The following is a 55,456-nucleotide window of genomic DNA, read 5'->3' on the forward strand; positions in this document are numbered from 1 at the left end:
CAGCGTCATGGCAACAATCACGCCTTTGCCCGCAGCCAGGCCATCGGCTTTCACCACGATGGGTGCGCCCTGCTTGCGTACATAATCCAGTGCCTGGTCCACGTCGGTGAAATTGGCGTAGGCGGCGGTGGGAATGTTCTGGCGATCCAGAAAGTCCTTGGTGAAGGCCTTGGAGCCTTCCAGCTGTGCGGCACCGGCACTGGGGCCGAACACCCGCAAACCACGCTCTTCGAACAGGTCTACAATGCCATCAACCAGCGGCGCCTCGGGGCCGACAATAGTCAGGCCCACATGGTTGGCCGCGGCAAAGTCCGCCAGGCCCTTGAGGTCCATCACGTCAATGTCGATGTTTTCCAGGCCGGGTTCGCGGGCGGTGCCGGCGTTACCCGGCGCGACGAATACCCGATCCGCGTCCGGTGATTGGGCGGCTTTCCAGGCCAGTGCGTGTTCGCGTCCGCCGGAGCCTATAACAAGAATATTCATGATCGGTTCCTGTGTGTCGGATTAGTGCCGGAAATGGCGCATGCCGGTAAACACCATGGCAATGCCGTGCTGGTTGGCTGCGTCGATCACTTCCTGGTCACGCATGGAGCCGCCCGGCTGGATCACGGCGGTAATGCCGGCTTCTGCGGCGGCGTCGATACCATCCCGGAAGGGGAAGAACGCATCGGACGCCATCACCGAGCCTTTTACCTCGAGGCCTTCATCGGCGGCTTTGATGCCGGCAATCTTGGCGCTGTAAACGCGGCTCATCTGGCCGGCGCCCACGCCGATGGTGCGGCCCGCCTTGGCGTAGACAATGGCGTTGGACTTGACGTACTTGGCCACTTCCCAGGCGAAAAGCAGGTCGTTCAGCTCCTGTTCGGATGGTTCACGCTCGCTGACCACCTTGACGTCTTCCATGGCGACCATGCCCAGGTCACGATCCTGAACCAGCAGGCCACCGGTGACGCGTTTGTAGTCCATGGATTTGGCGCGCTCGCCATCGAATTCGCCGCTGGCCAGCAGGCGGACATTTTTCTTGGCGGCAACCAGTTCCAATGCCTCCGGCGCGATGGTTGGGGCAATGATCACTTCCACGAACTGGCGGTCAATGATGGCCTTGGCGGTTTCCGCGTCCAATTCTCGGTTGAAGGCAATGATGCCGCCAAACGCAGAGGTGGGGTCGGTGGCGAAGGCCAGGTCGTAGGCCTGTAGGATATCGGCACCGATGGCCACACCGCAGGGGTTGGCGTGCTTGACGATCACGCAGGCGGGATCGGCGAAGGGCTTGACGCATTCCAGCGCGGCGTCGGTGTCGGCGACGTTGTTGTAAGACAGTTCCTTGCCCTGAAGTTGTTTGGCGGTGGCTATGCAGGCTTCCCTGGGGTTGCGCTCGGTGTAGAAGGCAGCCCGCTGGTGGGGATTTTCTCCGTAGCGCATGTCCTGAACTTTCAGGAACTGGGTGTTGAAGGTGCGAGGGAAATCGGCGTTGTCGTTGTCGGCGGTGCGGCCGCCGAGATAGTTGGCGATAGCACCGTCATAGCCGGCAGTGTGCTCGAAGGCCTTCACGGCCAGGTCAAAGCGCGTGGTGTAGCTCAGCTCGCCGTCGTTGGCTTCCAGCTCTTTCAGAACACGGCTGTAATCAGAGGCGCTCACCACAATGGCCACGTCGTTGTGGTTCTTGGCAGCCGCGCGAACCATGGTAGGGCCGCCAATGTCGATGTTCTCAATGGCGGTGGCAAGGTCGCAGTCCGGTTTGGCGATGGCATTCTCAAATGGGTAGAGGTTTACAATCACCATGTCGATGGGGTTGATGCTGTGCTCTGCCATCACCGCGTCGTCGACGCTGCGACGACCAAGGATACCGCCGTGGATTTTCGGGTGCAGGGTTTTGACCCGGCCATCCATCATTTCCGGAAAGCCGGTGTAGTCACTGACTTCGGTGACGGGTACCTGGTTTTCCTGCAGGAGGCGAAAGGTGCCACCGGTAGAAAGCAGTTCGATGCCGCGATCGGTCAGTGCACGGCCGAATTCAACGATACCGGTTTTATCGGATACGCTGATCAGCGCACGACGGACGGGGGTATTAGCCTGATTTGCCATGGGTCACTTATTTCTGCTGGGTATGAACGAATGAAGGCCTCGCGAATGGTGTCCGGGAGGCCCTCGTTTCAATCGGGTAGCTGGATTATAGCAGACCGTACTGTTTGAGCTTCTTGCGCAGGGTGCCGCGGTTCAGGCCAAGCATGGTCGATGCCTTGGTCTGGTTATTGCGGGTGTACTTCATCACCTGCTCGAGCAGCGGGGCCTCTACTTCCGATAACACCAGTTGGTAGACCTCGGTCACCGGGGCGCCATCGAGTTGGGCAAAATAGTTTTTAAGGGCAACTTCCACGCTGTCGCGCAGGGTAACCGTGTTGCCGCTGCTGTTCACCGTTTGCAACTGATGAATATCATCGTTGGCAGGTGGGGTCAGGTTGTCTTTAGCCAAAGTCTCAGCGGTCATGCTGCGAATACCTCTCCATTTCGTAAGCCTGCAAAGTACTGTTGAATACTGTCTTTCTGCGCCATCGCGTCGTCAATGGCGTTGAAGCGTTTTCTGAACTGTTTGTCTTCGTCGTGGGACTGGAGGTACCAGCCCACGTGTTTCCTGGCAATTCGTACGCCCATGGTCTCGCCGTAAAAGCGGTGCAGGGCGTCCAGGTGTTCGCTTAATACCTGTTCCACCTCATCCACAGGCGGCTCCGCAAGGTGTTTGCCGGTTTCCAGGAAATGCAGGATTTCCCGGAAAATCCAGGGTCGTCCCTGTGCTCCACGGCCAATAAGCAACCCGTCAGCACCGGTGAACTTCAGTACATGCTGTGCCTGTTCCGGCGAGTTTATGTCGCCGTTGGCAAATACTGGAATGCTCACCCGGGACTTTACATCGGCGATCGTGTCGTACTCGGCCTCGCCTTTATAGGCATCGGCGCGGGTACGACCATGAATGGCCAGGGCCTGGATGCCAGCGTCTTCTGCCATGCGGGCGATCAGTGGCGCATTCCGATGTTCCCTGTCCCAGCCTGTGCGCATCTTCAGTGTCACCGGGATGTCCACGGCAGCCACGACCGCTTCCAGGATATCCCGCACCAGCGCCTCATCTTTCATCAGTGCTGAGCCGGCGGCCTTGTTACACACCTTCTTGGCCGGGCATCCCATGTTGATGTCGATGATCTGGGCACCGAACTCGGCATTCAGCCTGGCGGCGTTGGCCAGCATTTCAGGGTCGCCGCCGGCGATCTGCACAGAGCGGGGCTCGGGTTCACCTTCATGGTTCATGCGCGTTTGTGACTTGCGCGTATGCCACAGTTTGCTGTCCGCAATGACCATCTCGGATACAGCCAGCCCAGCGCCCATTCGCCGGCAGAGCAGGCGAAAAGGCCGGTCTGTTACACCGGCCATAGGTGCAACAATCAACGGATTGGGCAGGGTGTACGGCCCGATTTTTGCCGTTGGCAGCATGATCTGAATCCGTGTAACAGCGGGTTAAGCGAACGTCGGATGTGATCGGCTGCTCAATAAGTAACCGATCCTGATCCGAAGGGCGGTAATGATACCGCTGGCAGAGATCCTATTGAAGGGGCGAAGCCATGAAAAAATTGATTATTTTTCGTCCTTTCTGGTTGACTTTCAGTCTATTCGGTGGCCGCCCCCGCTTTCTGTCGAGTGAGGACTTGCTTACTCCTGATAGGCGCGGAAGGCGATATTGTAGTTCACGGCGTCCTTTCCAGGGTCGCGGATGTTGATGACGATCCTGACCGGGGTATCGGTCGGCATCGCCTCAAGATCACGGCCGTCTCCCGCCAGGTACTCGTCCGGTGTGAACACACTCTGGGCGACCACATCACCATTCAGGTTGGAGAACGTCAGGGCGATGGCGGGGAATGGCTGTTCAAAAGCGGCCCGGTTGATGATGACGGCATCAACCACCAGTTGGCTGCGGTTTTCCGGATTGGTTCGGACCACCAGTTTGCGGCTCTGGATGGCATCCACATTGATCAGTGGTTTCAGTTCGCACCCGGCGATTTCGCAGCCCTGTTCATAGAACGGGCGCAGTTCCGGTATGGAAGACAGGCGGTCGAACTGGAACCAGGTGACTTGCGCCACCAGGACGCCGATCAGTGCCAGGATAATCAGGGTCCATAGGACCGTTCTCACGCGGCCCCTGCCATTGCCTGCCACAGAGACCGGCTCCCTGCGCAGGTTGCTGTAGGGGGAGCCGGCGATAAGAGGTTCGTTGTCGGTTACCGGCCCGGCATCATAGTCGAAGGACGACGATTGGGGTTCATCGACGTAGAAGCCATCGGCGTTGTCCACCGGTTCCAGGCTCAGGTCTTCGGGTTCCCGTGGTGTTGCTTCGGGCTCACCCCAGACCTGTTCATCAAATGGCTCGTTCTCGAGTGGTTCTGATTCCGGTTGCTCGAATTTCGCAGGTTCTTCTTCTGGCGGCTCGGGTTCAACAGGGGCAGGCTTGGTCTTGCGCCTGGTGTCGTCTTCTTCGGACAACATCGCCTCGGCCCAGCTTTCATCGATTTTTTCGTGGGTTACGTCGTCGTTGTCGGTCTCGAACGTGCCACCGCTGCGCTCGTCGACAGTGCGAAAGCTGTCGCTCAACTCGTCGTCGGAGAAGGTCAGCCGGGTACCAGCGTATGGGCCCTCGGCAGCATCTTCCTCAGGGTTGTCCGCAAAAATCAGGTCATCATCCGAGGTGAACCCTGGATTTGCCGGAGCATCCTGCTGTTCCGGTGCGGACGGGCCGCTCTTTGGGCTGGATATGCCTGAAGCGCCCTCGTTTATCCGGTGTTCGACGGCATTGAACACCGCCATGCAGTTGCCGCAACGCACTTTTCCGCTGGCTACGCTCAGCTGTGCGTCGGTGACCCGGAACCGGGTTTCACATTTTGGGCATCGTGTCTGCAGGCTGCTCTGGGTCATGCTTCTTTCCTGTAGGCGGCATCGCTACGAGTCACGGAGTTTAGTTGGTTCGGCAGAATTCGTCACCTGTCGTTGCGCCGTCCTGTGAGCCGTATCCACTCCTCGCGTTGTTCCGGCTCGTCCATGATGAACCAGGGCTCGTAGGCTTCCATGACCTCCCGGGCCTGGTTGGACAGTATGCCGGACAACACAATATCACCGCCCGGTTTTACCTTTGCTGCCAACCTGGGTGCCAGGCCAATCAATGGCTGGGCCAGTATGTTGGCCAGCATGATGTCCGCCATGGTATCGGGTTCATCCCCGGGCAGGAACAGGTCCAGCCGGTCTTCTTCGACCTTGTTGCGGCGAGCATTTTCCCGGCTGGCTTCCAGTGCCTGGGGGTCTGTGTCGACTCCGATAACGTGGTCAGCGCCCAGTAATAGGGCTGCAAGACCCAGTATGCCGGAGCCGCAACCATAGTCGATCACTTGCCGTGAGGTCACGTCCTGACCATCAAGCCATTCCAGGCATAGAGCCGTGGTGGGGTGGGTTCCGGTGCCAAAGGCCAGGCCGGGATCCAGCAGCAGGTTGGCGGCGTGGGGATCTGGAGCGTCGTGCCAGCTGGGCACGATCCATAGCCGGTCACCGAAGCGCAGCGGCTTGAAGTCATCCATCCATTCGCGTTCCCAGTCCTTGTCTTCCACCAGGGTAACGTCGATGTCGGGTAATGACTGTTGTGTCTGCTGGTGCCAGGCATCCTTAACGGCGGCGCAGAGCTCTTCAATATCGCGATCGGACCCGAACAGGCCGGTGACACTGGTCTGGTGCCAGAGCGGCGTTGTACCCGGGTCGGGCTCGTACAGGGGCTGGTCTGCGGCATCTTCCATGGAGACGGCTTCGGCGCCCATCTCCATGAGCAGATCCTCAAGCTGGTCCGCGTTATCCGGATCAGCTGGGATCTGTAGTTGTATCCAGGGCATGTGGGTGTCCTGTTTGGTAGACGAATCGACTGATCGGGTCAGTCCCGAATCAGTTTTTCCAGATAATGGATGGTGAAGTCTACCTGTTTAAAGCCGCCATCGCGTACCAGTTTTCTGTGCAGCGCCTGGTTCGTCTTGATGCCCTCGACCACCAGTTCATCCAGCGCATTCTTCATGCGGCGGCGGGCAATTTCCCGATCGTCTCCCCAGGTGATCAGCTTGGCGACCATGGAGTCGTAGAATGGAGGTACGGTGTAGCCGCTGTACAGGTGAGAGTCTACCCGTACACCGTTACCGCCAGGCGCATGGAAGTGCTTGACCTTGCCCGGGCTGGGTACAAAGGTTTGCGGGTCTTCGGCGTTGATACGGCATTCCAGCGCGTGGCCGGAAATCTTGATCTCGTCCTGGGTGTATTGCAGGGGCAGGCCACTGGCAATGCGCAGCTGCTCGCGAACGATATCGACACCGGTCACCATCTCTGACACCGGATGCTCCACCTGCACCCGCGTGTTCATCTCGATAAAGTAGAAGGCGCCGTCCTGGTACAGGAACTCGAACGTACCTGCACCCACGTAGCCAATCTCCTTGCAGGCGTCGACACAGGCTTTCAGGGTCTTCTCACGCGCTTCCGGATCGATATTCGGCGCCGGGGCTTCTTCGATGACTTTCTGGTGCCTGCGTTGCATGGAGCAGTCACGGTCGCCAAGGTGGATGACGTTGCCGTGGGTGTCCGCCAGTACCTGCACTTCGACGTGGCGGGGGCGTTCCAGATATTTTTCGAGATAAACCGTAGCATCCCCGAAAGAGTTCTTGGCTTCCGACTGTGTGACCTGCACGCTCTTCAGCAGGGCCGCTTCGGAATGCACCACCTGCATGCCGCGGCCACCACCGCCAGAGGCGGCTTTGATAATGACCGGATAGCCAATTCTACGGGCAACTTCCAGGGTGCGATTGTCGTCGTCCGTCAACGGGCCATCGGAGCCGGGCACGGTAGGGACGCCCGCTGCAATCATTGAGTTGATGGCGGAGACTTTGTTGCCCATCAGGCGAATGGTATCGGCTCTGGGGCCGATAAAGCGGAAGCCGCTTTTCTCAACCTGTTCAGCGAAATCCGCGTTCTCGGCGAGGAAGCCGTAACCGGGATGGATGCCGACGGAATCCGTCACTTCAGCCGCACTGATAATAGTCGGGATGTTCAGGTAACTGTCCGCAGCACTGTTGGGGCCGATACAGACCGACTCGTCCGCCAGGCGAACATGCATGAGGTCTCGGTCGATCTGGGAGTGGACAGCCACGGTTTTGATGCCCAGCTCCTTGCAGGCGCGCAGGATGCGCAGGGCAATTTCGCCGCGATTTGCGATCAGGACTTTTTCTAACATAGCCATGAGAGTATCACCGGGTTCAGGAAATGATGATCATCGGCTGGTCGAACTCGACCGGCTGACCGTTCTCCACCAGGATCTCGGCGATGGTGCCGCTCTTGTCTGCCTCGATCTGGTTCATCATCTTCATGGCTTCGACGATGCACACCACGTCGCCGGCTTTCACTGATTGCCCGACTTCCACAAACGCTTTCGCGGTGGGTGAGGGCGAGCGGTAGAAGGTGCCGACCATTGGCGACTTCACCGCATGGCCGGAAGGCTCTGCCGGCTTTGCGGGCTCGTCGGCGGCTGGCGCGGACGGCTGCGGTGAGGCGGGCTGGGGTGCTGGTGACGGATACTGTGCCATATACTGTGGCGCAGCCAGTTGTTCACGACGCCGGGAGATGCGAACAGAATCATCACCCTCGTGAATCTCCAGCTCCTCGACGTCGGATTCCTCCAGCAGTTCGATAAGTTTCTTGATCTTGCGAATGTCCATAGTCAGTCCGATCCCGTTTTAATCAGTTCTATCGATGAATTCGTTGCAGGGCGGCTTCGAGTGCAAGGTCGTACCCCAGGCTGCCCAGCCCGCAGATAACGCCATCGGCGATATCAGAAAAGTATGAGTGATGACGGAATGCTTCCCGCGCATGCACGTTGGAAAGATGGACCTCAATAAACGGTATGCCCGAGGCCAACATGGCGTCCCGCAGTGCAACACTGGTGTGGGTGAACGCCGCCGGGTTGAAGATGATGAAATCAACCCCTTCTGATCTGGCTTCATGTATCCGCTCAATCAGTTCATATTCCGCGTTTGACTGTAAATGTAGCAGGTGATGGCCATCTTCGGCGGCTTTCCGGTGCAAACGGTCGTCAATGTCCGCCAACGACTCGTGGCCGTACACCTCCGGCTCGCGGGTTCCCAGCATGTTCAGGTTGGGGCCATGAAGTACGAGTATGGTCGACATGATTTCGTCTGCCTTGCTGACTTTTTTACAGGATCGCCGAATTTAGCGACATTTTCCCACAATGGTGCGTTCTTGAAGTCTTCAGATCAACACTTTTTGACAATCGGGTGTGTGTCGAAAAGTATCTTATCTCTGTGTCGAAAAGAATCTTACCCGCGCACAAGCAATCTTTGTCGTTTGCACGGTCATTGTCGTGAAGGGGGATCAGGAGTTCTATAAGACGTTGGTTTCATAGAACGGCCCCGAGAGCGGGGCGGGGCCGTTGCTGGGGAGAGCCCGCCAGTGGCGTTTGGGCTCAGTCGCCGGCGGCGGTCACGCAGTTGCGGCCCTGGGCCTTGGACCGGTAAAGGGCCTTGTCCGCCCGTTCGCAGAGAGCCTGGGAGGTATCACCCTTCCAGGCGGCAACGCCGCAACTGAAGGTGACATTAAACTCCCGGTCGCCAGCCGGTTGCAGCAGCTCCGAGAAACGCTCGCGGATTTCGTTCAGCACATTGCGGGCATCGCTCTCGCGGGTGTCCGGCAGAATAATGGCAAATTCCTCGCCACCGTATCGGCCAATGTGGTCGGTCTTGCGCAAGCGCTGTTTCAGGAACATGGACAAACTTCGCAGCACGCGGTCGCCAATGGGATGGCCAAACGTGTCATTCACCTTCTTGAAGTAGTCGATGTCGATCATTGCAAAGCACAGTTGCTGGTCTTTCTGCCGCGCCCGCACGATCTCCTGATCGAGCAGGTGCAGGGTATGAGTGTGATTGAATAGGCCGGTGAGGCTGTCGCGGATCATCAGCGCCAGCAGTGACCGGGCGCGGCGGCCCCGATTGTGTATGGTGGAGATCAGGTGTTTCGGGTCAATCGGCTTGGTCAGGAAGTCATCGCCCCCCAGGCTCATGGCATGCAGCTGTTTGGAAACGTCTTCTTCGGCGGATAGGTAGATGATTGGCACGCTATGAAAACGGTCCTGCTGGCGGATTACCCGCGCGATTTCCATGCCGGTGCAGCCGGGCATGTACATGTCCAGAATGATGATCTCCGGCGAGAACGACTCCAATGCATGAATGATTTCCATCGGATCGGTGATGATGTGGGCATTCATGCCCGCTTTTTTCAGAACCGTTTCCATGAACTTGGCCTGAGCGCGGGAGTCATCCAGCACCAGCACTTTGTAGGGCTCAACGGTATTGCCGTGGGTGTAGGTCTCGATCTTCTCGATCAGCTGGCCGGGGTCAACCGCCGGGTAGAAGAATTCCTCGCCACCGCAGCGGGACGCCCGCAGACGGGTTTGGATGGTGCCATCTTCGTCGCTCATGAAGATGATGGGGATGGGTGTGTCGTGTCGCTCCTGAAGCCGCTCGATGGTGGCAATTCCGCTCAGCGGCTCGCCGCCGTAGTTAACGTCCATCAGGATGGTTTCGGGTTTGTGAAGTGCGCAGGCTTCGATCAGCTTGTCGGCGGTGTTGAACGCTGACGCACGGAAGCCGAAGAACTCAAGCTGCCGGATCAGGCGGCTGGCCATCTCCTCGCTTGCCAGAGCAATATAGACGGGCGTGCGTCGATACTGTTGGGGAGCCTCGCTGGCTTCCTGGTCGGTCCGTCTCAACGTGCATTGGGACAGCTGCTCTATGGCGTCCTGGAGCTTGCGATCCAGGCTTTCGGGAAGCGCGGTGCCTTCCGGCCACTCGCCGATCAGGTCAAAAACCTGGCGCCCGGAATCGGCATGGCTTTCCATGTCGAAGCGCTTTGCGTAGCGAACCAGCTTGTCGGCTGCCCTGGCAAAATCGCCCCTGAAGGCGGCAGACTGGCCGGTGTCTTCGTGGATCTTTTGCCATGTATCCAGGACGACGCGCGCCTGGGTGGTGACACGGCGAGCGAAGTGCTGCCTGAGTTTGTCTTTCTGGCTATCGTCGTTCATTGTGCTCCGGCCTGTGTTTTTCTCGTTCTGAGCCGCCCGTTTCCGGTACAAGCGGATATTTTCAACATTAGTCTTTTTGCAGAGTCTATAGTGTTTAATGTTGTCGGCGTAGGTGACGCTGTGTAAATGTTTGTCAACTCTGCGGGGCAGGTCACACCAGATAGCCGACAATCGTTGTTTCAGACTAGGGGCTGCCAGTGATGGCACGGACGCAAGACGACCGACAGATCTCTCGCCAGCAAGGTGTTATTACCTTGCGCAGTCTGCTGTTGCTGTTTACCGGTGGCATGTTGCTGTTTGTGCTGGTGGCGGCGGCCAGCGTCAGTTTTGACCGGTTCCGGGACTACATGTCGGGTCAGCTCCAGGGCCATGCCCGGGATGGTGCCACGGCCATTGGCCTGTCCCTGTCCAATGCCATTGACGGTCGCGATCCAGTGGCCTCGTCTTCATTGATCGATGCCGTTTTCGACAGTGGTCGTTATCTCTCGGTGGTCTACGTCAATAATCAGGGTGAGGAGGTGGCCGGGCGGGAAACCTCCCTGCGTGAGGTGGATGTGCCGGGCTGGTTTGTGGCGCTGGCGGATCTGCCACTGCCGGTGGGTGAAGCGGAAGTGGTGCGCGGCTGGAGTCGACTGGGTAAGGTGCGGGTCGTAAGCCACCCTGGCCGGGCCTACGAAGACCTGTGGGTGGTGACGGTTAGAATCGTGGCCGGCTCTGCCCTGATTGGTGGCCTTGGGTTGATCGGCCTGTTTTGGATGATGACACGCCTGATGCGTCCGCTCAGGGCTGTTGAGAAACAGGCCAGGGCCTTGGGTAAACGGGACTTCAGGCGTCGGGTCGACATTACCTCCACGCGGGAATTGAACCAGGTCACCCACGCGATGAACCAGATGGCGGATGACCTCGGGCGACTTTTTGAAGGGCAGGCCAAACTGATCCAGCACCTGCGCAAGGTGAACAACGAAGACAGCCTGACCGGTCTTGCGAGCCGGCAGGCGTTCGAGCAACGCTTGAAGGTTGAAGTGGAATCGGAAGAGCGGTCCGCCCCCGGGGTGCTGTTCCTGATCCAGTTGGAAGAGTTCGCCCAGTATAACCAGAGTTATGGCCGCGACGAGGCCGACCGCTTGCTGGTTCGCATTGCGGGGGCGCTGAATACGTTTGTCCATGCGCACAGCGATTCGTTCGCCGGCCGCATGACGGGTGCCGGGTTTGCTGTCTTCCTGCCTGGTGTTTCACGTGCCGATGGGGTGATCTGGTGTCGCCAACTGGTCGAAGAGCTGGATGGCATCTATTCCGACCTCTCCGCTCCCATGGATGTGTCTGTTCATGCAGGCATTGCCCAGGCTGCTGAAACCCGCAAAGCGGGCGAGCTTATGTCAGCGGCCGACGAAGCGCTTCGGCAGGCACAGATGGAGGAGGGATCTGCCTGTCATGCCGCTGATCGCGACCGGCCTGAGCACCATGACAGTGAAAAGTGGCGGATCATGATTGGCGAAGCGATCACCCAGGGACAGATGTCGCTGTGGATGCAGCCCATGATCAGCAATGGCGATAACGGGGTGCTGTTCCATCAGGTCTTTTCCCGGATGAGAACGGAGGAAGGCTGGATCAAGGCTGGTATTTTCGTGCCCATGGCGGAACGCTTTGGCATGATCCCCGACATTGATCGCTGGGTCCTTGAGCGTTCCCTGGCGCTTCTGCATACGGAACCAGACACTCGCCTGGCGTTAAGCCTGGGCATGGTTTCGGTGGCCAGTGAGGCATTCCGCAAAGAACTTCTGGAGCAGCTGTCCGCTGCCGGCAAGGAGCGCCGGCGATTGCAGATTGGTATTTCCGAGCAGGCTGTTCACCACCACCGGACGGCGGTAGGACTCCTGGTGCGTGGGTTGAACCGGCTCAAGGTGCCGGTGATTGTCGACCGCTTCGGTGTAGGCGGGGTGCCCTTCAGCTACCTGAGGAATCTGAGGTTCCAGGCACTGCGTATTGATAACAGCTTCGTTCATGATATCGACAGCCACGACGACAACCGCTTCTACCTCGAATCCGTGACGACCATCGCCCACAGCCGCGGCGTGCGGGTCTACGTCACGGGTGTTGAAACAGCCGGTGAATATGCGGCACTGCAGGGTGTCGGTATCGATGGCGCAATGGGGTACCATTTGGGCCGGCCATTTGAGGTGGGACATTAGTGTGTGATCGCGGTTACAGTGCCGAAAAACGCCGCAAATTGCATAAACGTTGCCGTTGCTTCATGGTATTCGCAGTGCGCGAACGGATAGCGTCCGGGATAAAACGACAAACAGGGGAACTGAAAACCGATGCCAGGAAAAATCAGACAGTATTTCAGTGATCGCAAAGACGACGTTCAGGACTACACCGGCGGAGGGGTTGTCGGCAAATTTATACTGGCCGTTGTGGTTGTGTACCTGCTTGTTGCCCTGGTGCTAGGCATGATCTGGAGCAGCGAGCCAGACGTTTTCTCGGTACGCGAACACACACGCGCCGTGGCCAATGAGATGCAGCGTGAACCGGTGGCCGGTTTCGCAACAACGGCAACCATGATCCGGGTGGCGGAGACTCTTCTCGATAAGCCTGGCGGTTACGTTTCGAACGACATATTCCCCCCGGGGCTTTGGCTCGACAACATGCCTAACTGGGAATACGGGGTGCTCGTACAGCTTCGCGACCTGTCCCGTGCCATGCGCAAGGACATCAGTCGTTCCCAGAGTCAGTCCGCTGAGGACCCTGACCTGACAATTGCTGAGCCTCAGTTCCACTTCGACAGCGGTAGCTGGGCCATTCCCTCCACCGAGGCGGAGTATCGTCGTGGCATCCAGGCCCTGTATAGCTACCTGGACCGCTTATCACGCCCCGATCAACCCAACGCCCAGTTTTTCGCCAGGGCTGACAACCTGGCCAACTGGCTGGCGGACCTGGAAACCCGCCTGGGCAGTCTATCCCGAACGCTTGGTGAGAGTGTTGGCAAAGCGTCAGTGTCCGACGCCGTGTCTAACGTCAATCCCGGCGACCCGCTTTCGGAAGATGTCATGGGCGAGGAGGTCAAGACCTCCTGGACGAAGATAGACGACGTGTTCTATGAGGCGCGCGGCAGTGCCTGGGCTCTGTTGCATATCTTCCGCGCCATTGAAGTGGACTTCCGCAAGGTGCTTAACGACAAGAACGCCCTGGCCAGCGCCAAACAGATCATTATCGAACTGGAAGGTGCGCAGGGTGAAATGTGGAGCCCCGTGATTCTGAACGGCAGCGGCTTCGGTGTGCTGGCCAATCACTCATTGACCATGGCGGCGTACCTGTCCCGCGCCAGCGCTGCGATCAGCGACATGCGTGACCTGCTGACCCGAGGCTGATGCCGGTACAGCATCGCCGCATAAAAAAAAACCGGGCCACGCAGCCCGGTTTTTTTGTCATCGACTGAAAGCGTCGCCGATCAGCCTTTGTAGGCCTTCACGGACGCTTCGATGGCCTTCTTGGCTTCGGCGGCGTTGGCCCAGCCCTGAACCTTAACCCACTTGCCCGGCTCCAGCGTCTTGTAGTTCTCGAAGAAGTGCTGGATCTGGTCGCGGAGCAGTTGCGGAAGATCTTCCACATCTTTCACGTCGGTGTAGCTCTTGGTGAGCTTGTCGTGGGGTACGGCAACCAGTTTGGCGTCGCCACCGGCTTCGTCTTCCATGTTCAGCACGCCAACCGGGCGGCAGCGAATCACCGAACCGGCCTGAACCGGATACGGGGTCACCACCAGCACGTCAATCGGGTCACCGTCGTCAGCCAGGGTGTGGGGAATGAAGCCGTAGTTGGCCGGGTAGAACATTGGCGTAGCCATGAAGCGGTCTACCAGCAGGGCGCCCATGTCCTTATCCAGCTCATACTTCACCGGGGAGCTGTTGGACGGGATTTCGATGGCCACGTAGATGTCTTCCGGCGGGTTCTTGCCAGCAGGGATATGGTCGAAGTTCATGGTCGATCCTTTCTGAAGTGCGTTTAACTGCGTTTAAAAAGTGGGCGCAATTATACGGGACAATGGTGTGGATCGAAACTAAACGTTGGTATCGCCTTACCGCTACAACCGCATCTGCTTGGCGATCAGTTCCTTCATGATCTCATCGGTACCGCCGCCAATCGACAGGATCTTGCCATCCCGGTAAAGCCGCTCTACGACGGATTCACGCATGTACCCCATGCCGCCGTGAATCTGAACGGCCTCGCGGGTGACTTTCTCGCACACCTCCACCGCAAAGTTCTTCGCCATGGCAACCTGCTTAATCGGGTTCTTGCCCGCCTGCATCAGCGCGGCACAGCGATAGGTATACTCCCGCGCCACGTCCACTTGGGTGGCCATGTCGACCAGCTTGTGACGGGTGACCTGGAATTTGTTCACCGGCCGGCCAAAAGCCTCCCGTTGGCCGGCCCAGGCTATCGAGGCTTCAAGGGCGATTTCGGCTGTCATGTAGGCCATGATGGATAAGCTGAGGCGTTCAAACAGAAAATTGCTCATGATCGCGATAAAGCCCGCATTCTCGGCACCGATCAGGCGGTTGGCAGGCACCCGGCAGTCCTCGAAAAACAGCTCCGCCGTATCGCTGGCCCACCAGCCCATTTTCTTGAGCTTCTTGCCGGTGAAAAAGCCGGGCATATCGCGGTCAATCAACAACAGACTGATGCCACCATGGCCCTCGCCACCGGTGCGTACCGCAACGGTGTAATGATCGGCACGCATGCCGCTGGTGATAAAGGTTTTGCTGCCGTTGACGATGTAGTCATCGCCGTCCCTGACGGCCCGGGTTTTGATATTGGCAACGTCGGACCCGCCGCCGGGCTCGGTAACTGCCAGCGCGGCAATCTTCTCGCCTCGCAGCACCGGGGGCACAATCGCTGCTTTTACGTCCTGCTGCGCCCACTTCGCCACCGGAGGCAGGCCGATATCCAGCGACCCCAGCCCAGCCACCAGGCCGCCGGAGGTGGATCGCATCAGCTCTTCGGAGACGGCGACTTTCATGAAAATATCGCCTTCACCAATGCCGCCAAGACTTTCCGGAAAACCGACCCCAAGCAGCCCGGCCTCCCCAGCGGTCTTATAAAGCTCCCTGGGGAACTCGCCAGCTTCCTCCCAGTCGTCTATGTAGGGCAACACATGAGTGGCAACGAACTTGCGGGCACTCTGGCGAACCTGTTCGTGGGTATCGTTGAAATAATCAGACACGGAAAGCCTCCCTGTGATCAAAAATCATGGAAGCAGTCTCACTCAATTTCAGCAACCAAGCAAGCGCTTGGTTTGCAGAAGGCCCGAAAAGAGTCCAGGCCGTGGAGAGACAGGGACATCAGGGGACGTCAAAAACAAGGATGTTTTTGTCGAGCGTACACGGACGTATTAACAGCGTGCCCCTGATGTCCCTGTCTCTTCACGGTCTCCTCCGTAGTCAGCCGTCCTGTCGGGAGAAACTCTTTACCCCGTCTTCGGTACCCAGCAACAACAAGTCCGCAGGACGCCGAGCAAACAGGCCATTGGTCACAATGCCCACAATGTTGTTCAACTGCTCTTCCACCTGAAGCGGGCGGGAAATATCCAGATTGTGGATGTCCAGGATGATATTGCCGTTGTCGGTGGTGAAACCCTCGCGATAAACCGGGTCGCCGCCGAGCTTGACGATTTCGCGGCCAACGTGGCTGCGAGCCATGGGTACCACTTCCACCGGAAGCGGAAACGCGCCCAGAATATCCACCTTCTTGGACCCATCGGCAATGCAGATAAACGTCTTGGCCACCGCCGCTACGATCTTCTCACGGGTCAGGGCGCCGCCGCCCCCCTTGATCAACTCCAGGCGTTCATTGGTCTCATCGGCACCGTCGATATAGAACTCAAGGGGGCCGGCACTGTTGAGGTCGTAAACCGGAATACCATGGCTCTTCAGGCGCTCAGCCGTGGCGTCGGAACTGGCGACGGCGCCATCGAAATCGGTGCGGATATCCGCCAGCAGATCGATGAAACAGTTGGCCGTACTGCCGGTACCCACGCCGATAACGCTCTCCTGATCCAGGTGCGGCCTGATATGGTCCAGTGCGGCCTTGGCGACGGCTTTCTTCAGTTCGTCCTGATTCATCGATCGACTCCGGTTTTGCAGGAAAGTGTGGTTAAAGCCGCCATTATAGCCCTTCTGTGGGGCGAGCTTATAGACGGAACCCAGGCAAAGTTTCTACACTGTCCGTTTTCCCAACGACAATCCAACTCCGGACGGACCCATGCCGCAACGCTACATAAAGAAAATCCTCGATGCCCGTGTTTACGACGTGGCCATCGAGACTCCGCTGACCGAGGCCCGTAGCCTCTCAAAGCGCTTTGGCAACAACATTCTGCTCAAGCGCGAAGACCTTCAGCCGGTGTTTTCTTTCAAGATTCGTGGCGCCTACAACCGGATTGCGCAGCTCTCTGAAGAGCAGAAAGCCAAGGGCGTGATTTGTGCCTCTGCTGGCAACCATGCCCAGGGCGTGGCCCTGGCTTCCAAGAACCTGGGTATCAAGGCGGTCATCGTCATGCCTCAGACCACGCCAGAGATCAAAGTGCGATCTGTGCGTGATCACGGCGCCAAAGTGGTTCTCAAGGGCGACGCTTTTGATGAGGCCGCAGCCCATGCTCAGGAGCTGATTGCGAAGCACGGCTACACCTACATCCCGCCCTATGACGACCCGGACGTCATCGCCGGGCAGGGCACTGTGGCCATGGAAATCATGTGGCAGTTCAGCAAACCCATTCATGCCATCTTTATCTGCGTTGGCGGCGGCGGACTGATTGCTGGTATGGCTGCCTACATCAAGTACCTGCGCCCGGAAATCAAGGTGATCGGCGTTGAACCCGAGGATTCCAACTGCCTGCAGGCGGCCATGAAGGCTGGCAAGCGGGTGGTACTGGACGAAGTGGGCATCTTCGCGGATGGCGTGGCCGTCAAGCAGATCGGCAAATACCCCTGGGAGATCTGCAAGGATCACGTAGACGAGGTGATCACCGTCTCCACCGACGAAATCTGCGCCGCCATCAAGGATGTCTTCGAAGACACCCGCTCCATCGCCGAACCGGCCGGTGCGCTCGGCGTGGCTGGTATCAAGAAGTACATCGAGCGCGAACAGATCGAGAATGAAAACCTGGTGGCCACCCTCAGTGGGGCCAACATGAACTTCGATCGCCTGCGCTATATCTCGGAGCGCACGGAAATCGGTGAAAAGCGCGAGGCCATCCTGGCGGTGACCATCCCGGAGAAACCGGGGGCCTTCAAGACGTTCATCAACGCCCTGCACAAGCGCAGCATCACCGAGTTCAATTACCGCTACGCCGATGCCACCAATGCGACCATCTTCGTGGGCATCCAGATTGCGGCGGGCGGCCATGGCCGTGAAGACCTTATCCAGGACCTGCGGGAAACCGGGTACTCAGTGATTGACCTGACCGAGAGCGATCTGGCGAAGCAGCACATTCGCCATATGGTGGGTGGTCATGCGCCAACCATCACCAACGAGAAAGTTTTCCAGTTCGAGTTCCCGGAGCGCCCGGGTGCCTTGCTGAAGTTCCTGATGTCCTTGGGCACGCGCTGGAACATCTCCATGTTCCATTACCGCAACCACGGTGCGGCCTACAGCCGTGTTCTGCTGGGCGCCCAGGTGGAAGACGACGAAGTGAAAGACTTCGAGAAGATGCTCGACAAGGTCGGCTTCCGCTACGAAAACATGACTGACAATGAGGCTTATCAGCTGTTTTTGGGAGCCGGGAACAACAAGTCTTCTTAATTTGCTGCGAGAACCGGGGAGGAAGCCCCCTCCCGAAACACGCTCAAGCACATCCATGTGGCGCTTGAGCTCCGCCATCCATGGCTCCGCACAGTTTCGGGAGGGGGCTTCCTCCCCGGTTCGGCAAACTTTGGAGCGGCTTACAAAAATTTAATCTGTGAAAAATTGTAAAACGCAGGATAGGTGTTAGTCTTTCGTCTAATTCTTGAAAACAAGAATAGTCAACTGATTTAGATCGATTTTACTATTTAAAATACCGGAGAATCCCCTCATGGGCCGCAAGCCTGACATTATCCGGACGGTCGTGCTGATTTTCGCCGTTGGCCTTGTTATTACTGGCTTCACATCACTTCAGGCCTCTGACGATGAGCCTACGGCCTCCGATAGCGAAGCCTTTACAGTGTCCGCCGTTCGAGACTAAACCTTACCGAAAGCTCTTCGATCTCATTCGGTAACGCTCTCTGTCAGTCACCACACTGTGCAGAGGGATATCCCAGGGTTCCAGCGGTAACTCCGATACTTTTTGACAGTCATGGGCCAGCCCGATCAGCTTGGGGGCCAGTCGTGGCCGGATTCGCGTGAACGCAAAGGTGCGATCATAGAAGCCGCCACCCATGCCCAGGCGGCCACCGAAACCATCAAATCCCACCAGCGGAAACAGCACTGCATCCAGCGCCCATGGTGGCCGCTCCAGCCCCTTGTGGAAGGGTGGTTCAGGAATGCCAAAGCGGTTGGCCGTCAGCTCGGTGCCATCGGTAAAAGGGCTGAAAACCAGCCTGCCGCGGTGCACCGGATGCAGCACCGGCAAATAGAAGTGAATGCCTCGCCTGCGGGCAACATGAACGTACACCTGGGGATCAATTTCACCGTCGTTGGGCAGGTATACGGCAACGTGGCGGGCCCTGAAAAGGTCAGGATGTTTCAACAGGTTCAGCGCAAGCTGGTCAGCGGCAATCTGTTGTTCTTCCGCAGACAGCGAGCGGCGCTTCTTCCGAAGGGCCTTGCGAAGATTGCTTCGGGATTGCGAGTCAGGGTGCTCTTCAAAGGGCTGGGATGAGACAACGTTGGTCAACATAGAGCTTTTTCTACCATCGGGCTGCCCCTGTTGTACAGAAAAATGTCGCCTGTCACCGGTCTCTGGTTATGTCGGTGTGGCGAGCCGATAGGCTATCATTGGCCCTTCAAACTTTTCGTTCAACAGCAGGTCAACCCATGAACCATGATGCATTAACGAGTGTCCTCGAATCAGACGGCGAAGAACGATACGACTATTTCCTGAGCCAGGTCGGGGAGGAGCGTGAAATCTGGATTCTGGTGAATGCGGAGAATCGCTTCCTCAAGATCGTGTCTGAAGATGGCGATGTGGAGTACCTGCCGGTATGGCCCAGTGAGGCATTCGCGGTGGAATATGGTAAGGGTTCCGACGATCTCACGCCTAAGCGTATTCCGTTGCCGGATTTTTTCAGGAAATGGGTGCCGGGTCTGACGAAAGACGGTCTGGACGTCGGGGTGCTGCCTGGCCCGGATGATACCCTGTGGATAACCGAGCCGGAAGAGCTGAAACGCGACCTGCAGGATGAATTGTCGAGTTTCTGAGGATCTTGGTTGAAAGTAAAGCTTCCCGGGCTGCCGTTATCGGATGTGGCCCTTGAACCCAAAGTTCAAGGTCGGTGGCCGCTGTGACATATTAGGCTTTCCCCGTATGGGGACGTGCTCACAATGCCCTGAAGTAGCCACCTGGGTAGTGCGCATCGGCTCGAGGACGAATCCGACCAGCGAACAGCCCAGGAAGTTAATTTCATTATACGGGCATTGCCGGGGCCGATTGCAACACCTGAATCGGATTCCTGTGTAAGGACTAGTTACCGGTGCCTTCACCCAGTGCGGTATCGAGCTTTTCGTCCATGGCGTTGAGAATTGAACTGGCGGTGTCCGACATGGTGTCCCGCTCAAGCATCTCATTGGTGATGTTGAGTGCCGCCATCACGGCGATACGTTCGGTACCGAATACCTTGCCGCTGGCACGTATTTCCCGCATTTTGGTGTCCAGGTGCCTGGCGGAGCGGAGAAGGGCTTCCTGCTCTTCCTGGGGGCAGGCGACCAGGTATTCCTTGTCGAGAATCTTGACTTCGACGGTTGTCGGCTGCTGTGGCATCAGTGGTGCTCCAGGGCCCGGAGGCGGCCTATCATGGCTTCAATCTTGTTTTTGGCAAGATCATTCTTGTGCATGAGCTGCGCTCGCTCACGGTTCCAGTCGTCCTGCAGCTCGCGCAGCATCGCGTTGTCACGTTCCAGTTTGCGACAGTGTTCGATCAATCTGTCGAGTTTGTCCGCCAATGCCTGTAGTTCGGACTGTTCCATGAGTCGTCCAACGCCTGTATCAAAGAAGTGAACTAACTATAAGTGTGGACTGCAAGCTGGTCAATTTACAGGGATGTCATGGCCCGCGTTGCGTGATGTCCGTCACTCTGGGGCCACGTGTCCCAGCCCCTGTTTTCGGCTGCCCCGCCAGGCCTGGAGTGCTGGAATCAGTCCCACGAGCAACGCGGCCAGAGGGACGCTGGCGATGATCGACCATTCCGTTGCATTCAGCGGCCGCAAGCCTACCTGAACGCCCCATGTATCCAGTAGCCAGGGGCTAAGAGCCGCGATGCCGGCCGCTCCGGCCAGGATCGCGAGCCCGCAGGCCGCGATGGCCAGCAGAATGCATTCGATCACGTGCAATGCCGCGATGAGGGCCGGCGAAGCCCCGGTAGCCCTGAGAATCGCCACTTCCTGCCGCCGCTGCGCTTGCAGAGTCAGCAACACGGCCACGAGCCCGACCAGGCTGGTGACCACGACAAAGCCGGTGATGCCCAGCAAGGCTTTTTCGAACTGGCCCATGATTCGCCAGAGTTCGCTGAGCGCCACCCCCGGGAGAATCGCCGACAACGGTTCGAGCTGCGATTCGTTGATCTGGCGCTGAACCTGAAAAGTCAGCACCTTGCGGTCGATGCCCACGAATGCGGCGGTAATCGCGTCCGGTGTGAGGTCCCTCTGCCTGGCCTGTTCGGGCGTGACGGTTCGCCCGGGGATGGCAACACCGGATTCCCAGCCAATATGGATGGCTTCGAGGCCCTCCAGGCTGACGTAAACTGCCTGGTCCACCGGTGTGCCAGTGGGAGCGAGGATGCCAGTGACCGTAAACGGAGTGTCCTTGTGGTTGGAGAAGCTGGTCTTGCCGCCACCATGGGACAGGACAACCCTGTCGCCAGTCTGGTGAGCGTGCTTGCGGGCTACTTCGGCCCCCAACACCACGTCGAAGACATCGGCGAACCATTCTCCCTCGGCCAATGCGGGTTTCTGGTCCCGACCGTAGCGGAAATGTTCCGGGAACTGCTCGCTGGTGCCGACAACCCGGTGCCCGCGATAACTGTCACCCAGGGATATGGGCACCAGCCAGCCGATGCGCTCATCCTCCTGCAGTTTCTCGTAGGTACTCCAGCGGATGTTATTGGTGGCGTCACCGATGTGAAAGACCGTGTACAGCAGCAGGTTCAGCTGACCGCTGCGAGCGCCCACGATCAGGTCGGTGCCGGAGATGGTGCTGGTAAAGGACTGCTTCACTTCGGTGCGAAGGTACTGAACGCCCAGAAGCAGGGTGATGCTGAGCGTCAGGGTCAGGGTTACCAGCGCCAGTACCCTGCGCCGATACCAGAGGCTTGCCATGGCCAGAGACAGTGCCAGCCGCAGGTTCATGGGGTCACCTCCAGGGCCAGTTGGTGGTTAAAGCGTTGGGCCAGGCTCTTGTCGTGACTGACAAAGACAACGGATGAGTGTTTTTCCGCCGCCAGCCCCAGCAACAACTCGATAAAGCGGTCCCGGTTGTCGCTGTCCAGGGCCGAGGTGGGCTCGTCGGCGAGGATCAGTTCCGGGGCGCCGGTCAGTGCCCGGGCGGCGGCTACTCGCTGTTGTTGCCCGACGCTGAGGGTGGTAACACGCCGGTGCCAATGGCTCTGGGGGATGCCCAGGGCAGTCAGCAGGGATTTCGCTTCTGCCTCCGGCGAAGACAAGGCCCGCGCTCGGCGTTTCCGTGAAAGCTTGCAGGGCAGTGTGACGTTGTCCAGCGTGCTCAGGTAGGGCACCAGGTTGAACTGCTGGAAGATAACGCCCATGTGGTCGGCCCTGAATCGGTCGCGTTGGCCGCTGGTCAGGCCTGCCAGGTCTGTGCCCAGTAATTCCAGGCGACCGGTGTCCGGCACGATCAGGCCTCCCATCAGGCTCAGGAGTGTGCTCTTGCCGCTACCGCTGGGGCCTCGCAGGAAAAGGTGTTCACCGCTGTTCAGTGTTACGTCAGGATAGCGGATGCCCGGCTGGGTCCGGTCCCAGCGAAAAGTGAGTTCGCTGACGCGGAGGGTTTGCCGTGGGGTTACGGAACTCTCTGAGGTTACGGAACTATCTTTGTGCAAGTCTGTCTTGCCGGTCATGTCAGGCATTGGTCATCCGGTGTATGATCCCTGAATCGTTACAGGAGACGTCAGTTTTATGTCAGAACCTCTGGAATCCCGCTCGCGGCAACGCTCTCTGTTCGCCACCCTGTGTATGGTGGCGCTGGTCGCGGCCTTCAGTCTTTCAACCGCCGTTAGCGCAAAAGACGCCTCGCAAGAGATCGACTGGCTGGAATTGATGCCAGAGGAGGATCTCAACCTACTCGAGAATATGCCAGAAGTCTCCCACGAGGGTGACGGCCCTGCCACATTGCCGGACGAGATCATGACAGGCCGCGTGGTGCCTGAAATGGATGGCCGGTCGGGCCGGATTCCGGGTTTCGTCGTGCCGCTGAAAACCACACAGGATATGCGCATTCTGGAGTTTTTCCTGGTGCCATACTATGGCGCCTGCATACACGTGCCGCCACCTCCTCCAAACCAGATCATCCACGTGAAGTACAAGAAGGGCTTCAAGCTGGAAGCACTCTACGATCCGGTGTGGATTGAGGGCACCCTGAAGATCGAGAAGACCGAGAACGACATTGCTTCGTCTTCCTACTCCATCGTGGCGGAGAACGTCTCACCCTACGAGGAGTAATGTCTTTGCAGGGCGTTCATAGGTCAGTTGTTGACCGTAAATGCCCGGTTTGAGGGTGTCAGCCGGGCACTACCCTGGCCAGAGGGGCTGACCCATTCGACGGTGAGCTCCTCCATGCCCTCGAACCTCTCCATCAGTGCCGATGTAAATTCCTGATCGGCGTCGATGCGGTTGCATTCCAGTTGCTGGGATACGTCGTATTCCCGATGAGTGGCTTCCCCATGATGTTCTTCGTCATGATGTCCTTCGTCGTGATGTTCGGCCTCGTGATGATCGTGCTCGTCGTGGCCGTGATGAGTCTCCCCACCATGGTTTTCGTCTTCCCCGCCGAGTTCCACGGCTGCGGCCGTCACGCGGCAGTCGGCCGCTGCGGTGTTGACCAGCGGCGTGGTTTCCAGCCAGCGGGTAATGTCCGCCAACCGGCTTTTTTCCGCCTCTGTGCGGGCGCCATGCTCGAACCCGGCGAGGTTGTAGGCCGGGGAATTGAGCATCAGGTCAATACGGTTTTCTTCCACCGCCATCTGCAATCGGGCATGGCCGTGCTCGTGGGCGCCGGGATTGTCGGCGGCCAGCGCCATCGGTGCCAGGCTGCAGGCGGCGACCATACATCCAAGTGTATGCAGCGAGCGTGGACGGTTGGGGGGTAAGCGTTTAGCGGACATGGCAGGCGGCTCTCCTTGAAATTGATATGTTATAACATAATTTACTCTTTCCCGGTCCGGAATCAAGAGGGCAAGTGTCTTAAATGCGCCTGAATGCTAGGATAGGGCCTTCACTCATTCATACAGGACCGTCCCGTTTCATGTCCGAAACCGACACCTCCAACGCCCGCGCCGTCGCCTTTGAGCGCTGGGCGAATATGTTCACCGCTCACAAGGCTTTCAGTCATCCATCAGAGCTCCATGGCGTGCTTTGTGGCCGGCTCGCTGCCGGCGCTCGTATCAATGAAGAAGAATGGCTGGCCATGGTGTGTGAGCACATGGGCCTGCCCCAGGCTGCGACCGACGAATCGGACGAACTGCGGGAATTTATGGCCTCGGCCTATAGCCAGACGCTTGAGCTGTTGAAGGCTACCGATATGAGTTTTCAGCCCTTGCTGCCGGACGATGATTACGCCATCGAACAGCGACTGGAAGCGCTCACCTCCTGGGTGCGTGGTTTCCTGGAGGGCATGGCGCTGTCCGCTGGTCAGGCACTGGGTGAGGCGCCGGACGAGATTCGCGAACTCATTGAAGATCTGGTGGCGATCAGTCAGGTGGCCGATGATGACGAGCCGGACGATGAAAGCGAACAACAATTGATGGAAATCGTCGAATATGTACGGCTGGGGGCGCTAGCGGTGTTTACTGAGTTCAATCCGCCGGAAAAGCCGTCACCCAATACCCCGACTTTGCACTGAACAACGCTGATACCCGTGGGAGACTTCATGGCTTCACTGATACCCGTCAAGGAATTCAACGATCGCCGGCACCGGCTGATGGAAAGAATGGCGCCGGATAGCATTGCCATACTGCCAGCCGCCCCTGAACGGGTGCGCAACCGGGATGTCCTGCATCCGTTTCGCCAGGACAGTGACTTCCATTACCTGACGGGGTTTGGTGAGCCGGAAGCGGTCCTGGTTCTGATTCCCGGCCGGGAGCATGGAGAGTCCGTACTTTTCTGTAAGGAACGAAACCCGGAAAAGGAGCTTTGGGATGGCTTCCTGGCAGGCCCCGAGGGTGCCATCGAGACCTTCGGCCTGGACGATGCCTTTCCCATTGCCGATATTGACGACATCCTGCCCGGCATGATCGAAGGCCGCAGCCGGGTGTATTACCCACTGGGCAAAGATCATAATTTTGATGCCAAGGTGATGGACTGGGTCAAACTGATCCGCAGCAAGGTGCGTTCGGGGGCCCATCCGCCCGGAGAGTTCGTAGCCTTGGAACACTTGCTCCACGACTTGCGCCTGTACAAGAGCGCGGCGGAAATCAAGGTGATGGCAAGGGCCGGCGAGATCAGTTGTGAGGCCCACAAGCGGGCGATGAAGAGGGCCGGCAAAGGGGTCTTTGAATATGCCCTGGAAGCCGAACTGATCCACACGTTTATGGAAAACGGTGCCCGCTCCACGGCCTATCCGTCGATTGTGGGGGGCGGCCAGAACGCCTGTATCCTCCACTACATTGAAAACAGCGCCCCGTTGAACGATGGCGACCTGGTGCTTATCGATGCAGGCTGTGAACTGGAATGCTATGCCTCCGATATTACCCGTACCTTCCCGGTCAGCGGAAGGTTCAGCGATGAGCAGCGGGCCCTGTATGAAGTGGTGCTGGCGGCCCAGTACGCGGCCATTGAGGAAGTTCGTCCCGGGAATCACTGGGACCATCCCCACCAGGCCGCACTGAAAGTACTTACCCAGGGCCTGATCGATCTTGGCCTGCTCAAGGATACGACGGTAGAGCAGGCCATCGAGGAACAGGCATTCAAGCCGTTCTTCATGCACCGTACCGGCCATTGGCTTGGCCTGGATGTGCATGATGTCGGGGACTACAAGGTGGGCGATGCGTGGCGCGAACTGGAGCCGGGCATGGCACTGACCGTGGAGCCCGGGCTATATGTGGCGCCGGACAACACCAGCGTGGATGCGAAATGGCGTGGTATCGGCATTCGCATCGAGGATGACGTGGTGGTGACGAAAGAGGGCTGTCGGGTACTCACCGAGGCGGTCCCCAAGACCATTCCCGAGATTGAAGCGCTGATGGCCGACTGACCGTGAACCAGCACGATACCGATATCATCATCGCCGGTGGTGGGCTGGCAGGAGCCACCCTGGCATTGGCACTGGCGAAAACCTTGCCGCAATTGCGGGTGACCGTGGTAGAGGCGTTTCCGTTGTCTCCGGACGCCCTGCCTGACAGTTACCAGCCCAGCTACGATGCCCGCTCCACAGCGCTGGCCTGGGGCTCAAGGTTGATCTTTGAAGAACTGGGCCTGTGGCAACGGCTTTCCGAGCATGCCACGCCCATTCGCCATATTCATGTATCGGATCGTGGGCATTTCGGGGCCACGCGCCTGAACGCCGCCGAGCACCAACAGGAGGCTCTGGGCTATGTCGCGGACAACCGCTGGATGGGGCTGTGCCTGATGCGGGAACTGCTGCAGACGCATGTGGTCTGGGAAGCACCGGCGGAAGTGACAGCCATGCAGCCGCTATCGGAGGGTGTTCGCGTTACCCTGGGCGCCGACACGGGAAATCGGGAACTGACCGCGCAGTGTCTGGTGGTGGCTGACGGCGGCCGTTCCGGCCTGCGTGAAACACTGGGCTTCCGGGTCAATGAACAGGCGTATGATCAGCATGCCCTGATCGCCAATGTCTCCACCTCCCATAGTCATGAGTTTACCGCGTTTGAACGTTTCACCGATGCTGGCCCCATGGCGTTGTTGCCTCACGGCTCGCCAGCGCGCGCCGGCACAAACGCCGCCCTGGTATGGACGTTGAGTAGTAAGGCTCTTGATGAACTGCTGTCATTGGGCGATGACGATAAGTGCCAGCGACTGCAGCATCGTTTTGGCTGGCGCCTGGGGCGTTTTACCCGCATCGGGGAATGCAGCCACTACCCGCTGACCCTGAAAACCGTGGATGAGGCGGTTCGCCCCGGTGTGGTGTTGGTAGGCAATGCGGCGCACACCCTTCATCCGGTTGCCGGTCAGGGCTTCAACCTGGCCTTGAGAGGCCTGATGGCTCTGGTGGAACAGTTCCGTGTGGCCGTCGAGCAGCAGCAACCCCTCGGCAGCCTGGGCGTGCTTAACGCTTATCAGGCTCGTCATCGCCGGGACTGGCAACAAACCGTACGGTTTTCCGACTCACTGATCCAGCTTTTCGGTAATCATCTACCCCTGGTGGCCACCGCCCGCGACGCCGGCCTGATGGGGCTGGATCTGCTACCCGGCGCCAAGCGCTGGTTTGCCCGCCAGGCTATGGGCCTGGGTGGGCGCCGGGCCGAGCTTCGTACTCCTGACAACGTTTTCTCGGAACGCAATGACCATGAGTGAGCAACCGCAATTCGATATCCTGGTGGTTGGCGGCGGCATGGTGGGCTCGGCCCTGGCGCTGGGTTTGTCTCGGCAGGGCTGGAATGTCGGGCTGGTGGAAGGTGCCGACCGAAAGGCCTTGATGCAGGGCCTCGAAGAAGCGCTATCTGTGGAAGATTTCGACCCCCGCGTGAGCGCCATTTCGGTCGCCAGCCAGCGGCTGCTGGAACAGTTGGGGGTATGGCCGGACATAACCGCTGGTCGTCACTGTCCCTACCAGACGATGACGGTGTGGGACGGCGATGGCACCGGCCGCATCCAGTTCGAGGCGGCAGAACTCCGCGCCCCGGCGCTGGGTACGATCATTGAGAACCGTCGAATTGTGCGAGCACTGTTTGATGCTCTGGCTGACAGCGCTGTGACCCTGATTGACGGGGTCAGGGTGAGTGGCTGGTGGCGGGACGGGCACACGCGAGGCATCCGCCTGGAAGACGGCCAGACCTTCGGCGCCAGGCTTGTAGTGGCGGCGGACGGTGCCCACTCCCGATTGCGCCAGTGGGTGGGGCTACCGACCCGCGAGTGGGATTACGGCCAGCAGGCCATCGTATGCACCGTTCGAACGGCCCAGAGCCACCGCTATACCGCCTGGCAACGGTTCTCGCCCACAGGACCTCTGGCTTTCCTGCCATTGTTGTCAGAGTCCGGCGATGAGCATTTTTGTTCTATTGTATGGTCACAGGATACTGAAGAGGCACGGCGTCTGATGGGGCTGGATGACCACGCCTTCAAAGCGGAACTGGAACGGGCGATAGAGCGTGAACTGGGCGCAGTGGATCTGGTCTCGCGTCGCTACGCGTTTCCTTTGCGTCAACGCCATGCCAAGGAATACATTGCCCCTGGCTTTGCGCTGGTGGGAGATGCTGCCCATACCATTCATCCCCTGGCCGGCCAGGGGGCGAATCTGGGTTATGGGGATGTTCGTGCGTTGCTGGATGAACTTGCCAGTGCCCGGAGCAAAGGCATTGATCCAGACAACGAGCTTGTTCTGGCTCGCTACCAGCGCCGTCGCAAGGGTGAGAACCTCGCGATGATGGCGGCCATGGAAGGTTTCAAGCAACTGTTTGGCCGTGATGAGTTGACCCTGCGTTGGCTCCGCAACACCGGCATGCGCTGGCTGAACCAGCTTGGGCCGATCAAGAATCGTATTGCCGCCGAGGCCATGGGGCTGGATGCCTGAGTATGGTTTGCAGGGCGTACCATAAACATCGTTGAACCAAAAGGAATTCGTTATGGCTGCCAGCAGTCTCCTCGTATTGATTGATGACATCGCCACGGTTCTGGACGATGTGGCGTTGATGACCAAGGCGGCCACCAAGAAAACCGCCGGCGTGCTGGGGGATGACCTTGCGCTTAATGCCCAACAGGTGACCGGTGTGAAACCTGCACGGGAACTGCCGGTGGTCTGGGCGGTGGCGAAGGGCTCGATGCTCAACAAGGCCATCCTGGTTCCGGGCGCTCTCGCCATCAGCTTCTTCGTGCCCTGGTTGGTGATTCCCCTGCTGATGCTGGGTGGCGCCTTTCTCTGCTTTGAGGGGTTTGAAAAAATCGCTCACCGGTTCCTCCACAGGCAGGAAGATGAACAGCACAAGGAAGAACTTCGCAACGCCCTCAAAAATCCCGAGGTCGATCTGAAAGCGGTTGAGCAAGACAAGATCAAAGGGGCGATCCGCACGGACTTTATCCTGTCGGCCGAAATCATAGCGATCACCCTGGGAACGGTCAGTAGTCAGAGCATCGGAATGCAGTTCATGGTGCTGACGGTCGTCGCCGTAATGATCACCATCGGTGTCTATGGCTTGGTGGCCGGCATTGTGAAACTGGACGATGGCGGTCTGTACCTCAGCCAGAAAGAAAGTCCATTCGCCAGGCGGGTTGGGGAAGGCATCCTCTGGTTTGCTCCCTGGATGATGAAAGCCTTGTCCGTGCTGGGCACCATCGCCATGTTCCTGGTGGGTGGCGGCATTCTCACCCATGGACTGCCACCGGTGTATGAGGCCATTCATCACTTTGTCGAAGGTTTTGGTAGTGTCGCCCAGGCCGTTATTCCGGTGCTTGCGGACGGCCTTTTCGGCGTTGTAGCGGGGGCTTTGCTGGTAGCGGTGATCACACCACTGACAAAACTCTGGAAGGCGCTTTCGGCCTGAGCTAAACGCAGGCGTCGAACAGGCGGCTGACCAGCACAGGTACGGCGGTCTCCACCCGGAGGATACGGTTGCCAAGGTGTACCGCTTCGCAGCCCGCCTCGGTCAGCTTGTCGACTTCATACGGTATGAATCCGCCTTCCGGGCCAACGCACAGGGTGGCGGGTTCGTTGATGTGTGCCGGGCAGGGCGTGCTGGTGCCGGGGTGGGCCACCAGAGCACGGGTATTTCTCAGCAGGGCCGGCAATTCATCTTCCACGAACGGCTTGAACAGCTTGCGGACGTGCAGCCGGGGCAGGTGGGTGTCCCGCGCCTGCTCCAGGCCGAGTACCATGTTTTCCCGCAGATTGTCGTCCGACAGCCACGGCGTTTGCCAGAAGCTTTTCTCCACCTTGTAGGCATTGATCAGCCAGATATCCTTGACGCCAAGGGTTGCGCAGGTCTGCAGTACACGGCGGAACATCTTTGGCCGTGGCATGGCCAGGATCAGCGTCAAGGGCAGTGGGGCTGGCGGTGGTGTGGTTAATTCCACCTGGAGTACGGCCTCGGTATCGTTAAGCCTGACCACGCGACCCGTGCCAATATCGCCGTCCACCAGGCCCACAGGTACCAGGTCGCCTTCCGCAACCTTCAGCACTGAATGCAGGTGTGCCAGCCGGCGGCCCGTGAGCACGGCTGTGTCCGTTGCCACGAAATCATCCTGAAACAGTAGCGCCAGGTTCATTCGTTGGAGGCGTCCGTTGCATCAGGGGCTTCCACCTCGCGCCTGGCGAGCCGACCAAACAGAATGCCGAGTTCAAACAACAGCCACATGGGCACCGCCAGCAGGGTCTGGGAGATGATGTCCGGTGGGGTCAGCAACATGCCGATTACGAAGCAGCCCACCACGATGTACGGGCGCTTCGCAGCGAGGTCTTCGGGCGTGGTGGCGCCAGTGAGAATCAGCAGTATGGTGGCGATGGGAATTTCGAAGGCAACCCCGAAAGCGAAGAACATCTTCAGTACGAAATTGAGGTAGCTGCTGATATCCGGCAACTCAACAATGCCTTCCGGGCCGATGGCGGTGAAGAATCCGAACACCAGCGGGAACACCACGTAATAGGCAAAGGCCGCCCCCAGATAAAACAGGACGACCGACGTAAACAGTAAGGGGAACGCCAGTTTCTTCTCATGGGCATACAGGCCCGGCGCAATAAAACTCCAGAGCTGGTAGAGGATCACCGGAATGGCCACGAACACGGCTAGCACCAGGGCCAGTTTCAATGGCGCGAAGAACGGGGAGGTGATGTCCGTTGCGATCATGGTCTGGCCGACTGGCAGCAGGTCCCGCAAGGGTTGCGATATCAACAGGTAGAGTTCATTGGCAAACGGGTAGATGGCGGCAAAACAGATGATCACCGCCAACACCATTTTCAGCAGGCGGTTGCGCAGCTCCAGCAAATGCTCGATCAGTGGCATTTCCGGCTGTGCATCTTCGGGACGTTGGGCGTTTTTGCCGTCGGGCTGGGTGGTCATGAACGGTTATCCGGCGTGCTTTCCTGTTGTTTCGGGGTGCCATCGGCCGAATGGTCGTGCGTGCTGTCATCCTCTCGTGGCGGATCATCAGGGGCCAGAGAGGCATGTCCGGAACCGTTGGCTGAGGTAGGGTCTTCCTCAGGGTCCATTACGGGCTCTTCGGGTTCGGCAATCCGACGGGTCGCAGGTGCGGGCCGGTGTTTGGGCTTATCGTCGTCGGACAGAACCATGTGTTCGTATTTCTTGGCCTCGTCCAGGGCGCCGCGCACCGACTTCTGGACATCTTCCAGGCCGACGTCGCCGGCTTTGCGCAGTTCTTCGCGAAGCTCTTCCGCTTTGAGCTGACGGTCGAGTTCCGAGGAGAACTGGCTCACCATTCGGCGGGCACCACCAATCCAGCGCCCGGCTGCCCGGGCCGCTGTAGGCAGCCGTTCGGGGCCGAGAACCAGTAACGCAATGACGCCGCAGATCAGCAGCTCGACAAAGCCGATATCAAACATTCAGCCCGTCTCAGCTGTGGGACTTGTCCCGTGGCTTTTCTTCGGCGCGGGCTTCATGAGCTTTCGCGTCGGCATCGTCTGCAATGGCGTCCGGGTCATCGTCCTTCTTGTCGTCTTCGTTCATGGATTTTTTGAACCCACGAATGGCACCGCCGAGATCCCCGCCGATGTTGCGGAGCTTTTTGGTTCCGAACAACAGGATAACAATGCCAAGTACGATTAGGAGTTGCCAGATACTGATGCCCATGCCGGGACCCTCGTCTTAAGGTTTCTGTTACGGTTGATTGTACGCCACTTCGGGGGGCTTCCGGAAACCCTCTTCAGGGTTGCCCGGATCACTGTTCCCGGGAGGCTTTTTCTTCAAGGCCAGACAGGTCAAATCGGCTGGCGAGCTCGTCGATGACGTCCTTGGGGCCAAGGCCAAGCCGGGACAGCATCACCATGCTGTGAAACCAGAGGTCGGCGGTTTCATAAACCACGTCCCGGGTTTCACCGGAGTGCTCCGCGTCCTTGGCGGCCAACAACGTCTCGGTGCACTCTTCCCCTACCTTTTCCAGGATCTTGTTGAGCCCCTTCTGGTGCAGGCTGGCGACATAGGAGGTTTCCGGATCGGCCTCCTTGCGGGCTTCCAGCACCTGGGCCAATTGCTCAAGAATGTCACTCATGGTTGCTACCTCCCTGTTTGTCACCGTAAATAGCGCCGGGATCCCGCAGAACCGGATCCACGCTCGTCCATTGCCCGCCTTCCAGTTTGCGATAAAAGCAGCTTCGTCGCCCGGTGTGGCAGGCGATACCGCCTTTCTGCTCAACCTTCAGAAGAATGACGTCTTCATCGCAGTCCAGCCGGATTTCCGAGATCACCTGTTGGTGCCCGGAGGTTTCCCCTTTGCGCCACAATTTGCCGCGGGAACGGGACCAATATACGGCCTGGCCTTCTTCAGCGGTCAGCCGGAGCGACTCTGCGTTCATCCAGGCCATCATCAGGATGTCGCCGGTAGCGGCGTCCTGGGCAATGGCAGGTACCAGCCCATCCGCATTCCAGCGGATTTCCTCTAACCAGTCAGGCGTCCCGACTCTAGCGTTTGAATCTTGCATTTAGATGACTTCCGTCAGTTTTTCCGTTCATGGCCTACAACCAGCCAGGCCGCCACGGCCAGTAAAGCCCAACCATGAACGGGCATGGTCTGTGCGAGGGTGGCAAGGTCGTGGTCGAGGCTCAGCCAGGCCACCCCCGCCAGGGCTGCAGCGGCCAGCCCCCGTCGCCAGCGCCGGTCGGCCCGGGCCCGGTTTTCACGAATAAGTTCCAGTGTAGCGCGACTGGGGTGGTCGTTGGAGCCCGTGTTGCGTAACTGCACCAGCGCGTCGTGTACCAGCTGTGGCATTTCCGGCGACTGCTCCAGCCAGGCGGGCAAATGGGACTGCAGGGATTTGATCAGGCCGGACGGGCCGATGCGTTTGCGCATCCAGGCTTCCAGGAAGGGTTGAGCAGTGCTCCAGAGGTCCAGATCCGGATAAAGCTGACGCCCCAGGCCTTCCACATTCAGCAGGGTTTTCTGCAGCAGTACCAGTTGCGGTTGCACTTCCATGTTGAAGCGCCGCGCCGTCTGGAACAGCCGTAGCAGGAAGTGGCCAAAGGAGATGTCTTTCAGTGGCTTCTCGAAAATCGGCTCGCAAACGGTGCGGATAGCGGCCTCGAATTCGTTGACCCGGGTGTCCGGTGGCACCCAGCCGGACTGGATATGCAACTCGGCGACCTGGCGGTAATCGCGGCGGAAAAACGCCAGCAAATTGCGGGCAAGATAGCTTTGGTCATCCGGTGCAAGAGTGCCAACGATGCCGAAATCGATGGCAATGTACTTCGGGTCCGCGGGGTTGCTGACATCCACGAAAATATTGCCCGGGTGCATGTCGGCGTGGAAGAAGCTGTCCCGGAAGACCTGGGTGAAGAAGATCTCCACCCCTTTCTCTGCCAGTACTTTCAGATTAACGCCGGCTTCACGAAGCGCCGGAACGTCGGCAATGGGGATGCCGTGAATGCGCTCCATGACCAGAACGGACTTGCGTGTGTAGTCCCAGTCGATGGAGGGGATATAAATCAGCGATGAGTTCTCGAAATTACGGCGCAGCTGACTGGCGTTGGCGGCTTCGCGTTGCTGGTCGAGTTCGTCATGGATGGTGGAATCGTAGTCCGCCACCACTTCCACCGGGTGCAGCCGACGGCCTTCGGACCAGTAGCGTTCCAGCAGACCGGCCATCATGTACATCAATGCCAGGTCCTGGCGGATGACTCGTTCAATGTCGGGGCGGATGACCTTGACCACGACTTCCCGGCCGTCGAGAAGCGTGGCGGCATGCACCTGGGCGACGGAGGCAGAGGCCATGGGCTCGCGGGAAAACTCCGCAAACAGCTCCGACACCGGCGCACCGAGGGATTTTTCGATAATGCCCTGGGCGACGTCGCCGGGAAAAGGCGGTACCCGGTCCTGCAGGTTTTTGAGGGAAAGCGCCATGTCGTCGGGTAGCAAGTCCCGTCGCGTCGACAGGATCTGGCCGAATTTGACGAATACCGGCCCCAGCTCTTCAAACGCGAGGCGTAGGCGGTCCCCCCGGTCCAGCTTGGGTTTCGGAAACAGGTGCCAGGGGGCCAGCAGGAAAAACACTTTCAGGGGGACAGGCAGTTCCGCCAGCGGTAGAAAGGTGTCCAGCCGGTAGCGGCAGAAGACCCAGGCAATGCGGAACAGGCGTTGCAGGCGCGTCACGGCGTCTCCGTTTGGTCTTGTTGTCTGGGATGCTCCAGCCGCGTGACCCTGGCTTCCAGGCGTTCGGTCTGCAGGTTCAGCCGGTCGATATCGGTAAACGTGGCTTCCAGCTCCCGGCGCCCGGGCAGGCTTCGGCTTTCTTCATGAATATATTCTTCAACATTGGCGTTCAGGGACGCAAACGCCTGTCGGCTCCAACGAACAGCCCCGCGAACGCGCTGGCCGATAAAATGCGCCGGCACATCACCAATATACCCGGCCATGGCAGCTTCCCAGTCGGGGTCGAGTTGGTCGATGGCGCGCTGGAACTGGTGCGCCAGGGCGGTATCGCCAGTCACGTGAATGCGGCCTTCGCTGAAAACTCCGTCATCGCCGGTGGCCAGGGCGGCGAACGCCATGGGGCGGCCGGACAGGATCAAAGCAGGAGCTTCCGAGGGCTGGCTGGCAACCTGAATGCGATCTCCCGCCTGTTGCAGCGTCAGCGTGAGGCCGAGCCCGTCCAGCGAAAACTGTACCGGCCCCGTGAGCGCTGACATCAGAGCCTGCTTGCCAGCGGGGTCCAGCGCCAGCGCTCGGTTGAGCGCGCTCTCAATGATAGAGGTGGCGGCAGACAGCAGGGTTGGGCCGGGAAACATCAGGGCTTGATTCCCACATGCAGGGCGACCACGCCGCCGGTCATGTTGTAGTACTTGCAATTCACCAGGCCTGCCTCTTCCATCATCGCCTTGAGCGTATCCTGATCCGGATGCATGCGGATGGACTCGGCCAGGTATTGATAGCTGTTGGAATCGCCGGCAATCAACTGGCCCATCAGCGGCAGCGCGTTGAATGAATACACGTCATAGGCTTTGCTGAGCAGCGGATTCTTGGGTTTGGAAAACTCCAGCACCATTACCTTGCCACCAGGTTTCAGTACCCGGGTCATGTCCCGCAGGGCCTGGTCCTTGTCGGTGACGTTGCGCAGGCCAAAGGCAATGCTCACAGCGTTGAAGCTGTTGTCCGGGAAGGGGAGGTGTTCGGCATCCGCCTGCACGTATTCGATGTTGCCGGCGTAGCCTCGGTCCATCAGCCGGCCCCGGCCAACCTGAAGCATGGACGCATTGATGTCGGCCAGCACAACCTTGCCGGTTGGGCCGACCAGGTCCGAGAACTTCATGGTCAGGTCGCCGGTACCCCCGGCAATATCCAACACCTGGTGCCCCTTGCGGACGCCGGAAAGCTCAATGGTGAAACGCTTCCAGAGGCGGTGGATTCCCATGGACATGAGGTCGTTCATCAGGTCGTACTTGCCGGCCACGGAATGGAACACGTCAGCGACCTGACCCGCTTTCTGGCTTTTCGGCACGTTGCGAAAGCCAAAATGGGTAACGTCGTCTTTAGGTGTTTCCGCCTGCGGCTGGTCGGTAGACGGTTGTTGCTCGCTCATGGGCATGTCCTGTCAGAATCTGAACCCCGTATTCTAACGCTTGCGGGGGTGGCTACAAGTTTAATGCCGCCTTACACTATAAATCGCGCCCGAAATCCTGGAGATATCCGTTTCATGTCAACAATTGATGTACGCCGCACTCATTCCCTCGACAAAGAGCACGCCCGCCAGGCGGCGGAAACCCTGGCTGAGGATCTGTCAAAGCAGTTTGATGTGAACTATCAGTGGGAAGGGGATCATCTCAAGTTCAAACGCAGCGGCGTGAAAGGCCAGTTGGAAATCACCGATAGCAATCTCCATGTTCACCTGGAACTGGGCATGATGCTGCGGCCGTTCAAATCGCGTATTGAGCAGGAAATCCACTCCCAGCTTGATCAGATTCTGAAGGCCTGAGTTCCCCCTATTTCGTTAAAGGTCACTCGGTAGCTCAAACGGTTTCGGGTGGCCGTCCAGGATGTTCTTCATGACCCGTTTCTCTCGCGTGACCAGACGGTCAATCAGTAGGTCTACATTGTCCATTTTACGGAACGCGGAATAGCCCCGGTGCAGGAAACTGTGCAGATCGCTGAGGCCCGCCATCTCGGCCGGTGCCCGGCTCATTGAAAGCAGCCAGCCAAGGGTGCGGTTGCGGACATAGCGGTCGAGCTGGTGCCCCACCTCAGCCACCAGGGTAATCTGCCGTTCCCGTTGTTCCAGTTGCTGGCTGCTGCGAAAGATCTGGCAGTAGGCGTCGCTGGAAAGTTCGCTGGGAGAAAGGCCGCTTGAATGGCAGAGTTCGGCCAGCTCCAGGTCCAGCCGTTGGGTAATCAGGTTCAACTCCACCAGCCCGGCGAAGGTGTCCAGCAGGTTGTCCGGGAGCCACTTCACCATCTTCGGGAATACGCGGTCGATGTTGTCGTCGCGTTGGGTCATGCCGGCGGGGGCGTAGAGGTCCGTCAGCAGGAATTCCAGGCCGGTGTGGTACCCGGGGTGTTGGTAGAGGTCCGCGTGGGTGGCCTTCAGGCGCTCCGCCTGCCAGTCCGCTATCCGGAAGGTGTGTTCCAGCAGGGAGTGGGTGGCTTTGTACTGGCGGAAGTCGTGGTAGTCCAGCAGCAATTGCTGCAACCGTCGCGCGCTGTCGGAATGGGTTGGGGTAGCGACTAGGCGCTCACGATACATGGGTGTGTGGCTCCACTGGACCTGCAACAGAAACGCGCCAGTTTAGCGGAGCCGGGGCTCGAGTGCAGCTGTGCTAACCCTGGGCCGTCGCCGGCAGGCTCTCAAATCCCGGCACCCATTCCTTGCTGTCGAGTGTAATAAAGTGGCTGGGAGCCTCGGTTTCGACAATCCGCATGGTGGTCGGGCTTTGGCGTGCACTGGCCAACATGGCCTGTCGGTCCAGTATTCGGTCCACAGCCGGTATCAGGAAGGTGCCGTAACGAACCTTGCTGTACACGCTGGTGTCTGTTCTCTCCATCCAGGCCATCAGGTTCTCTATGTTGCGAACAATGGTCAGGTGGTCCTTGGTGGCGGAAAACAGTTTGCCCAGCAGCTGCTTCTTGCGTGGGTTCATTTTGCCGAAGAAGGTTTGACCATAGGCGGATGAGGGAGCGCTGTTTATCAGGCGAATCAGCCAGGGCCACATGCCATGGCTCACCGGCTCCAGTACCGCCGTTACCAGGGCAGAAAGACGCCCCTGGGGCAGAACGGGTGCTTCCAGCACCAATTCCACGTTTTCATACAGTTCCGGCCATTGATTGATGGCCTCAAGGATGACGGCGCCGCCGCGAGAATGGCCATGTACGCGGATGTTGTCGGTGCTGGGCAGGTTCGCCAGGGCCTGGTTGAGAATACAGGCGTCGTACTCGATAGTGCCGTCGAGGTGTTTGATAGGCACTTCCCAGTCCGGTGCTTCGGGCGTTACGCCGTTTACGGGAATGTGATAGTTGCTGCAGGTCAGCAGGATCAGTTCGGTGGTTGGTGCTTCGTAGGCCTGGGTGAAGTAGCAGTGATTTTCCAGAAAACCGTGGACGCCAATAACGGTCTGTTCGGCCTTGCCGCTGTGATTGCGGACGGAAACGGCGCCTGTGCCGACGCGGAAGACTCGCCCTGAGAACATCTCCGAGTAAGCGCTATCGATCGGTTTTATCAGTTTTCGTACATGGCTCGCTTTCATGACTGCTCTCCTTCAGCACCTGATGCCTGCCTTTTATTGGTCTTTATGGGCGCTGGTACATTCAGTTGTACCGATTTCTGCCACCGCAGGTATTGGCACTGATTACTGTTTTACGCTCAGTCAGGGCCAATAGACGTTTGGCGAACAGTGCGTAAAGGCACGTGTAGTGCCTAATAACCATTTCATCAAGCCTTATTCCCAGTATAGGGGTGAAAGGTTACTTCCGTGTAACTTTTTGTAACTACGTGACGCCGACAGCCTTATGGAGCCTTCAGGGCTTGTCTGGCACAATGCGGGGTCAACTTTCCATTTCTTGCAGCATTTATCCGGGGACAGACAGGTTTGAGTCAAAAGGAATCGCATCTGCTGTTGCCTGTGGACTCGGCCTGGCTGGCTCTTGAGCGGCCCGAAAACCCCATGACGATTACCGTTATGTTGCGGGTGGAAGGGCTCACGGAAGCCCGGTTGCTGGAATTCCTGCGTATTTACTGGCTTGCCTGGGAGCGTTTTCGCTATATGCCGGTTCGCCGCGCCCCTGGCTGGTGGTGGGAAGAGGACCCGGTATTTTCGCTCCACCACCACCTGCAGGTGGTCGGCGGCGAGCTGGACCGGCAGGCCTTGCAGGACTGGGTGTCAGCCCGGTTGAACCAGCCATTGCCCACGTACCGTCCGCTCTGGAAATTCTGGTTGCTTCCCGATGCCGAGGGCGGCGCCGTACTCCTTTTGCGCATGCACCACTGCTACGCCGACGGGCTCTCCCTGCAGGGCATATTTGACCGGTTGTGCCCGCCGTCGCCGCAACAGGCGCCGGTGCTTTACGGCGCGGCGGAACAGGCGGACATGGGGCGTTGGGGAAGAGCCGCCAATGCCTGGCTGCGTGAGCTGACGGACAGCGAGTGGCCGCGGGAAGAGGCGGGTCCGGAGGACGATATTCCCCGCAACGGTGGCACCGCCGGTCGCAATGCCCTGGAGCGGGCGACCTGGAAAAGTGTCAAGCTGGTCAATGAGCTCAGCCAGTTCCTGGTAGAGCCGGAAGATACGGACTCCTCCCTTAAGCGGTCGCTATTGGGACGTCGCCAGTGCCGCTGGTCGCAGCCCGTGGCGCTTGAACGTTTTCGCCGGATTGCCACGCTTACCAGCGTTACCATCAACGATGTGTTACTCAGTTGCGTGGCGTCTGCAGTCCGCAATCGGCTTGTCGCGGACGATACCGATATGGATGAGGCAGTGCTTCACGCGGCGGTGCCAGTGGATATCCGTAACCGCCTGCCGGAAGGGGTAAAGCCGGAGCCCGGGACTCTGGGTAACTATTTCGGGACGGTGTTCGTGCCGTTGCCGGTGGACGGTGAAAGTTCCCTGGAGCGGCTGTTCCGCATCAAGCATGAAACCCGCAAGCTCAAGAAAAGTTGGCAGCCCGGCCTGTCCTGGGCGCTGACAGGCAGCGCACCGCTGATTCCCGAAGCCTGGCGTCAACCTGTGGCGGATCTGTTCTACCGCAAGGCCAGTGCGGTGGTGTCGAACGTGCCTGGTACCCGTGATGAACGGTATCTGGCCGGTTGCCGCATTCTGGAGCAGATGTTCTGGGTACCCCAGGCCGGGGATATCGGGCTCGGCGTCAGCATTGTCAGTTACGCCGGCCAGGTCCAGTTCGGTGTGGTGGCCGATGAGGCGGTCATGGCCGATCCCGAGTGCTTCCTGGATGACTGCCTGCAAGAGTTGGAATGCTTTCCCCTCTGACGGGTAGTAGTCCCAAAGTTCTGTTTTCATAGCCTCCTAAAAGATCAGAAAACCTGCCCCCTTGGCGCATTTTCCACCCCCGCTGCTTCGCCGACCATTGAATTCAGGCGAAAGAATGCGCCTGAGACACGGGTAACCACCCGCTGCTCAACACCCAGATTCAATAAAAACCGGGGGAGTTTATGAACAACAACAATTTCCGAAAGTCAGGGCTGGCCATCGCGATGGTTGGTGCGATGTCGGTCAGTGCCGGCGCAAACGCGGCAATCGAAGTGTACAACGAAGACGGAACCAGCTTTTCCGTGGACGGCTATTTCAACGCCTTCTACGTTAACCGTGACGACAAGCTGAACGACACTCGCAATTCCGACGTGAAAATGGGGTTCCTGCCCAATACGATCGGTTTCAACTTCAGTAAGGAAATGGGCGACCTGACTCTGGGTGGCCGGTCTTCGTTCTGGTCCACCATCAACGACAGCCTGCAGTCACCGACGGATACCGCTATCGATGTGCGCCAGCTGTACGCCACGGTAGACGGTTCTTTCGGTCAGGTGCTGATTGGTAAGGACTTTGGTCTTTACGCCCGCTCTAACATCTTCCTGGACGAAATCCTGATGGGCTTCGGTTCTCCGGGTGCGGCAACCGGCGTTTCTTTTGGCAATATCCGCACTGGGTACCCTTACCCTAATCCATCGGCACAGATTACCTATCGGACCCCGGATATGGGCGGCTTGAAGGTGGCTGCTGGTATTTTTGAGCCTGCCAATACCACACCGGGTGCGGAGTCAGAACAGTCCGCGCCGCGTTTCGAAGCAGAGGTTACCTACAGTGCGGACCTGAACGGCCTGGCGTTGACAGGCTGGGTTAATGGTCGCCATCAGAGTTCCGAGAATGCAACCACCGAAGTGGACAGCCAAGGCCTTGGTTACGGTCTTAAAGCGTCCGTTGCAGGGCTGTCGCTCACGGCCTCCGGCTTCACCTCTGAGGGCGACGTTCCTGTATTGCTGACCGATGCGGCCCTGACTTCGGAAGAGGACGCCGACGGCTACCTGCTCCAGGGATCCTATACCCTTGGCGCCAATCGCCTGGTGTTGTCCTACGGTGAAACAGACTCTGACCAGGGTGATTTCGAAACAGAGAACACCTCGGTCGCGGTCTTCCATGATGTAAACAGCAACTTCAAGCTGGTTGCCGAATACAACATGTTTGAGCAGACCACGAAGTCCACCGGCGCGGATGCAGCAGAGTTCGACACCCTGGCGCTGGGTGCTGTGATCACGTTCTGAGTGTTTGAAGAGTGCCCCAGCACCGGCAAGGATTCCCGGCGCCGGGGCCTCGAACTTAAGACTAAAGTGCCGGTTTGCTTTCCCGCAAATCGGCAGCGCCAGCAGGCATTGATTCAGGAGGGTTTTTAATCAATGGCTTACGATCATTTTGGCGCGCCAATTAAAAGCACTGAAGTCGCATTGGCTCCGTTTGCGGATTCCGTAGAATCGAGTGAAAGCCACTCGGTTTCGGAGCGCGTATCCATGAAACCCGTTACCACGCTGCCTGCCGTTCGGGTAGCCAGCTCCCATGTTCGTGATCCGATGCTGGCCGCCACCAACCTTGCCAGCGAGCTCAGTCATGAACACCTCGGCTGTGTCCTGTTTTTCTGTTCCGCTGAATACGATCTTGGTCGTTTGGGCATTGCCCTTGAACATGTCTTTGATGGCGTGCGGGTCAGTGGTTGTACGTCTGCGGGGGAAATTACACCGGAAGGTTACGGCCGGGGCTGTATCACCGCTATTGGTTTCGACCGGCGTTACTTTTCTATTGAATGCGCCCTGATCAGTGAGCTTGAGCATTTCACCCTTCACGACGCCCAGGGGGTCATTGATGGTCTGTTGTCCACCTGTCGTGATGCCGGCCTGGCATCGGTCAAGGGCAACACCTTTGCCATCACTTTGCTGGATGGGCTGTCGAGCCGGGAAGAGCTTGTGCTGGCGACACTGAATGCCGCGCTCGGCACTATCCCACAGTTTGGCGGATCCGCGGGCGACGACGAGCGCCTGGCCAATACCCACGTGTTTTTTGAGGGCCGGTTTCACACCGGGGCCGCTACTGTGATGCTGGTTAATACGCCGTTGGACTTCCGTGTGTTTTCCACGCACCACATGCAAGCCCGCGAAGAAAAACTGGTGGTTACTTACGCAGATGCTAAGAGCCGGACCGTCTATGAGTTGAACGCGGAACCGGCAGCGGAAGCCTACGCCCGCGCAGTGGGCGTAGCGGTGGAAGAGCTTGACCGCAAGGTGTTTGCGCTGCGACCGATGGGCGTGCGGATCGGGGGGCACTATTTCGTGCGCTCGGTACAACGGGTGAACGCCGACGGGAGCCTGACGTTCTACTGCGCGGTGGAAACCGGCATTGTCATGACCGCCATGGAGCCTGGCTCACTTCTTGAGAGCGTGCGCACGCAAATTGAAGCCTCCGAACGGGTCGTGGGGCCACCACTGGTGACCATAGGCTGCGACTGCTTTCTTCGTCGTCTGGAAGCGGAGTTCACTGGCGTTGTAGATGAAGTGTCAGATTTCCTTCGTCATCATAAGGTCATTGGCTTCAATACCTATGGTGAGCAGTTCGACGGTATGCATATCAATCAGACGTTTACGGGGGTGGTGATTGGTCAGCCCGATGCCGGTTACGGTCACAACTGAGGCTGATCCCGACGACCGCAGGGATCAGCGGATTGCCGAGCTGGAGGCGGAGAACGAACGCCTCCGAAAGATAAGGGACGCTCTTATTGTTCGGGTGGAATCCGGCTCGGCTCACAAACCCGAACCCTATGCGGCGTTTGAACACTCGGTGGTTCTGGCGGAGCAGGTGCGGGAACGTACGGAAGCGCTCAACCAAACCATGGATGAGCTCAAGCACAGCAACAAGGCCCTGAACAGGGCCCGCGAAGAGGCTGAAACCACGCGCCAGCGTCTGGCAGACGCTATCGAAAGCATTGCTGATGGCTTTGTGCTTTTTGATCACCAGCACCGCCTTATTCAATGTAACAGCCGGTTCCGCAGTTACTGGGCCGATGCCCGGTTGGATGTTCCTCCCCCCGGCACTTCTATCGCCGATCTGAAGGCCATGGCGATCAATTCCGGGCTGGTGGTTGAAGAGCATGTGAATGAGTCCTCAGAAGGGGCGGTGTTCCTGCTGTCCAATAGCCGTTGGGTGCAGATGACGGAAAGGAGCACCCGTGAGGGTGGGCTGGTTGTTCTTTACTCGGACATTACTGACGTCAAGAACAGTGAAATGGCTCGCCGAATCAAGGCGCTTGAAGAGAGCGAGCGCTGGATCCGCGTGGTGACGGACCATGTGCCCGCACTGATCGCCTACGTGGGCGCGAACATGACCGTGCAGTTCTGCAACAAGGTTTATGAAGCCTGGTATGGGCGCAATGGCGAGTCGCCGCTTGGTAAACACCTGGAGAACATTCACCAGCCTGAGCTTTACCAGAGGCTAATGCCTCATATGCAGGCTGTGCTCAGGGGTAATAGCGTCAACTTCGAATTCGAGGAAACCAACGACACCGGAGAGACCCGCTACATGCTCCGCGCCTACGTACCAAACGTGGACGACCACGAGGAGGTTATCGGGTTCTTCGTGCTGATCCGGGACATTACCGACCGCCGCAAGACCGCGCTGGCACTGGAGCAGGCGTACGATAATCTGGAACGGCGGGTGAAAGAACGTACCGCAGCTCTTACCGGCCTCAACAGTCAGTTGCGACAGGAAATCAGTGAGCGGGCGGCGGTGGAAGCGCGACTGCGTGACGCCAAGATGGACGCCGAGCGCGCCAACTTGTCGAAAACCAAATTTCTGGCGGCGGTCAGCCATGATCTGCTGCAGCCACTGAATGCAGCTCGCCTGTTCACCAGTTCTTTGTTGGAGCACTCCTTCGGGCCCAAGGCCGAGGGACTGGTGCGATCGGTAAGCACCTCCCTGGACGATGTGGAAAACCTTCTGGGCACCCTGGTGGACATTTCCAAACTGGATGCCGGCGTGATCAAGCCGGACATCATGGCCTTCGACTTGCGGGACCTGCTCAACAACATCGCCCGTGAGTTTCGTCAGATGGCACTGGCGGAGGGGCTGACGCTGGACTTCGTGCCATCCTCGGCAATCGTGGAGTCCGACTCCCAGCTACTGGCGAGGATTCTTCGCAACTTCCTCACCAATGCCATTCGTTATACCGGCACCGGGCGCATTCTGCTGGGGTGCCGCCGGCATCGGGAGCATGTATTGCTGCAGGTGTGGGACACCGGCCCTGGTATTCCGGAGGACAAGCTGACCGAGATTTTCCAGGAGTTCAAGCGCATTCGCCCCGCTGGCTCGCAGCCGGACAAGGGCCTTGGGCTGGGGTTGGCGATCGTCGACAAGATTTCCCGCATGCTGGGTCACGAGGTGACGGTATCCTCGATACAGGGCAAAGGCTCGGTATTCAGTGTAAAAGTGCCGGTCGGGCAGTTGTTGCCCAAACGGCCGACAGCAGATGATGACCGCGCGGTGTCAAACCATGGGGGACTGGGTGGCGCCAGGATCTGGGTGATCGATAACGACCACGCTATCTGCCAGGGCATGCAGACGTTGCTGGAAGGCTGGGATTGCCAGGTGGTTTCCGCGGTTTCTCTGGAAGATCTTGAGCGGCAGGTGGATCCGGCCAAGTGCCCCGTGGACCTTATTCTGGCGGATTATCATCTGGACAACGACGAGAATGGAGTAGATGTGGTGGCCGAGATCAATGGCCGCCGCCAGCGCCCGGCTCCGGTGGTCATGATTACCGCCAATTACACCAACGAGTTGAAGCAGCACATCCGCGAGCTGGGGCACGTGTTAATGAACAAGCCTGTGAAGCCGTTGAAGTTGCGCAGTGCGCTGAACCACCTTTTGAGAGGGTGATCTCCTACCGTTTCAGGTACTGACTGAAATCCACGTCGCTGGCCGACAGAATCGCCTGCACCCGGTTGTGAACCCCCAGCTTGCGAAGAATCGCCGAGACATGGGCTTTAACCGTGGTCTCTGCGATGTTCAGGTTGTACGCGATCTGCTTGTTGGATTCCCCCTTGGACATGCGCTCCAGTACCAACAACTGGCGGCGGGTCAGGGAGTTCAGCAGCTCTGGTGAAATCGGGTTGTCCTCATGCCGGCTGCGGCGATGGGTGTTTTCCTTGCCGGTTCGGATGATGTCTGAAGGCAGGTAGACATTGCCGTTGAGGATCTGCTGGATGGCCTCCGTCATCTGGGCGCGGGGAGAGGACTTGGTGATGAAACCGCAGGCACCGTAGGTAATGGCCTGCAACACCACCTGTTTGTCTTCCTCCGCCGATACAATGACTACCGGGATGGTTGGCGCTTCGTTCCGCAAGGTAATCAGACCGTTCAAGCCGTGCATTCCCGGCATATTCAGATCCAGCAGAATCAGATCCAGATCATCGTTTTCGCGGGTAATGTCCAGGGCGCTGTCCAGGTCGGCGGTTTCAATGATCTGACTACCGCTAAAACCGGTCGATATCACGCTGCTGATGGCCTCACGAAACAGCGGGTGGTCGTCGGCAATCAATATTTTGTAGGTTGGCTCCATGGGTGGATCCACCGGTTTGTTGTCATTATCAGGGATGGTTTCCGAAACATCATAGCGCTTTTCGGGAGAGAGTGCGGCATCGGGCTCATTCAGCATGGCGGCCTCCTGGGACAGGGGATCTCCCAAGTGGGGTGTGATCCTCTGTTTATTATTGTGATGATTGCATTACACGCTATCCGCGCCCCGGGTTGAATGCGACCATCGCACCAAAAAACAGGCACCAAAGTACTATTCTGGCCGGCCGGCGGGCTTCGTATCGTGGAGGGATGAGTCAACAAACCATAACAATGCCTGATCCTGTGTTTCCCGGTGCTGCTGTCCGCGCTGCCTGGATGGCTATGGTCATCCTGTGGTTGGTTTTTGCGCAACCCGGGGCGGCTCATGCCCGCGATAATCAACCGTTGCCCGTGTTGTCCGTCAGTGTGTTGCAGTTCGGCACCGCTCACTGGGAGTTGGACCACATAGTCCACCAGGGGCTGGATCGGAAGAACGGCTACCAATTGGATCTCACGCTGGTGGCCAACCTGCCCGCGTCCCGACTGGCGGTAACCAGTGGTTCCGTCAACGGGGCTGTAGCCGACCTGCATTGGGCTCAGGCCCGTTTTGAGGACGGGGCGCCCTATCTTTACGTACCGTTTTCATCCCAGATTGGCGATATCGTGGTGGCTGAAGACTCCGATATACGCGCCGTGGCCGATCTGGCCGGCAAGCGTATCGGCGTTGCAGGCGGGCCAGACGGCAAGGGCTGGATACTGTTGCAAAAGGTTGCGGAACAGCGAGGGATCAATCTTGCGACATCCGCCGATGTGCAGTTTGCCGCTCCACCGCTGCTGAGTCAGGCCCTGAGGCGGGGCCAGGTGGATGCCATCGTCACCTACTGGCATTTTGCCGCACGCCTGAGAGGTGAGGGCGGCTGGCGTTCGGCGTTCAGAATGTCGGATCTTCTTGTCGCCATTAATCTCGACCGGAACTTGCCGGTTCTGGGGTATGTTTTTTCGGCTGATTGGGCGGAGGACCATCGCGCGTTGATGAACCGTTTTGCCAGATCGTTGCAGCAGGCCAAGAACGAGCTCTCGGATAGCGAAAGGTTCTGGCAACGCCTGCGGCCACTGATGGGTGAGCCTGACGACGCTGTATTTCAATCGCTGCGGAAAGGGTTTGTGACAGGCGTACCATTACCGCTAACGGACCAGCGCATTGCGGGCCTGCATCGTCTGCTGGCGCTCACTGGTGCCAATCCTGACAATCGTATGCCCACCGACCTGTTTCACCGGGGACAGCCGTGAGAGCCTTCTCTGGCCGCCCTCCGGCCTGGAGTTACTGGGTGGTGTTGCCGTCTCTTGTCTTTTTCTGGGCGGCGGTTGCCTGGGTGATCAAGTCCCCCTTGCTGCCGTCTCCCCTCGACGTTTTAGATTCCCTGATGCAGGAATCCGAATCCGGAGCCCTATGGCACCACCTTGGTGCCACACTAGCGCGTGTGGTGGTGGCCTTTGCATTGGCCATGCTGCTTGGTACCGGGATTGGCATTGTGATGGGGCGCTCCCAAACCACCAATGCGCTGTTCGATCCTTTGTTGGTCCTGCTTCTCAATCTGCCCGCGCTGGTAACCATCATCTTGATGTATGTCTGGTTTGGCCTGGTGGAAGTGGCCGCGGTGATGGCGGTGGTGATCAACAAGGTCCCCAATGTGGCGGTGACGGTTCGGGAAGGCGCGCGGAGCCTGGATTACCGGCTCGAGGACATGGCTACCGTCTACGAGTTCACCCGCTGGCAACGGTTTCGTGAGGTCTGGGTACCACAACTGTTTCCCTATCTGATGGCGGCTACGCGTGGTGGCTTGGCTCTAATCTGGAAAATCGTGCTGGTGGTCGAACTGCTGGGTCGTTCCAGTGGTGTCGGTTTCCAGTTACACATGGCCTTTCAGGTGTTCGATGTGGCTTCCATCCTCGCCTACAGTCTGGCCTTTATCGCCGTGGTGCAACTCATCGAGTTGGCCATCCTGCAGCCCCTTGAACGCCGCTCCGGTCGCTGGCGTCAGCCGGAGGCCGCCCATGCTTGAGCTACAAATCGCCGGGCGCAGTTTTGGCAAACCCGTGTTGGGCGAGGTCTTCGCCACCATTGAGCGGGGCGATCGAATCTGCCTGTTAGGGCCATCCGGTATTGGCAAAACCACCCTGTTGAACGCCATCGCCGGGCTCGACAAAGCACTCCCGCAGGGTGCCATTATTGGCCGCGAGACACTGCGGGTTGGCTACCTGTTCCAGGAACATCGATTGCTGCCCTGGCGAGCCCTGAATGCCAACCTCCAGCTTGTAGGGGCGAGTGATGAGGAGGCTGAAATCGTTCTGGGCCAGGTGGGCCTTGCCGGATACGGTCACTACCTGCCGGACCAGCTTTCCCTCGGCATGGCTCGACGAGCCGCACTCGCACGTTGCCTGGCGGTTAAACCGGATTTGTTGTTGCTTGATGAGCCCTTCGCGTCGCTTGATCCGGTAATGGCGAGTGAACTGAAAACACTGATTGCCGGAATCCTGGACGCCAACGCCAGCATGGCCATGATTTGCGTAACCCATGATGGGCGCGATGCCGAGATCCTGGCGAACCGGCTATGGTATCTGGATGGTAGTCCGGCGCAGCTGCAATGGGACGATGCCATTGGCGAGCCCAGTTTGATCAGCGATCTTCTTGGGAAGTTGCGAGACTCGGAGGGCGTGGACCTGGTTTAGTGAAAAAACGTGACACTCGAATTGTTGCCTTCGTGAAACATCGGCTAACATGGCCAGCTTGTCTTCTACCGTCAACAAGGAGTGCTGACGATGGGCTTTATGGACCTGGTCCCGGTATGGGACCTGAAGGCCTACCACCTTCCCCGCATTGAATCCCCCTTTATCGCCACCAATAGGGCCCGGCGCCTTATTCAGGACGATGGCAGTGTCCGCGCGCGCATGGAATCGGCATTCGGGCCCCAAACCCGCAGCGGCCATGATCTGACCGAAACCGTCTGCCGGGCAGTCAGCGATAACAGGCTGATGCTTGTCTATACCGGGTCCGGACGGCCCCTTTCTCCCGTCGTGAGCTGGCTGCCAGACGACAGCCTGCCCGCGGGAGGGCGCTGGCGGTTACGCAGTGGCGGAATGAACTTACCTTATGCCATTCAAAAAGGCGTAGCAGAGCTGAATGCCTGCGACATTACTCCTGAACAGCTGCGCCAGTATCACCCCCAGGGTATAGGCGGGTTGGGTGTAGGGTTGTTCTCGGCGAATTATCGTCAATGGCGGCGATCTGAGCGTGAGTCGCAAGACGGGGCGGAAGATCATCGATTGAGCCTGCCGCTGGGAGCAGCCGCTTTGGTGGCACCGCTGAATGTTTCGGCGGCAAAGGCGGCCGAGGACGCCTTTGCCGATCCTCCCAAAGTACATCTGGAAGTCGGGATATTTACCGACGGCACCATGAACAACGCTGCCAATGCCCGCTCGTTTGCCGAGCAGCTGGAGCGGGATTGTCTGATTCCCTATGAAAACGATGAGATAAGTCGGGAGGAATGTGAGTGGCGAATTCGCCTGATGATGGGGGATAGTTACGCCAATGGCCTTAGCAACGTGGCGAAACTGCGAGATCTGTACAAGGAAGGAGAGTTGGAGTCTGAAGGGGGCACAACCTACCTGCGCCAGGTTTATGCTCCTGGCGCGGGCACCAAGACTCGAGATAGCGATAAATGGTATGGCGCTGCCACTGGTATGGGGGAGGCGGGAGTCATTCAGCAGGTAAATCATGCTTTCTCACGACTGGCTTTGTTAATTAAAGAAGATCTGCAGGGTCAGACCATTGAGAGACTGACCGTTGATCTGTTTGGTTTTAGCCGCGGAGCGGCGGCGGCACGCCACGCTGCCCATGAAATCAATCAGGGAGAAAGCGGCTTACTGGCAAGGATACTGGCGGAGAGCGGTGTTCTCTGGCCAGAATTGGTACAAATACGTTTCGTGGGATTGTTTGATTCCGTGGCGGCCATTGTTAACCCATTATCCGGTGACCTGTTAGCTCACAACGACCGAAACCGTCCGGTGAGGCTATATCTGGATCCTGGCAAGGTAGGTCAGGTGGTACACCTGACCGCCGCCCACGAACACCGAAAGAACTTTGCCCTGAACAGTCTAAGAAATCGGGATGGCAGCCTCCCAGCCAACTTCCGGGAGGTCACGCTGCCGGGCGTTCACTCTGATATTGGCGGTGGCTATGATGAAAGCCAGAGGGAGGATGTGCTACTCAGCCCGACGCTACAGATACCTCAAAACCGGCTGCGCTGGCCGGAGGAAACTTTACAGTGGGACAACCTTGAGGCCCAGAGGCAACAGGTGGCGGCGGAAGGTTGGATTGGTCCCTGTAGCCTGCCGGTAAGGCAGTCGGATCAGTTGCAGGCATGGCCGAAGGAGCTGGGCTCTGAGGGGCCCGCCCGACTGGAAATTGTCACTCAGCGCCATGACCACCCGGTGCCAAATGGAAGCGTAGAACTGATCTTGCGAATGTTGCGACAAGTGCGTGGAGAATATTCGCGGGTAGTTCTGCGGTTGATGCACCACTTGGCAATCGAAAATAACGTACCCTTCCGAGATGTTGATACCAGAAAAGATGACAATACGTTACCAGCAGAACTGGAACCAATTTTGTCGCAACTTTTGGAACAGGTTGCTGACGGGAATGAGGTGCCTTCTCTCGGCACCGAAGACTTGGACCTATTACTTCAACGCTATATCCATCACTCGGCAAACTACAACAGCATTGAGGCTCAGATAGCGGGAATACCGGCGAAGCTGGGAGTGTTGTTCCCCCATGCGCCTGCGTCCTCGGGGGAGCGCCGGATATATTCCCAACAGGAGGGAGAATGATAATTCAAAAGGCATTGGCAATCGGTGTTGCCGCCATAGCCCTAATGGCCAGTGGCTGCGCTATATCGGCAAAGGACGACATTCCCTGGGGTATAAAAGTGGTAGCCCCTAAGCACTATGATATTTGGGGCGTCGGTTTGTTTCTTGAGAAAACAGGAGAACGAAACTGGCGTCAGCCAGTAGGCTATGTAAGTTGTTGCTGGAAAGGACCTCGAGGCCCCAGTGGGTCGAGCACGGGGGTTGATCCTTTTCCCGAATTGATCCTCATCCACTGGTTCTCCTTTGCAGAGCAGAAGTACTACGCCAAATTGATTAAGGTGCCGCCCGACCTGCAGGATCGTATGCGGGAGCCCGCCACCTACAAAACGCAGGTAGATGTGAGGTCGGGGCCCCGACATACCATGGCCATTGGCCTGGCTCCCGGCGGCACAATAGTAGTCTGGATCATGAACCAGATCGGGAACGAGGTTGAGGTGATGCGTATGCAGGCCTCAGAGGCGCCAGGTGATCCAGATGATTTTGAGGTGGGAACCCGAAACTACCTAGAAAAGCACGGCGACTACCTCCAAGAACACGGCATACCAAAGGAAGGTTGGTAAGCGGGTACCCCTGCCTGCCGAATGCCTCTCGGTCAGGCAGGCTTTGTCCCCAGTATCTTGGTCCTCTGTGGCCGAAACCCCGTCGTTGCCAAAAGCGCCAGCACGACCGTTACACCGGCGGTAATGCCGAAGGCGGCGGGGTTCCACTCCAGATACAGCGAAAAACGGATCGCTTCCACTGCGTGGGTGAACGGATTGAACTGGCAGACCCAGTACAGCCAGGGGCTGGCTTCGTTCATTTTCCACAGTGGGTAAAGCGCCGAGGACATGAAGAACATCGGAAAAATGACAAAGTTCATCACCCCCGCAAAGTTTTCCAGCTGCTTGATCCAGGTGGCAATCAGCAGGCCCAGTGCTCCCAGCATCAGGCTGGTTAGAATCAAGGCTGGCAAGACGGCCAGATAGCCCCACAATGGTGGCTCCACATCCACCAGCAGGGCCAGAAGCAGAAAAACATACACCTGCCCGACCGACACTACGCCCATCGCCAGCAACTTGGTTACCAGCAGGAAGGGGCGGGGCAACGGGCTCATCAATAGAACCCGCATGCTGCCCAGTTCCCGGTCATACACCATGGACAGAGCCCCCTGCATGCTGTTGAACAGGATGATCATCCCGCACAGTCCGGGGGCGATGTAGGTCTCATAAGTGATGTAGGTCTGGTAGGGCGGAATAATGGAAATACCCAGCACAGCCCGGAAGCCGGCGGCAAATACCACAAGCCACAGAAGCGGCCGGACCAGGGCACTGGCGAAGCGAGTGCGTTGTTGCCAGAAGCGCAACCACTCCCGCGTCTGGATGCCGACAAAACAGTGCCAGTAATGGGCCGCTTTCATGATTATCCTGCCCCCGTCAGCGAGTGAAACGTTTCCGCCAGGTTCCGGGTGCCCTCGGCTTCGCAAATGTCCTGGCCGGAGCCATCGGCCAGCAGTTTCCCCTGGTGCAGGATCAACACCCGGTCATCCTGTTGCACCTCCTCGATCAGGTGCGTCGCCCACAGCACGGTCAGGCCGGCCTCGTCGCACAGAATGCGAACATGTTCGTTGAGCGCTCTGCGACTTGCCACATCCAGGCCGACAGTGGGCTCATCAAGCAGCAACAGAGAGGGCTCATGAAGCAAGGCCCGGGCAATTTCCACACGCCGTCGGTGGCCGCCATTGAGCTTGCGCACGGGTTCGTTGGCGCGCTCGAGCAGTTCAAAACGAGCCAGCTCGCGATCACCCCGCGTTCGGGCTTCTTTGCGAGATAAGCCGTGCAGCGCGGCGTGATACTGGAGGTTCTGGCGCACGGTCAAATCAAGATCCAGAGCGTTCTGCTGGAACACCACACCAATCTGGCGCATGGCCTCGGATGGCTGTTTTTTCAACGATTGACCGGCCAGCAGGAGTTCGCCCTGTTGGAGCGCCAGAAGCCGGGTCAACAAACCGAACAGTGTGGACTTGCCGGCGCCATTCGGTCCCAGCAAGGCATGAAAATGACCAGATGTCAGCGCGAAGCTGACCTCTTTGAGCACGGGCTTGTCGCCGTAGCGAAAGCTAATATGGCTGGCTTCAATGGTCATGCTGGTGTTATGAGGACGGATCAATGACCACACCCCAGGGGTAGCGGCCGACCTTGATGGATTTGATCACCTTCAGGTCTTCGACATCGATCACCGAAACGTCTCCTGAAACGCCGTTGGTGGTATAGAGATGTTTCTCATCCTTATCGAGATCCAGTTGCCATACCCGACTGCCCACCAGTAGATAATCCAACACTTCATAAGTCTGGGCATCGACGACTGCAACATGATTTGATGGGCCGAGCGCTACGAAGGCGTATTTGCCATCGGAGGTCAGCTCGATACCGACGGGCTGAACGCGGTCCTGATTCACGCCAGGAACCTTGAACGACATCTCATGGATCTGCTCCAGATTGTCCACATCGATGATGTGCACGGTGCCGCCGATTTCCGCCGATGCCCAGGCAATCTTGCTGTCTTTGCTGAATTCCACGTGGCGGGGGCGTTGCCCGACAACGATGTTCTTTTCAATCTCAAAGGTCTCGGTGTTGATCCAGTGCAGCATGCTGGTGGTTTCACTGGTGTTTACCGCCCACTTGCCGTCCGGGCTGACGGCCATGCCTTCCGGCTCGATGCCGACGTCAATCTGGGCCAGGACGTCTTTGGTGTCCACATCCACCACGGTCACGATGGCGTCGTCCTCGTTGGCGATGTACAGATGCTTGTTGTTCGGGTGAAGTGAGAACTGTTCGGGATCTTCACCGGAGGGCAGGGTGTCGACGATCTTGCGGGTCGCCAGGTCCAGCACCTGAACGGTGTCGTCGTCACTGGCGCAGATATAGAGCTTGGTGTGGTCCTTGGACAACAGGATGCCCCGTGGCCGCTGGCCCACATCAATGGTCTCAACAACTTCCTGAGTCTCGGTGTCGATGATGGAAAGGGTGTTGTCTTTTTCGTTGGACACGTAGGCAAGGCTGGCTATCGCCGGTGTCGACAGGCCGACGATGGCGGCCAGGGCGGCGTGCTTGAGCAGAGACTTCATGATGTAACTCCTTCTTGTTATAGAAAGCTTCCGCCAGAGCGGTCAGCCGTTGATGCGACATTCGCTCTCTGGTTTGTCGAAGCCGAGCGTGTCCATGTCCGTGTTGGGATGCAGAAACCCCTCGAACGGCGCTCTGGCAACCAGACCCCGTGGATGCACCAGTGGAACTGGCTGTCGAAGTTGGCCGTTCCAATCGCGATAAGTCAGCTTGCGGCCCTTGAAGGCGGCAAGCTGGAATTTGTCGCTGAACAGAAAACTTCGGATTGCGTTGGGGCTTGCGTCACCCAAGTCCGTGACGGCTGTGCCGATGGAACGAATGGCTGCCCAGGTGGCATAGTCCTCGCCGTTCATGTCGCGGCCAGCCAGATCACGGAAGCGGCTTTGCAGTTGAGCGGCGCCCCAGCTTTCCACTACCCGGTGCCAGGTGACTGGTGACATCCCCTGTGTTCCAACAACCGGGCGCGGCAGCCAGGTATTGAACGGCACGTACTCGCCGAAATCGCCTCGAACATCCGCCACCACGACGGCATCGTAATCGCTGGCCTGGGTAAACAACGGCAGTTCCTTGGAAGCGGTGCGGCGAAGGTCGGCGTCAAACGTCCATGGTTTGTCTTCAATCACCTCCAGGCCGAAGCGCTTGGCAGATCTGCGAAAGGCATTGGCCCAGCCTTTGTCATCGTCAGTGGGCCCGGTAATCATGAAAATCTCGTTCCAGCGCCTCTGGTTCAGCCATTGTGCCAGTGCATCAGTCAGCATGGCGTAGCTGGGCATGGTGTGGAGCAGGTTGGCGTTGCATTCGATGGTTCGAAGTTCGTCCGCCCTTGAGCCGGCGTTGAATAGGAGTGTGTTTTCGCCCGCCTTGGCGGTCATTCTCTTCAGTGTCTGTGCCGGAGCGTTCACCACGAACAGTTCGATACCGGACGCGCGCAGTTGGTCGAAGGCGGCCATAAAGTCAGCTTCCGAGTCGGCAACCCTGCTTTCCAGGGTGTAGGTCTGTCCGAGAAACTTCCCGGTGGTGCTGTTGTCTTGCATGCCCAGTTCTGCGCCTTTCAGGCCGGCGTCTTCCGGTTCGGGAAGGACATTGGACAGAACCGGGCCCTGGTCCGGAAGCCATTGCACGTACCCTATGCGTACCTCAAGAGAATCTGCTTTCACCGGGGCGGTGCTGAGGATAGCTGCCAGCATTGCGGTTGCAGTCCTGAACAATGCAGTCCTGAACAAAAGAGACATGAAGTTCTCCGGTTTGTTGTTGTGCTTCCAGCATAGAGAAGGGAAAAAGTCTCAGGAATATTCAGAAAGTAGGAATCTGCCGGTACTAAAGGATGAGATTTCTGCAGCAACCCCTCGCATCTACTACCAAGGAACTACACCAAAACCCCCAAAGTGGCATTCGGATTGAGCGGTGCGATTCCTAGACTGGGAGTAAGCACATTGGCGTCTGACAAAACCAACAGCCAATGGATGAGGAATCAAATAGCAGAGGTAGCAACAATGACCACGTCCTTTTCACTTCACACGCTGCTGGCAGCCGCTCTTTTGGGAGCTGCTGGTCTGGTAATGGCTCACGGCAACGTGACTCCACAGGAGGTGGACACTGGTGACCTGCCTGAACTCGGTGACGAAGTGCGATCGCAGAACCCGTTTCGGGAAGGCAATGAGTATGGCAAGCACAATGCCCAGGCCGTGACCGTGGGAGAGAGTGCGTACGCCGGCAACTGCGCAGGCTGCCACGGTATCCGCGCTATGTCCGGCGGCCTGACGCCCGACTTGCGTGAGCTGACTGAGTGGGATGACGAGTATTACGTTACCCGAGTGCTCAACGGCACTGACAGGGGCATGCCCGCCTGGAAGAAGACACTGGACCAGAACGCCATATGGGCCATTCGGACTTATGTGGAGTCTCTGCCGAAGCCGGAATGATCGCCTCACGGATGTTCACACAAAGCCTGTACTCAGGCCGGCCCTGTGCCGGCCTGACGTCGTTGGGGAGAAAACAATGAAAACACTGTCCCGTATTATCGTACTGATGCTGTTTTTCCAGGTGGTCCCGGCGCAGGAAGTGGATGACGGCGATCCGTTGCTGAACAGGCCTGCGGACCGAACCTACGACATCATTCTCGAATCCGGTTATCTGAAAGTCGGTGTTTATGAAAACTTCCCGCCGTACTCCTACGAGGTGAACGGAGAACCCCGTGGCATTGACGTGGAAGTGGGCAAGCAGATTGCCGAGGCCATGGGCGTTGAATTCCGGGTGCACTGGATTGTGCCTGATGAAAACCTGGGGGATGACCTCAGAAACAATGTCTGGAAAGGGCACTACCTCGCCAAGCGCCGGCTGGCAGACGTGATGATGCGGGTGCCTTATGACAAGCAATATGCCTACATGCAGGATTCCACCGGGGAATACATCAACGAACAGGTGGTGCTGTTCGGCCCCTACCAGCAGGAAACCTGGCAAATTGCCTTCAACCCCGAAAAGATCGAAGGCGTCGACAC

The 55,456-nt window shown here is 58.3% G+C and carries 58 protein-coding genes and 1 other RNA gene (2 of these 59 cut by a window edge); 23 read left to right on the top strand and 36 right to left on the bottom strand.

Translation table 11 applies throughout. The annotated features are described in order from the left end of the window. From purD to ACTRWH_RS07275, 10 genes are all read right to left on the bottom strand, one after another. On the bottom strand, positions 1-483 hold the beginning of the coding sequence (purD, locus tag ACTRWH_RS07230; protein ID WP_462826188.1) for a phosphoribosylamine--glycine ligase. The gene continues 804 nt to the left of window position 1, outside the view; 483 of the gene's 1,287 nt are visible here — the first part of the coding sequence; its start codon is at positions 481-483; its stop codon lies beyond the left edge, outside the window. Between the two features lie 21 nt (positions 484-504). Then, positions 505-2,085, bottom strand: a complete 1,581-nt coding sequence (gene purH, locus ACTRWH_RS07235; RefSeq protein WP_462826189.1) for a bifunctional phosphoribosylaminoimidazolecarboxamide formyltransferase/IMP cyclohydrolase — start codon at positions 2,083-2,085, stop codon at positions 505-507. A gap of 85 nt (positions 2,086-2,170) precedes the next feature. Next, positions 2,171-2,488: a DNA-binding transcriptional regulator Fis gene (fis, locus tag ACTRWH_RS07240; RefSeq protein WP_007154166.1), complete on the bottom strand. Its 318-nt coding sequence runs from the start codon at positions 2,486-2,488 to the stop codon at positions 2,171-2,173. Beyond that, complete coding sequence (gene dusB / locus ACTRWH_RS07245; protein WP_174447645.1) at positions 2,485-3,480, bottom strand: tRNA dihydrouridine synthase DusB; 996 nt, start codon at positions 3,478-3,480, stop codon at positions 2,485-2,487. Before dusB ends, fis begins: the two co-directional genes overlap by 4 nt. A 219-nt stretch (positions 3,481-3,699) precedes the next feature. Further along, positions 3,700-4,956 carry a DUF3426 domain-containing protein gene (locus ACTRWH_RS07250; protein ID WP_085678870.1) on the bottom strand — a complete coding sequence of 419 codons (1,257 nt, stop codon included), beginning with the start codon at positions 4,954-4,956 and terminating at the stop codon, positions 3,700-3,702. Between the two features lie 62 nt (positions 4,957-5,018). Next, the gene (gene prmA / locus ACTRWH_RS07255) at positions 5,019-5,915 is read right to left on the bottom strand and encodes a 50S ribosomal protein L11 methyltransferase (RefSeq protein ID WP_007154163.1); all 897 of its coding nucleotides are present in this window, start codon (positions 5,913-5,915) and stop codon (positions 5,019-5,021) included. A 38-nt stretch (positions 5,916-5,953) separates the two neighbouring features. Then, positions 5,954-7,300, bottom strand: a complete 1,347-nt coding sequence (gene accC / locus ACTRWH_RS07260; protein WP_036210545.1) for an acetyl-CoA carboxylase biotin carboxylase subunit — start codon at positions 7,298-7,300, stop codon at positions 5,954-5,956. A 16-nt stretch (positions 7,301-7,316) separates the two neighbouring features. Further along, a complete protein-coding gene (gene accB, locus ACTRWH_RS07265) occupies positions 7,317-7,775 on the bottom strand; it encodes an acetyl-CoA carboxylase biotin carboxyl carrier protein (RefSeq protein WP_007154161.1) in 459 nt (152 codons plus the stop codon). 28 nt (positions 7,776-7,803) lie between these two features. Next, positions 7,804-8,244, bottom strand: a complete 441-nt coding sequence (gene aroQ, locus ACTRWH_RS07270) for a type II 3-dehydroquinate dehydratase (protein WP_036210542.1) — start codon at positions 8,242-8,244, stop codon at positions 7,804-7,806. A gap of 295 nt (positions 8,245-8,539) precedes the next feature. After that, positions 8,540-10,153 carry a diguanylate cyclase gene (locus ACTRWH_RS07275; RefSeq protein ID WP_036210539.1) on the bottom strand — a complete coding sequence of 538 codons (1,614 nt, stop codon included), beginning with the start codon at positions 10,151-10,153 and terminating at the stop codon, positions 8,540-8,542. A 200-nt stretch (positions 10,154-10,353) separates the two neighbouring features. Here ACTRWH_RS07275 and ACTRWH_RS07280 point away from each other — a divergent pair, with 200 nt between their 5' ends. Next, on the top strand, positions 10,354-12,342 hold the full coding sequence (locus ACTRWH_RS07280) for a bifunctional diguanylate cyclase/phosphodiesterase (protein ID WP_278367034.1): 1,989 nt from the start codon (positions 10,354-10,356) through the stop codon (positions 12,340-12,342). Positions 12,343-12,471: 129 nt separating this feature from the next. After that, entirely contained in the window at positions 12,472-13,521 is a 1,050-nt protein-coding gene (locus ACTRWH_RS07285; protein WP_036210533.1) for a DUF2333 family protein, read from the top strand. Positions 13,522-13,601: 80 nt separating this feature from the next. Here the strand turns inward: ACTRWH_RS07285 and ppa are convergent, their stop codons facing one another. The 3 genes from ppa to rpiA form a co-directional block, all read right to left on the bottom strand. Continuing rightward, on the bottom strand, positions 13,602-14,129 hold the full coding sequence (ppa, locus tag ACTRWH_RS07290) for an inorganic diphosphatase (RefSeq protein WP_036210530.1): 528 nt from the start codon (positions 14,127-14,129) through the stop codon (positions 13,602-13,604). 102 nt (positions 14,130-14,231) lie between these two features. Further along, a complete protein-coding gene (locus tag ACTRWH_RS07295) occupies positions 14,232-15,371 on the bottom strand; it encodes an acyl-CoA dehydrogenase family protein (protein ID WP_462826190.1) in 1,140 nt (379 codons plus the stop codon). A 217-nt stretch (positions 15,372-15,588) separates the two neighbouring features. After that, positions 15,589-16,269 carry a ribose-5-phosphate isomerase RpiA gene (gene rpiA / locus ACTRWH_RS07300; protein WP_036210524.1) on the bottom strand — a complete coding sequence of 227 codons (681 nt, stop codon included), beginning with the start codon at positions 16,267-16,269 and terminating at the stop codon, positions 15,589-15,591. Between the two features lie 139 nt (positions 16,270-16,408). Here rpiA and ilvA point away from each other — a divergent pair, with 139 nt between their 5' ends. Both ilvA and ACTRWH_RS07310 read left to right on the top strand, forming a co-directional pair. After that, positions 16,409-17,944 (top strand): threonine ammonia-lyase, biosynthetic, encoded by a 1,536-nt coding sequence (gene ilvA / locus ACTRWH_RS07305; protein WP_036210522.1) that lies wholly within the window; start codon positions 16,409-16,411, stop codon positions 17,942-17,944. A gap of 271 nt (positions 17,945-18,215) precedes the next feature. After that, positions 18,216-18,365: a hypothetical protein gene (locus ACTRWH_RS07310; protein WP_164732102.1), complete on the top strand. Its 150-nt coding sequence runs from the start codon at positions 18,216-18,218 to the stop codon at positions 18,363-18,365. A 3-nt stretch (positions 18,366-18,368) separates the two neighbouring features. Here ACTRWH_RS07310 and ACTRWH_RS07315 read toward each other — a convergent pair whose 3' ends face one another. Next, positions 18,369-19,019 carry a 5-formyltetrahydrofolate cyclo-ligase gene (locus tag ACTRWH_RS07315; RefSeq protein WP_085678884.1) on the bottom strand — a complete coding sequence of 217 codons (651 nt, stop codon included), beginning with the start codon at positions 19,017-19,019 and terminating at the stop codon, positions 18,369-18,371. A 137-nt stretch (positions 19,020-19,156) separates the two neighbouring features. Between ACTRWH_RS07315 and ACTRWH_RS07320 the strand changes: the two genes are divergently transcribed. Beyond that, positions 19,157-19,540: a DUF2750 domain-containing protein gene (locus ACTRWH_RS07320; RefSeq protein WP_462826191.1), complete on the top strand. Its 384-nt coding sequence runs from the start codon at positions 19,157-19,159 to the stop codon at positions 19,538-19,540. An 18-nt stretch (positions 19,541-19,558) separates the two neighbouring features. On the opposite strand, the gene ssrS is transcribed toward ACTRWH_RS07320, so the two are convergent. The 5 genes from ssrS to ACTRWH_RS07345 all read right to left on the bottom strand — a co-directional run bounded on the left by ssrS (position 19,559) and on the right by ACTRWH_RS07345 (position 22,419). After that, positions 19,559-19,738: non-coding RNA, 6S RNA (ssrS, locus tag ACTRWH_RS07325), on the bottom strand. Positions 19,739-19,802: 64 nt separating this feature from the next. After that, on the bottom strand, positions 19,803-20,099 hold the full coding sequence (locus ACTRWH_RS07330) for a cell division protein ZapA (protein WP_007153201.1): 297 nt from the start codon (positions 20,097-20,099) through the stop codon (positions 19,803-19,805). Continuing rightward, positions 20,099-20,305: a TIGR02449 family protein gene (locus ACTRWH_RS07335; protein WP_007153200.1), complete on the bottom strand. Its 207-nt coding sequence runs from the start codon at positions 20,303-20,305 to the stop codon at positions 20,099-20,101. Before ACTRWH_RS07335 ends, ACTRWH_RS07330 begins: the two co-directional genes overlap by 1 nt. A gap of 102 nt (positions 20,306-20,407) precedes the next feature. Then, on the bottom strand, positions 20,408-21,682 hold the full coding sequence (locus tag ACTRWH_RS07340; RefSeq protein ID WP_085678890.1) for an ABC transporter permease: 1,275 nt from the start codon (positions 21,680-21,682) through the stop codon (positions 20,408-20,410). Next, on the bottom strand, positions 21,679-22,419 hold the full coding sequence (locus ACTRWH_RS07345; protein WP_462826192.1) for an ATP-binding cassette domain-containing protein: 741 nt from the start codon (positions 22,417-22,419) through the stop codon (positions 21,679-21,681). The genes ACTRWH_RS07340 and ACTRWH_RS07345 overlap by 4 nt, the downstream gene beginning before the upstream one ends. A gap of 49 nt (positions 22,420-22,468) precedes the next feature. On the opposite strand from ACTRWH_RS07345, the gene ACTRWH_RS07350 reads away from it, so the two are divergent. Further along, complete coding sequence (locus tag ACTRWH_RS07350; RefSeq protein WP_126811468.1) at positions 22,469-23,011, top strand: DUF3299 domain-containing protein; 543 nt, start codon at positions 22,469-22,471, stop codon at positions 23,009-23,011. A 23-nt stretch (positions 23,012-23,034) separates the two neighbouring features. Here ACTRWH_RS07350 and ACTRWH_RS07355 read toward each other — a convergent pair whose 3' ends face one another. Beyond that, positions 23,035-23,673 (bottom strand): ZrgA family zinc uptake protein, encoded by a 639-nt coding sequence (locus tag ACTRWH_RS07355; RefSeq protein ID WP_462826193.1) that lies wholly within the window; start codon positions 23,671-23,673, stop codon positions 23,035-23,037. Between the two features lie 140 nt (positions 23,674-23,813). On the opposite strand from ACTRWH_RS07355, the gene ACTRWH_RS07360 reads away from it, so the two are divergent. Genes ACTRWH_RS07360 through ACTRWH_RS07380 form a run of 5 tightly spaced genes read left to right on the top strand, consistent with a single transcriptional unit; the run spans position 23,814 to position 29,226 of the window. Further along, complete coding sequence (locus ACTRWH_RS07360) at positions 23,814-24,410, top strand: UPF0149 family protein (RefSeq protein WP_036210508.1); 597 nt, start codon at positions 23,814-23,816, stop codon at positions 24,408-24,410. Positions 24,411-24,437: 27 nt separating this feature from the next. Beyond that, positions 24,438-25,760 (top strand): Xaa-Pro aminopeptidase, encoded by a 1,323-nt coding sequence (pepP, locus tag ACTRWH_RS07365; RefSeq protein WP_036210505.1) that lies wholly within the window; start codon positions 24,438-24,440, stop codon positions 25,758-25,760. A 2-nt stretch (positions 25,761-25,762) separates the two neighbouring features. Then, the gene (gene ubiH / locus ACTRWH_RS07370; RefSeq protein WP_228210086.1) at positions 25,763-27,043 is read left to right on the top strand and encodes a 2-octaprenyl-6-methoxyphenyl hydroxylase; all 1,281 of its coding nucleotides are present in this window, start codon (positions 25,763-25,765) and stop codon (positions 27,041-27,043) included. After that, entirely contained in the window at positions 27,036-28,259 is a 1,224-nt protein-coding gene (locus ACTRWH_RS07375) for an FAD-dependent monooxygenase (protein ID WP_462826194.1), read from the top strand. Before ubiH ends, ACTRWH_RS07375 begins: the two co-directional genes overlap by 8 nt. 52 nt (positions 28,260-28,311) lie before the next feature. Next, the gene (locus ACTRWH_RS07380; RefSeq protein WP_462826195.1) at positions 28,312-29,226 is read left to right on the top strand and encodes a DUF808 family protein; all 915 of its coding nucleotides are present in this window, start codon (positions 28,312-28,314) and stop codon (positions 29,224-29,226) included. A 1-nt stretch (position 29,227) separates the two neighbouring features. On the opposite strand, the gene ACTRWH_RS07385 is transcribed toward ACTRWH_RS07380, so the two are convergent. The 9 genes from ACTRWH_RS07385 to ubiE form a co-directional block, all read right to left on the bottom strand. Then, positions 29,228-29,947: a 16S rRNA (uracil(1498)-N(3))-methyltransferase gene (locus ACTRWH_RS07385; RefSeq protein WP_036210496.1), complete on the bottom strand. Its 720-nt coding sequence runs from the start codon at positions 29,945-29,947 to the stop codon at positions 29,228-29,230. Beyond that, positions 29,944-30,738, bottom strand: a complete 795-nt coding sequence (gene tatC, locus ACTRWH_RS07390; RefSeq protein ID WP_036210493.1) for a twin-arginine translocase subunit TatC — start codon at positions 30,736-30,738, stop codon at positions 29,944-29,946. Before tatC ends, ACTRWH_RS07385 begins: the two co-directional genes overlap by 4 nt. Next, positions 30,735-31,238 carry a Sec-independent protein translocase protein TatB gene (gene tatB, locus ACTRWH_RS07395; protein ID WP_041332557.1) on the bottom strand — a complete coding sequence of 168 codons (504 nt, stop codon included), beginning with the start codon at positions 31,236-31,238 and terminating at the stop codon, positions 30,735-30,737. Before tatB ends, tatC begins: the two co-directional genes overlap by 4 nt. Positions 31,239-31,248: 10 nt before the next feature. Beyond that, positions 31,249-31,485, bottom strand: coding sequence for a twin-arginine translocase TatA/TatE family subunit (gene tatA / locus ACTRWH_RS07400; RefSeq protein ID WP_007153187.1), 237 nt, complete (start codon positions 31,483-31,485; stop codon positions 31,249-31,251). 88 nt (positions 31,486-31,573) lie between these two features. Next, positions 31,574-31,903: a phosphoribosyl-ATP diphosphatase gene (locus ACTRWH_RS07405; RefSeq protein WP_041332558.1), complete on the bottom strand. Its 330-nt coding sequence runs from the start codon at positions 31,901-31,903 to the stop codon at positions 31,574-31,576. Further along, entirely contained in the window at positions 31,896-32,333 is a 438-nt protein-coding gene (gene hisI / locus ACTRWH_RS07410) for a phosphoribosyl-AMP cyclohydrolase (protein WP_041332559.1), read from the bottom strand. The genes ACTRWH_RS07405 and hisI overlap by 8 nt, the downstream gene beginning before the upstream one ends. A gap of 14 nt (positions 32,334-32,347) precedes the next feature. Further along, positions 32,348-33,997, bottom strand: coding sequence for a ubiquinone biosynthesis regulatory protein kinase UbiB (gene ubiB / locus ACTRWH_RS07415; RefSeq protein ID WP_091642738.1), 1,650 nt, complete (start codon positions 33,995-33,997; stop codon positions 32,348-32,350). Beyond that, positions 33,994-34,632, bottom strand: a complete 639-nt coding sequence (locus ACTRWH_RS07420; protein ID WP_041335193.1) for a ubiquinone biosynthesis accessory factor UbiJ — start codon at positions 34,630-34,632, stop codon at positions 33,994-33,996. Before ACTRWH_RS07420 ends, ubiB begins: the two co-directional genes overlap by 4 nt. After that, positions 34,632-35,423 carry a bifunctional demethylmenaquinone methyltransferase/2-methoxy-6-polyprenyl-1,4-benzoquinol methylase UbiE gene (gene ubiE, locus ACTRWH_RS07425; RefSeq protein WP_041335196.1) on the bottom strand — a complete coding sequence of 264 codons (792 nt, stop codon included), beginning with the start codon at positions 35,421-35,423 and terminating at the stop codon, positions 34,632-34,634. The genes ACTRWH_RS07420 and ubiE overlap by 1 nt, the downstream gene beginning before the upstream one ends. 114 nt (positions 35,424-35,537) lie before the next feature. On the opposite strand from ubiE, the gene ACTRWH_RS07430 reads away from it, so the two are divergent. After that, positions 35,538-35,816, top strand: a complete 279-nt coding sequence (locus ACTRWH_RS07430) for a polyhydroxyalkanoic acid system family protein (protein ID WP_007153181.1) — start codon at positions 35,538-35,540, stop codon at positions 35,814-35,816. A gap of 15 nt (positions 35,817-35,831) precedes the next feature. Here ACTRWH_RS07430 and ACTRWH_RS07435 read toward each other — a convergent pair whose 3' ends face one another. Further along, entirely contained in the window at positions 35,832-36,581 is a 750-nt protein-coding gene (locus ACTRWH_RS07435) for a DUF8198 family protein (protein WP_085678905.1), read from the bottom strand. A gap of 73 nt (positions 36,582-36,654) precedes the next feature. Further along, positions 36,655-37,578, bottom strand: a complete 924-nt coding sequence (locus ACTRWH_RS07440; RefSeq protein ID WP_007153179.1) for a hypothetical protein — start codon at positions 37,576-37,578, stop codon at positions 36,655-36,657. 342 nt (positions 37,579-37,920) lie between these two features. On the opposite strand from ACTRWH_RS07440, the gene ACTRWH_RS07445 reads away from it, so the two are divergent. The 4 genes from ACTRWH_RS07445 (at position 37,921) to ACTRWH_RS07460 (ending at position 44,253) form a co-directional block, all read left to right on the top strand. Further along, positions 37,921-39,315: a WS/DGAT domain-containing protein gene (locus ACTRWH_RS07445; RefSeq protein WP_462826196.1), complete on the top strand. Its 1,395-nt coding sequence runs from the start codon at positions 37,921-37,923 to the stop codon at positions 39,313-39,315. 182 nt (positions 39,316-39,497) lie between these two features. Further along, positions 39,498-40,601 (top strand): porin, encoded by a 1,104-nt coding sequence (locus ACTRWH_RS07450; RefSeq protein WP_213479784.1) that lies wholly within the window; start codon positions 39,498-39,500, stop codon positions 40,599-40,601. A 243-nt stretch (positions 40,602-40,844) separates the two neighbouring features. After that, positions 40,845-42,014 carry a nitric oxide-sensing protein NosP gene (gene nosP, locus ACTRWH_RS07455; protein ID WP_379865763.1) on the top strand — a complete coding sequence of 390 codons (1,170 nt, stop codon included), beginning with the start codon at positions 40,845-40,847 and terminating at the stop codon, positions 42,012-42,014. After that, positions 41,992-44,253, top strand: coding sequence for a NahK/ErcS family hybrid sensor histidine kinase/response regulator (locus ACTRWH_RS07460; protein WP_228210091.1), 2,262 nt, complete (start codon positions 41,992-41,994; stop codon positions 44,251-44,253). Before nosP ends, ACTRWH_RS07460 begins: the two co-directional genes overlap by 23 nt. A gap of 4 nt (positions 44,254-44,257) precedes the next feature. Here ACTRWH_RS07460 and ACTRWH_RS07465 read toward each other — a convergent pair whose 3' ends face one another. Next, entirely contained in the window at positions 44,258-44,935 is a 678-nt protein-coding gene (locus tag ACTRWH_RS07465) for a response regulator transcription factor (RefSeq protein ID WP_041336792.1), read from the bottom strand. A gap of 266 nt (positions 44,936-45,201) precedes the next feature. On the opposite strand from ACTRWH_RS07465, the gene ACTRWH_RS07470 reads away from it, so the two are divergent. From ACTRWH_RS07470 to ACTRWH_RS07490, 5 genes are all read left to right on the top strand, one after another. Next, the gene (locus ACTRWH_RS07470) at positions 45,202-46,221 is read left to right on the top strand and encodes an ABC transporter substrate-binding protein (protein WP_462826197.1); all 1,020 of its coding nucleotides are present in this window, start codon (positions 45,202-45,204) and stop codon (positions 46,219-46,221) included. Continuing rightward, the gene (locus ACTRWH_RS07475; protein WP_462826198.1) at positions 46,218-46,994 is read left to right on the top strand and encodes an ABC transporter permease subunit; all 777 of its coding nucleotides are present in this window, start codon (positions 46,218-46,220) and stop codon (positions 46,992-46,994) included. The genes ACTRWH_RS07470 and ACTRWH_RS07475 overlap by 4 nt, the downstream gene beginning before the upstream one ends. Then, complete coding sequence (locus ACTRWH_RS07480) at positions 46,987-47,661, top strand: ATP-binding cassette domain-containing protein (protein ID WP_462826199.1); 675 nt, start codon at positions 46,987-46,989, stop codon at positions 47,659-47,661. The genes ACTRWH_RS07475 and ACTRWH_RS07480 overlap by 8 nt, the downstream gene beginning before the upstream one ends. 90 nt (positions 47,662-47,751) lie before the next feature. Further along, a complete protein-coding gene (locus ACTRWH_RS07485) occupies positions 47,752-49,818 on the top strand; it encodes a phospholipase effector Tle1 domain-containing protein (protein WP_462826200.1) in 2,067 nt (688 codons plus the stop codon). After that, positions 49,815-50,417, top strand: coding sequence for a DUF2931 family protein (locus tag ACTRWH_RS07490; protein ID WP_462826201.1), 603 nt, complete (start codon positions 49,815-49,817; stop codon positions 50,415-50,417). The genes ACTRWH_RS07485 and ACTRWH_RS07490 overlap by 4 nt, the downstream gene beginning before the upstream one ends. A gap of 32 nt (positions 50,418-50,449) precedes the next feature. Here ACTRWH_RS07490 and ACTRWH_RS07495 read toward each other — a convergent pair whose 3' ends face one another. From ACTRWH_RS07495 to ACTRWH_RS07510, 4 genes are read right to left on the bottom strand one after another with little or no spacing between them, the layout of a single operon-like run. Then, a complete protein-coding gene (locus ACTRWH_RS07495; protein ID WP_462826202.1) occupies positions 50,450-51,253 on the bottom strand; it encodes an ABC transporter permease in 804 nt (267 codons plus the stop codon). A gap of 2 nt (positions 51,254-51,255) precedes the next feature. Further along, positions 51,256-51,978, bottom strand: a complete 723-nt coding sequence (locus ACTRWH_RS07500; RefSeq protein WP_462826246.1) for an ATP-binding cassette domain-containing protein — start codon at positions 51,976-51,978, stop codon at positions 51,256-51,258. Positions 51,979-51,985: 7 nt separating this feature from the next. Beyond that, on the bottom strand, positions 51,986-52,960 hold the full coding sequence (locus ACTRWH_RS07505) for a YVTN family beta-propeller repeat protein (protein ID WP_213479790.1): 975 nt from the start codon (positions 52,958-52,960) through the stop codon (positions 51,986-51,988). A 42-nt stretch (positions 52,961-53,002) separates the two neighbouring features. Continuing rightward, a complete protein-coding gene (locus ACTRWH_RS07510; protein WP_213479791.1) occupies positions 53,003-54,145 on the bottom strand; it encodes an ABC transporter substrate-binding protein in 1,143 nt (380 codons plus the stop codon). A gap of 306 nt (positions 54,146-54,451) precedes the next feature. Between ACTRWH_RS07510 and pedF the strand changes: the two genes are divergently transcribed. After that, a complete protein-coding gene (pedF, locus tag ACTRWH_RS07515) occupies positions 54,452-54,880 on the top strand; it encodes a cytochrome c-550 PedF (RefSeq protein WP_041335220.1) in 429 nt (142 codons plus the stop codon). Between the two features lie 76 nt (positions 54,881-54,956). Beyond that, a protein-coding gene (locus ACTRWH_RS07520; RefSeq protein WP_085678944.1) for a substrate-binding periplasmic protein crosses the window boundary here: on the top strand, positions 54,957-55,456 show its 5' portion. Its footprint extends 457 nt past the window's final position; the window shows 500 of its 957 coding nt (coding positions 1-500); the start codon lies at positions 54,957-54,959; its stop codon lies off the right edge, out of view.

Source organism: Marinobacter sp. G5_S1_61_S3, from assembly GCF_054968585.1.

Bases quoted from the DNA above. Each gene is read 5' to 3' on its own strand.
- purH (WP_462826189.1), bottom strand. From the start codon at position 2,085: ATGGCAAATCAGGCTAATACCCCCGTCCGTCGTGCGCTGATCAGCGTA.
- fis (WP_007154166.1), bottom strand. From the start codon at position 2,488: ATGACCGCTGAGACTTTGGCTAAAGACAACCTGACCCCACCTGCCAAC.
- ACTRWH_RS07250 (WP_085678870.1), bottom strand. From the start codon at position 4,956: ATGACCCAGAGCAGCCTGCAGACACGATGCCCAAAATGTGAAACCCGG.
- prmA (WP_007154163.1), bottom strand. From the start codon at position 5,915: ATGCCCTGGATACAACTACAGATCCCAGCTGATCCGGATAACGCGGAC.
- accC (WP_036210545.1), bottom strand. From the start codon at position 7,300: ATGGCTATGTTAGAAAAAGTCCTGATCGCAAATCGCGGCGAAATTGCC.
- accB (WP_007154161.1), bottom strand. From the start codon at position 7,775: ATGGACATTCGCAAGATCAAGAAACTTATCGAACTGCTGGAGGAATCC.
- aroQ (WP_036210542.1), bottom strand. From the start codon at position 8,244: ATGTCGACCATACTCGTACTTCATGGCCCCAACCTGAACATGCTGGGA.
- ACTRWH_RS07275 (WP_036210539.1), bottom strand. From the start codon at position 10,153: ATGAACGACGATAGCCAGAAAGACAAACTCAGGCAGCACTTCGCTCGC.
- ACTRWH_RS07280 (WP_278367034.1), top strand. From the start codon at position 10,354: ATGGCACGGACGCAAGACGACCGACAGATCTCTCGCCAGCAAGGTGTT.
- ACTRWH_RS07285 (WP_036210533.1), top strand. From the start codon at position 12,472: ATGCCAGGAAAAATCAGACAGTATTTCAGTGATCGCAAAGACGACGTT.
- ppa (WP_036210530.1), bottom strand. From the start codon at position 14,129: ATGAACTTCGACCATATCCCTGCTGGCAAGAACCCGCCGGAAGACATC.
- rpiA (WP_036210524.1), bottom strand. From the start codon at position 16,269: ATGAATCAGGACGAACTGAAGAAAGCCGTCGCCAAGGCCGCACTGGAC.
- ilvA (WP_036210522.1), top strand. From the start codon at position 16,409: ATGCCGCAACGCTACATAAAGAAAATCCTCGATGCCCGTGTTTACGAC.
- ACTRWH_RS07310 (WP_164732102.1), top strand. From the start codon at position 18,216: ATGGGCCGCAAGCCTGACATTATCCGGACGGTCGTGCTGATTTTCGCC.
- ACTRWH_RS07315 (WP_085678884.1), bottom strand. From the start codon at position 19,019: ATGTTGACCAACGTTGTCTCATCCCAGCCCTTTGAAGAGCACCCTGAC.
- ACTRWH_RS07320 (WP_462826191.1), top strand. From the start codon at position 19,157: ATGAACCATGATGCATTAACGAGTGTCCTCGAATCAGACGGCGAAGAA.
- ACTRWH_RS07330 (WP_007153201.1), bottom strand. From the start codon at position 20,099: ATGCCACAGCAGCCGACAACCGTCGAAGTCAAGATTCTCGACAAGGAA.
- ACTRWH_RS07335 (WP_007153200.1), bottom strand. From the start codon at position 20,305: ATGGAACAGTCCGAACTACAGGCATTGGCGGACAAACTCGACAGATTG.
- ACTRWH_RS07340 (WP_085678890.1), bottom strand. From the start codon at position 21,682: ATGAACCTGCGGCTGGCACTGTCTCTGGCCATGGCAAGCCTCTGGTAT.
- ACTRWH_RS07345 (WP_462826192.1), bottom strand. From the start codon at position 22,419: ATGCCTGACATGACCGGCAAGACAGACTTGCACAAAGATAGTTCCGTA.
- ACTRWH_RS07350 (WP_126811468.1), top strand. From the start codon at position 22,469: ATGTCAGAACCTCTGGAATCCCGCTCGCGGCAACGCTCTCTGTTCGCC.
- ACTRWH_RS07355 (WP_462826193.1), bottom strand. From the start codon at position 23,673: ATGTCCGCTAAACGCTTACCCCCCAACCGTCCACGCTCGCTGCATACA.
- ACTRWH_RS07360 (WP_036210508.1), top strand. From the start codon at position 23,814: ATGTCCGAAACCGACACCTCCAACGCCCGCGCCGTCGCCTTTGAGCGC.
- pepP (WP_036210505.1), top strand. From the start codon at position 24,438: ATGGCTTCACTGATACCCGTCAAGGAATTCAACGATCGCCGGCACCGG.
- ACTRWH_RS07375 (WP_462826194.1), top strand. From the start codon at position 27,036: ATGAGTGAGCAACCGCAATTCGATATCCTGGTGGTTGGCGGCGGCATG.
- ACTRWH_RS07380 (WP_462826195.1), top strand. From the start codon at position 28,312: ATGGCTGCCAGCAGTCTCCTCGTATTGATTGATGACATCGCCACGGTT.
- ACTRWH_RS07385 (WP_036210496.1), bottom strand. From the start codon at position 29,947: ATGAACCTGGCGCTACTGTTTCAGGATGATTTCGTGGCAACGGACACA.
- tatC (WP_036210493.1), bottom strand. From the start codon at position 30,738: ATGACCACCCAGCCCGACGGCAAAAACGCCCAACGTCCCGAAGATGCA.
- tatB (WP_041332557.1), bottom strand. From the start codon at position 31,238: ATGTTTGATATCGGCTTTGTCGAGCTGCTGATCTGCGGCGTCATTGCG.
- tatA (WP_007153187.1), bottom strand. From the start codon at position 31,485: ATGGGCATCAGTATCTGGCAACTCCTAATCGTACTTGGCATTGTTATC.
- ACTRWH_RS07405 (WP_041332558.1), bottom strand. From the start codon at position 31,903: ATGAGTGACATTCTTGAGCAATTGGCCCAGGTGCTGGAAGCCCGCAAG.
- hisI (WP_041332559.1), bottom strand. From the start codon at position 32,333: ATGCAAGATTCAAACGCTAGAGTCGGGACGCCTGACTGGTTAGAGGAA.
- ACTRWH_RS07420 (WP_041335193.1), bottom strand. From the start codon at position 34,632: ATGTTTCCCGGCCCAACCCTGCTGTCTGCCGCCACCTCTATCATTGAG.
- ubiE (WP_041335196.1), bottom strand. From the start codon at position 35,423: ATGAGCGAGCAACAACCGTCTACCGACCAGCCGCAGGCGGAAACACCT.
- ACTRWH_RS07430 (WP_007153181.1), top strand. From the start codon at position 35,538: ATGTCAACAATTGATGTACGCCGCACTCATTCCCTCGACAAAGAGCAC.
- ACTRWH_RS07435 (WP_085678905.1), bottom strand. From the start codon at position 36,581: ATGTATCGTGAGCGCCTAGTCGCTACCCCAACCCATTCCGACAGCGCG.
- ACTRWH_RS07440 (WP_007153179.1), bottom strand. From the start codon at position 37,578: ATGAAAGCGAGCCATGTACGAAAACTGATAAAACCGATCGATAGCGCT.
- ACTRWH_RS07450 (WP_213479784.1), top strand. From the start codon at position 39,498: ATGAACAACAACAATTTCCGAAAGTCAGGGCTGGCCATCGCGATGGTT.
- nosP (WP_379865763.1), top strand. From the start codon at position 40,845: ATGAAACCCGTTACCACGCTGCCTGCCGTTCGGGTAGCCAGCTCCCAT.
- ACTRWH_RS07460 (WP_228210091.1), top strand. From the start codon at position 41,992: ATGCCGGTTACGGTCACAACTGAGGCTGATCCCGACGACCGCAGGGAT.
- ACTRWH_RS07465 (WP_041336792.1), bottom strand. From the start codon at position 44,935: ATGGAGCCAACCTACAAAATATTGATTGCCGACGACCACCCGCTGTTT.
- ACTRWH_RS07470 (WP_462826197.1), top strand. From the start codon at position 45,202: ATGAGTCAACAAACCATAACAATGCCTGATCCTGTGTTTCCCGGTGCT.
- ACTRWH_RS07480 (WP_462826199.1), top strand. From the start codon at position 46,987: ATGCTTGAGCTACAAATCGCCGGGCGCAGTTTTGGCAAACCCGTGTTG.
- ACTRWH_RS07485 (WP_462826200.1), top strand. From the start codon at position 47,752: ATGGGCTTTATGGACCTGGTCCCGGTATGGGACCTGAAGGCCTACCAC.
- ACTRWH_RS07490 (WP_462826201.1), top strand. From the start codon at position 49,815: ATGATAATTCAAAAGGCATTGGCAATCGGTGTTGCCGCCATAGCCCTA.
- ACTRWH_RS07495 (WP_462826202.1), bottom strand. From the start codon at position 51,253: ATGAAAGCGGCCCATTACTGGCACTGTTTTGTCGGCATCCAGACGCGG.
- ACTRWH_RS07500 (WP_462826246.1), bottom strand. From the start codon at position 51,978: ATGACCATTGAAGCCAGCCATATTAGCTTTCGCTACGGCGACAAGCCC.
- ACTRWH_RS07505 (WP_213479790.1), bottom strand. From the start codon at position 52,960: ATGAAGTCTCTGCTCAAGCACGCCGCCCTGGCCGCCATCGTCGGCCTG.
- ACTRWH_RS07510 (WP_213479791.1), bottom strand. From the start codon at position 54,145: ATGCTGGCAGCTATCCTCAGCACCGCCCCGGTGAAAGCAGATTCTCTT.
- pedF (WP_041335220.1), top strand. From the start codon at position 54,452: ATGACCACGTCCTTTTCACTTCACACGCTGCTGGCAGCCGCTCTTTTG.